The organism is Streptantibioticus silvisoli (assembly GCF_027947535.2).
In the GTDB taxonomy this organism is placed as follows: domain Bacteria; phylum Actinomycetota; class Actinomycetes; order Streptomycetales; family Streptomycetaceae; genus Streptantibioticus_C; species Streptantibioticus_C silvisoli.
In genome coordinates this window covers 1-55784 of sequence record NZ_JAAGKO020000020.1, presented here as the reverse complement: position 1 = coordinate 55784, position 55784 = coordinate 1, and the positions used below count along the sequence as shown (strand labels likewise).

General features: G+C 69.5%; 60 protein-coding genes, 2 tRNA genes and 2 pseudogenes (1 of these 64 running past the window's edge). 40 read left to right on the top strand and 24 right to left on the bottom strand.

Annotation, left to right across the window (positions count from 1 at the left end):
• The 5 genes from POF43_RS15465 to POF43_RS15445 all read right to left on the bottom strand — a co-directional run.
• On the bottom strand, positions 1 to 1444 hold the 5' portion of the coding sequence (locus POF43_RS15465) for a carbamoyltransferase family protein (protein WP_271321925.1). The gene continues 281 nt to the left of window position 1, outside the view; 1444 of the gene's 1725 nt are visible here — the first part of the coding sequence; its start codon is at positions 1442 to 1444; its stop codon lies beyond the left edge, outside the window.
• A complete protein-coding gene (locus POF43_RS15460) occupies positions 1441 to 2412 on the bottom strand; it encodes a thymidylate synthase (protein ID WP_271321924.1) in 972 nt (323 codons plus the stop codon). The genes POF43_RS15465 and POF43_RS15460 overlap by 4 nt, the downstream gene beginning before the upstream one ends.
• On the bottom strand, positions 2409 to 4019 hold the full coding sequence (locus tag POF43_RS15455) for a CDP-glycerol glycerophosphotransferase family protein (protein ID WP_271321923.1): 1611 nt from the start codon (positions 4017 to 4019) through the stop codon (positions 2409 to 2411). Before POF43_RS15455 ends, POF43_RS15460 begins: the two co-directional genes overlap by 4 nt.
• A complete protein-coding gene (locus tag POF43_RS15450; RefSeq protein ID WP_271321936.1) occupies positions 4016 to 4699 on the bottom strand; it encodes an HAD family hydrolase in 684 nt (227 codons plus the stop codon). Before POF43_RS15450 ends, POF43_RS15455 begins: the two co-directional genes overlap by 4 nt.
• 117 nt (positions 4700 to 4816) lie before the next feature.
• Complete coding sequence (locus POF43_RS15445; RefSeq protein WP_271321922.1) at positions 4817 to 5509, bottom strand: haloacid dehalogenase-like hydrolase; 693 nt, start codon at positions 5507 to 5509, stop codon at positions 4817 to 4819.
• A gap of 96 nt (positions 5510 to 5605) precedes the next feature.
• Between POF43_RS15445 and POF43_RS15440 the strand changes: the two genes are divergently transcribed.
• Both POF43_RS15440 and POF43_RS15435 read left to right on the top strand, forming a co-directional pair.
• Positions 5606 to 6379 (top strand): DUF5919 domain-containing protein, encoded by a 774-nt coding sequence (locus tag POF43_RS15440; RefSeq protein WP_271321921.1) that lies wholly within the window; start codon positions 5606 to 5608, stop codon positions 6377 to 6379.
• Positions 6366 to 6833, top strand: coding sequence for an NUDIX hydrolase (locus tag POF43_RS15435; protein WP_271321920.1), 468 nt, complete (start codon positions 6366 to 6368; stop codon positions 6831 to 6833). The genes POF43_RS15440 and POF43_RS15435 overlap by 14 nt, the downstream gene beginning before the upstream one ends.
• On the opposite strand, the gene POF43_RS15430 is transcribed toward POF43_RS15435, so the two are convergent.
• The gene (locus POF43_RS15430; RefSeq protein ID WP_271321919.1) at positions 6821 to 7381 is read right to left on the bottom strand and encodes an HD domain-containing protein; all 561 of its coding nucleotides are present in this window, start codon (positions 7379 to 7381) and stop codon (positions 6821 to 6823) included. The genes POF43_RS15435 and POF43_RS15430 overlap by 13 nt on opposite strands.
• Positions 7382 to 7481: 100 nt before the next feature.
• On the opposite strand from POF43_RS15430, the gene POF43_RS15425 reads away from it, so the two are divergent.
• The gene (locus POF43_RS15425) at positions 7482 to 7811 is read left to right on the top strand and encodes a hypothetical protein (protein WP_271321918.1); all 330 of its coding nucleotides are present in this window, start codon (positions 7482 to 7484) and stop codon (positions 7809 to 7811) included.
• 233 nt (positions 7812 to 8044) lie between these two features.
• Here the strand turns inward: POF43_RS15425 and POF43_RS15420 are convergent, their stop codons facing one another.
• Together POF43_RS15420 and POF43_RS15415 are read right to left on the bottom strand one after the other, a co-directional pair.
• Positions 8045 to 8257, bottom strand: coding sequence for a DUF397 domain-containing protein (locus POF43_RS15420; protein WP_271321935.1), 213 nt, complete (start codon positions 8255 to 8257; stop codon positions 8045 to 8047).
• A 31-nt stretch (positions 8258 to 8288) separates the two neighbouring features.
• Positions 8289 to 9185: a DUF5753 domain-containing protein gene (locus POF43_RS15415; RefSeq protein WP_271321917.1), complete on the bottom strand. Its 897-nt coding sequence runs from the start codon at positions 9183 to 9185 to the stop codon at positions 8289 to 8291.
• Positions 9186 to 9464: 279 nt separating this feature from the next.
• Here POF43_RS15415 and POF43_RS15410 point away from each other — a divergent pair, with 279 nt between their 5' ends.
• The 5 genes and pseudogenes from POF43_RS15410 to POF43_RS34570 form a co-directional block, all read left to right on the top strand.
• Positions 9465 to 9950 carry an ATP-binding protein gene (locus POF43_RS15410; protein ID WP_271321916.1) on the top strand — a complete coding sequence of 162 codons (486 nt, stop codon included), beginning with the start codon at positions 9465 to 9467 and terminating at the stop codon, positions 9948 to 9950.
• A gap of 144 nt (positions 9951 to 10094) precedes the next feature.
• Entirely contained in the window at positions 10095 to 10682 is a 588-nt protein-coding gene (locus tag POF43_RS15405) for a DUF6624 domain-containing protein (RefSeq protein WP_271321915.1), read from the top strand.
• Positions 10679 to 11461, top strand: coding sequence for a hypothetical protein (locus POF43_RS15400; RefSeq protein ID WP_271321914.1), 783 nt, complete (start codon positions 10679 to 10681; stop codon positions 11459 to 11461). Before POF43_RS15405 ends, POF43_RS15400 begins: the two co-directional genes overlap by 4 nt.
• A complete protein-coding gene (locus POF43_RS15395) occupies positions 11458 to 12243 on the top strand; it encodes a Scr1 family TA system antitoxin-like transcriptional regulator (RefSeq protein ID WP_271321913.1) in 786 nt (261 codons plus the stop codon). The genes POF43_RS15400 and POF43_RS15395 overlap by 4 nt, the downstream gene beginning before the upstream one ends.
• Positions 12240 to 12539, top strand: a pseudogene (locus POF43_RS34570) (nucleoside 2-deoxyribosyltransferase); the annotation flags it as partial. The gene POF43_RS15395 and the pseudogene POF43_RS34570, both read left to right, overlap by 4 nt.
• Before the next feature lie 156 nt (positions 12540 to 12695).
• Here the strand turns inward: POF43_RS34570 and POF43_RS34565 are convergent.
• A complete protein-coding gene (locus POF43_RS34565; protein WP_308217742.1) occupies positions 12696 to 13316 on the bottom strand; it encodes a prepilin peptidase in 621 nt (206 codons plus the stop codon).
• 277 nt (positions 13317 to 13593) lie between these two features.
• On the opposite strand from POF43_RS34565, the gene POF43_RS15380 reads away from it, so the two are divergent.
• The 15 genes from POF43_RS15380 (at position 13594) to POF43_RS15310 (ending at position 26638) form a co-directional block, all read left to right on the top strand.
• On the top strand, positions 13594 to 14160 hold the full coding sequence (locus POF43_RS15380; protein ID WP_271321911.1) for a hypothetical protein: 567 nt from the start codon (positions 13594 to 13596) through the stop codon (positions 14158 to 14160).
• Between the two features lie 257 nt (positions 14161 to 14417).
• On the top strand, positions 14418 to 15170 hold the full coding sequence (locus POF43_RS15375; RefSeq protein ID WP_271321910.1) for a hypothetical protein: 753 nt from the start codon (positions 14418 to 14420) through the stop codon (positions 15168 to 15170).
• A 57-nt stretch (positions 15171 to 15227) separates the two neighbouring features.
• The gene (locus POF43_RS15370) at positions 15228 to 15926 is read left to right on the top strand and encodes a CpaB family protein (protein WP_271321909.1); all 699 of its coding nucleotides are present in this window, start codon (positions 15228 to 15230) and stop codon (positions 15924 to 15926) included.
• 11 nt (positions 15927 to 15937) lie between these two features.
• Complete coding sequence (locus tag POF43_RS15365; RefSeq protein ID WP_271321908.1) at positions 15938 to 16726, top strand: CpaE/TadZ family protein; 789 nt, start codon at positions 15938 to 15940, stop codon at positions 16724 to 16726.
• 32 nt (positions 16727 to 16758) lie between these two features.
• The gene (locus tag POF43_RS15360; RefSeq protein WP_271321907.1) at positions 16759 to 18147 is read left to right on the top strand and encodes a TadA family conjugal transfer-associated ATPase; all 1389 of its coding nucleotides are present in this window, start codon (positions 16759 to 16761) and stop codon (positions 18145 to 18147) included.
• A 2-nt stretch (positions 18148 to 18149) separates the two neighbouring features.
• Complete coding sequence (locus POF43_RS15355) at positions 18150 to 19037, top strand: type II secretion system F family protein (protein WP_282704602.1); 888 nt, start codon at positions 18150 to 18152, stop codon at positions 19035 to 19037.
• Positions 19034 to 19927 carry a type II secretion system F family protein gene (locus POF43_RS34880; protein ID WP_271321905.1) on the top strand — a complete coding sequence of 298 codons (894 nt, stop codon included), beginning with the start codon at positions 19034 to 19036 and terminating at the stop codon, positions 19925 to 19927. Before POF43_RS15355 ends, POF43_RS34880 begins: the two co-directional genes overlap by 4 nt.
• 30 nt (positions 19928 to 19957) lie before the next feature.
• Positions 19958 to 20137: a hypothetical protein gene (locus POF43_RS15345; protein WP_271321904.1), complete on the top strand. Its 180-nt coding sequence runs from the start codon at positions 19958 to 19960 to the stop codon at positions 20135 to 20137.
• 9 nt (positions 20138 to 20146) lie between these two features.
• The gene (locus tag POF43_RS15340; RefSeq protein WP_271321903.1) at positions 20147 to 20599 is read left to right on the top strand and encodes a hypothetical protein; all 453 of its coding nucleotides are present in this window, start codon (positions 20147 to 20149) and stop codon (positions 20597 to 20599) included.
• Positions 20596 to 21051, top strand: a complete 456-nt coding sequence (locus POF43_RS15335; RefSeq protein WP_271321902.1) for a TadE/TadG family type IV pilus assembly protein — start codon at positions 20596 to 20598, stop codon at positions 21049 to 21051. The genes POF43_RS15340 and POF43_RS15335 overlap by 4 nt, the downstream gene beginning before the upstream one ends.
• The gene (locus POF43_RS15330; protein WP_271321901.1) at positions 21048 to 21479 is read left to right on the top strand and encodes a TadE/TadG family type IV pilus assembly protein; all 432 of its coding nucleotides are present in this window, start codon (positions 21048 to 21050) and stop codon (positions 21477 to 21479) included. Before POF43_RS15335 ends, POF43_RS15330 begins: the two co-directional genes overlap by 4 nt.
• A 13-nt stretch (positions 21480 to 21492) precedes the next feature.
• A complete protein-coding gene (locus tag POF43_RS15325) occupies positions 21493 to 24324 on the top strand; it encodes a hypothetical protein (RefSeq protein WP_271321900.1) in 2832 nt (943 codons plus the stop codon).
• 44 nt (positions 24325 to 24368) lie between these two features.
• Positions 24369 to 25022: a hypothetical protein gene (locus POF43_RS15320; protein WP_271321899.1), complete on the top strand. Its 654-nt coding sequence runs from the start codon at positions 24369 to 24371 to the stop codon at positions 25020 to 25022.
• Positions 25019 to 26119 (top strand): hypothetical protein, encoded by a 1101-nt coding sequence (locus POF43_RS15315; RefSeq protein ID WP_271321898.1) that lies wholly within the window; start codon positions 25019 to 25021, stop codon positions 26117 to 26119. The genes POF43_RS15320 and POF43_RS15315 overlap by 4 nt, the downstream gene beginning before the upstream one ends.
• A 306-nt stretch (positions 26120 to 26425) precedes the next feature.
• Positions 26426 to 26638 carry a hypothetical protein gene (locus tag POF43_RS15310; RefSeq protein WP_271321897.1) on the top strand — a complete coding sequence of 71 codons (213 nt, stop codon included), beginning with the start codon at positions 26426 to 26428 and terminating at the stop codon, positions 26636 to 26638.
• Positions 26639 to 26652: 14 nt separating this feature from the next.
• Here the strand turns inward: POF43_RS15310 and POF43_RS15305 are convergent, their stop codons facing one another.
• The gene (locus POF43_RS15305) at positions 26653 to 27114 is read right to left on the bottom strand and encodes a winged helix-turn-helix transcriptional regulator (RefSeq protein ID WP_271321896.1); all 462 of its coding nucleotides are present in this window, start codon (positions 27112 to 27114) and stop codon (positions 26653 to 26655) included.
• A 537-nt stretch (positions 27115 to 27651) separates the two neighbouring features.
• On the opposite strand from POF43_RS15305, the gene POF43_RS15300 reads away from it, so the two are divergent.
• From POF43_RS15300 to POF43_RS15240, 13 genes are all read left to right on the top strand, one after another.
• On the top strand, positions 27652 to 28452 hold the full coding sequence (locus POF43_RS15300) for a hypothetical protein (RefSeq protein ID WP_271321895.1): 801 nt from the start codon (positions 27652 to 27654) through the stop codon (positions 28450 to 28452).
• Positions 28453 to 28925: 473 nt separating this feature from the next.
• Entirely contained in the window at positions 28926 to 29303 is a 378-nt protein-coding gene (locus POF43_RS15295; RefSeq protein ID WP_271321894.1) for a hypothetical protein, read from the top strand.
• Between the two features lie 89 nt (positions 29304 to 29392).
• Complete coding sequence (locus POF43_RS15290) at positions 29393 to 30112, top strand: hypothetical protein (RefSeq protein ID WP_271321893.1); 720 nt, start codon at positions 29393 to 29395, stop codon at positions 30110 to 30112.
• A gap of 312 nt (positions 30113 to 30424) precedes the next feature.
• Positions 30425 to 30754: a hypothetical protein gene (locus POF43_RS15285; protein ID WP_271321892.1), complete on the top strand. Its 330-nt coding sequence runs from the start codon at positions 30425 to 30427 to the stop codon at positions 30752 to 30754.
• A gap of 30 nt (positions 30755 to 30784) precedes the next feature.
• Positions 30785 to 31141: a hypothetical protein gene (locus POF43_RS15280; protein ID WP_271321891.1), complete on the top strand. Its 357-nt coding sequence runs from the start codon at positions 30785 to 30787 to the stop codon at positions 31139 to 31141.
• A 121-nt stretch (positions 31142 to 31262) separates the two neighbouring features.
• Positions 31263 to 32444: a DUF932 domain-containing protein gene (locus POF43_RS15275; protein WP_271321890.1), complete on the top strand. Its 1182-nt coding sequence runs from the start codon at positions 31263 to 31265 to the stop codon at positions 32442 to 32444.
• An 11-nt stretch (positions 32445 to 32455) separates the two neighbouring features.
• Positions 32456 to 32902: a DUF4262 domain-containing protein gene (locus tag POF43_RS15270; protein ID WP_271321889.1), complete on the top strand. Its 447-nt coding sequence runs from the start codon at positions 32456 to 32458 to the stop codon at positions 32900 to 32902.
• Between the two features lie 68 nt (positions 32903 to 32970).
• Complete coding sequence (locus POF43_RS15265; RefSeq protein ID WP_271321888.1) at positions 32971 to 33312, top strand: hypothetical protein; 342 nt, start codon at positions 32971 to 32973, stop codon at positions 33310 to 33312.
• Positions 33313 to 33377: 65 nt separating this feature from the next.
• Positions 33378 to 33451 (top strand) — tRNA-OTHER (locus POF43_RS15260).
• 130 nt (positions 33452 to 33581) lie between these two features.
• Positions 33582 to 34028: a hypothetical protein gene (locus tag POF43_RS15255; protein WP_271321887.1), complete on the top strand. Its 447-nt coding sequence runs from the start codon at positions 33582 to 33584 to the stop codon at positions 34026 to 34028.
• The gene (locus POF43_RS15250; protein WP_271321886.1) at positions 34025 to 34918 is read left to right on the top strand and encodes a DUF8829 domain-containing protein; all 894 of its coding nucleotides are present in this window, start codon (positions 34025 to 34027) and stop codon (positions 34916 to 34918) included. The genes POF43_RS15255 and POF43_RS15250 overlap by 4 nt, the downstream gene beginning before the upstream one ends.
• A 93-nt stretch (positions 34919 to 35011) precedes the next feature.
• Positions 35012 to 35257 carry a hypothetical protein gene (locus POF43_RS15245; protein ID WP_271321885.1) on the top strand — a complete coding sequence of 82 codons (246 nt, stop codon included), beginning with the start codon at positions 35012 to 35014 and terminating at the stop codon, positions 35255 to 35257.
• Positions 35250 to 35738: a hypothetical protein gene (locus POF43_RS15240; RefSeq protein WP_271321884.1), complete on the top strand. Its 489-nt coding sequence runs from the start codon at positions 35250 to 35252 to the stop codon at positions 35736 to 35738. Before POF43_RS15245 ends, POF43_RS15240 begins: the two co-directional genes overlap by 8 nt.
• Positions 35739 to 36076: 338 nt before the next feature.
• Here POF43_RS15240 and POF43_RS15235 read toward each other — a convergent pair whose 3' ends face one another.
• The 10 genes from POF43_RS15235 to POF43_RS15190 all read right to left on the bottom strand — a co-directional run bounded on the left by POF43_RS15235 (position 36077) and on the right by POF43_RS15190 (position 49476).
• Positions 36077 to 37780 (bottom strand): ATP-dependent helicase, encoded by a 1704-nt coding sequence (locus POF43_RS15235; RefSeq protein WP_271321883.1) that lies wholly within the window; start codon positions 37778 to 37780, stop codon positions 36077 to 36079.
• Complete coding sequence (locus POF43_RS15230; RefSeq protein WP_271321882.1) at positions 37770 to 39608, bottom strand: ATP-dependent nuclease; 1839 nt, start codon at positions 39606 to 39608, stop codon at positions 37770 to 37772. Before POF43_RS15230 ends, POF43_RS15235 begins: the two co-directional genes overlap by 11 nt.
• Positions 39609 to 39764: 156 nt before the next feature.
• The gene (locus POF43_RS15225; protein ID WP_271321881.1) at positions 39765 to 40700 is read right to left on the bottom strand and encodes a C40 family peptidase; all 936 of its coding nucleotides are present in this window, start codon (positions 40698 to 40700) and stop codon (positions 39765 to 39767) included.
• A gap of 6 nt (positions 40701 to 40706) precedes the next feature.
• Positions 40707 to 41735, bottom strand: a complete 1029-nt coding sequence (locus tag POF43_RS15220; protein ID WP_271316350.1) for a replication-relaxation family protein — start codon at positions 41733 to 41735, stop codon at positions 40707 to 40709.
• Positions 41732 to 42826, bottom strand: a complete 1095-nt coding sequence (locus POF43_RS15215; protein ID WP_271324547.1) for a type IV secretory system conjugative DNA transfer family protein — start codon at positions 42824 to 42826, stop codon at positions 41732 to 41734. The genes POF43_RS15220 and POF43_RS15215 overlap by 4 nt, the downstream gene beginning before the upstream one ends.
• The gene (locus POF43_RS15210) at positions 42793 to 44226 is read right to left on the bottom strand and encodes a DUF8128 domain-containing protein (RefSeq protein WP_271324548.1); all 1434 of its coding nucleotides are present in this window, start codon (positions 44224 to 44226) and stop codon (positions 42793 to 42795) included. Before POF43_RS15210 ends, POF43_RS15215 begins: the two co-directional genes overlap by 34 nt.
• Positions 44226 to 45056 (bottom strand): GP88 family protein, encoded by an 831-nt coding sequence (locus tag POF43_RS15205; RefSeq protein WP_271324549.1) that lies wholly within the window; start codon positions 45054 to 45056, stop codon positions 44226 to 44228. Before POF43_RS15205 ends, POF43_RS15210 begins: the two co-directional genes overlap by 1 nt.
• Before the next feature lie 45 nt (positions 45057 to 45101).
• Complete coding sequence (locus tag POF43_RS15200) at positions 45102 to 46979, bottom strand: VirB4 family type IV secretion system protein (protein WP_271324550.1); 1878 nt, start codon at positions 46977 to 46979, stop codon at positions 45102 to 45104.
• Positions 46976 to 48019, bottom strand: coding sequence for a PrgI family protein (locus tag POF43_RS15195; RefSeq protein ID WP_271324551.1), 1044 nt, complete (start codon positions 48017 to 48019; stop codon positions 46976 to 46978). Before POF43_RS15195 ends, POF43_RS15200 begins: the two co-directional genes overlap by 4 nt.
• Complete coding sequence (locus POF43_RS15190) at positions 48016 to 49476, bottom strand: TrbL/VirB6 family protein (RefSeq protein ID WP_282704601.1); 1461 nt, start codon at positions 49474 to 49476, stop codon at positions 48016 to 48018. The genes POF43_RS15195 and POF43_RS15190 overlap by 4 nt, the downstream gene beginning before the upstream one ends.
• 3 nt (positions 49477 to 49479) lie before the next feature.
• On the opposite strand from POF43_RS15190, the gene POF43_RS15185 reads away from it, so the two are divergent.
• Complete coding sequence (locus POF43_RS15185; protein ID WP_282704600.1) at positions 49480 to 49677, top strand: hypothetical protein; 198 nt, start codon at positions 49480 to 49482, stop codon at positions 49675 to 49677.
• Positions 49678 to 49786: 109 nt separating this feature from the next.
• On the opposite strand, the gene POF43_RS15180 is transcribed toward POF43_RS15185, so the two are convergent.
• Positions 49787 to 50212, bottom strand: a complete 426-nt coding sequence (locus tag POF43_RS15180) for a pilin (protein ID WP_308217741.1) — start codon at positions 50210 to 50212, stop codon at positions 49787 to 49789.
• Positions 50203 to 50892: a hypothetical protein gene (locus POF43_RS15175; protein WP_271325460.1), complete on the bottom strand. Its 690-nt coding sequence runs from the start codon at positions 50890 to 50892 to the stop codon at positions 50203 to 50205. The genes POF43_RS15180 and POF43_RS15175 overlap by 10 nt, the downstream gene beginning before the upstream one ends.
• Before the next feature lie 825 nt (positions 50893 to 51717).
• Here POF43_RS15175 and POF43_RS15170 point away from each other — a divergent pair.
• The 3 genes and pseudogenes from POF43_RS15170 to POF43_RS35145 form a co-directional block, all read left to right on the top strand.
• Positions 51718 to 52656, top strand: coding sequence for a hypothetical protein (locus POF43_RS15170; RefSeq protein WP_282704599.1), 939 nt, complete (start codon positions 51718 to 51720; stop codon positions 52654 to 52656).
• Positions 52653 to 53474: a DNA methyltransferase gene (locus POF43_RS15165; protein ID WP_282704598.1), complete on the top strand. Its 822-nt coding sequence runs from the start codon at positions 52653 to 52655 to the stop codon at positions 53472 to 53474. The genes POF43_RS15170 and POF43_RS15165 overlap by 4 nt, the downstream gene beginning before the upstream one ends.
• A gap of 317 nt (positions 53475 to 53791) precedes the next feature.
• Positions 53792 to 54697: pseudogene (locus POF43_RS35145) on the top strand (recombinase family protein); the annotation flags it as partial.
• Between the two features lie 15 nt (positions 54698 to 54712).
• On the opposite strand, the gene POF43_RS15155 reads toward POF43_RS35145, so the two are convergent.
• A complete protein-coding gene (locus POF43_RS15155) occupies positions 54713 to 55387 on the bottom strand; it encodes a hypothetical protein (protein WP_271325658.1) in 675 nt (224 codons plus the stop codon).
• Positions 55388 to 55433: 46 nt separating this feature from the next.
• Positions 55434 to 55518 (bottom strand) — tRNA-Leu (locus tag POF43_RS15150).
• Between the last annotated feature and the right edge of the window lie 266 nt (positions 55519 to 55784).

The window sequence follows — 55784 nt, the reverse complement described above, 5'->3', positions numbered from 1 at the left end:
ACATGAACGGTGCCCGCTGGCCCAGGGTGAAGAAGTCGTCCGCTCGCTCGGCGCTGACCATCGGCGCGAAAGGCCGGAACGGCTCACGAAACTTCACCGTGGCGTTCAACCGCTCCACCACACCCGCCCGGAGCGGCGAGGCGAGGATCGAGCGGTTACCGAGAGCACGCGGACCGGCCTCGGCACGCCCCTGGAACAGGCCGACGATGGCACCCTCGGCGAGCTGGTCCGCCAGGAAACCGGCACAGTCCCCGGAGAGCTGCTGTTCGCGCAGCGTCGGCCAGCGGCTGAGGTCGAGCGCCGCGGACGGGAAGGCGGGGCCGAGGTAGCACGCTCCGGCGATCCCCGCGAGGGGCCCTACAGCGTCGTGGTCCCCGTGAGCGGCCATCGCGGCGCCCAGGGCCGTCCCGGCATCGCCAGGTGCCGGCGGAACAAACACCTCGTCGAGGAGCCCCGCGTCGATGATCCGACCGACGGTGACGCAGTTGGTGGCCACACCGCCGCCCAAGCACAGCCGTCGCGAGCCCGTCAGATCCCGGGCACGACGGGCCAGGTGCAGCATGACCTCGTCAGTACGCTCCTGGAGCGCTGCCGCGAGGTCCTGGTGAACGGCTTCGGCTGGCTCCCCGGCGGCGCGCGGTCGGCACGTCAGGTCGGTGAAACGGGACGAGACGCGGGGATGGCCCGAGCTGAGCACGCGCAGGGGGAACACCGTGGGGTCGAGAGTGAAGCCTGTGCTGGTAATGCGGATCGCCTGCTCGAACAGGCTGCGGAACCGTGCGGGGTCACCCAGGGCGGCGAGGGCCATGACGGTGCCCTCCTCGTCGCCGCGCCGCCAGCCCAGGTGTTCGGTGACCGCTCCGTAGGCGTAACCGAGCGAGGCGGGGTCCCGCAGCGCTTGAAGCATGTCCACGCTTGGCTTGCCGGTGGAGGGCAGACGGCCTCGGCCGATGGTGGTGGTCTGCCGCTCCCCGAGGCTGTCGATGACCAGGACGGCTGCTTCGTCCCAGCCCGATGCCGCGAAGGCCGTGAGTTGGTGGGCCCGGTGATGGAGCACCGGGTGGACAGCGGCCCGGGGAAACAGGTGACCGAGGGACCGCAGCCGTCGCAGTGTCCGCACCCCGACCTTGGTGAATCCCGCAGCCCGCGGGCACGCACGCGCCCGGGTCTCGGCGGACAGCATCCATCGGGGCGTTTCTGCGGCGGCGCCGAAATAGCCGGAGGCCCGGAAGTTGTACGCAACGACCTCGATGTCGGCGGGCTCGGTGCCGGCCTCGCGCATCAGCCACTCGACAGCGAGGGCGGGGTATGCCTTCGTGTGTTTGACGCCGGAGAGGCGCTCCTCCTCCACGAAGCCGACCAGCCTGCCGTCCACCAGCAGCGCGGCGGCGGAGTCGTGGGTGAAGGCGCACAGGCCCAGCACCACGGACGGAGGTCTCCTCACAGCCGCGTCACCTCGCCACAACGGTGGGCAGAACCGGCCGATCCGTCGTGCGGAGGAGGGGACAGCTTGGCGTACCAGGCGGCCATGGACGTGTGGAGCGGACCAGTGATGCTCTCGGCGATACGCCGGGCCTCGTCCCGCTGCCCCTGCTTCCACAGGCGGTAGCTCTGCAGGGTGGCGCCCATGGCGTCCCATCCGGCGTGACCGGTCGGCTCGCCGGCCTGGACGTGGGCAAGGCGATCGTCGAACCCGTCCCAGTCAGTCGTCAGTTCGGGCATCTCCGGCAGTGAGGTGAAGGACGTGACCGCCTCCGCGGCCTCCATGTCGCGCTCGTAGATGTGGAGTGAGCCGACGTGGTGCCGGTAGTCGCCCAGCTCGGCTCCGAGCCATCCGGCCATGAGTTCGTGGAGCGTGGTGTAGAAGAACAGGTCGTACGGCAGACCGATCCAGACGTCCTGGCCGCGCATCGAGGTGGCCATGTCCAGGCGACCGTTGCGCAGGTTGAACTGGAAGCCGAGCGTGCACGGCACGTCCCGGTGGCCTGCGGCGTCCCGGGCGGGGTCGTAGAGCTGGATCAGGGCCCGCCGGGAGTCCGGGTCCGCCGTGAGGAGCTCGACGACGCGCCGTATCTGGTCCACGGAACCGCCCCAGCGGCGCAGCCGCGGTCCGTACGCACCGCGCAGGACCCCGTCGTCGGCGTACTGGGCCAGCTGCCCGTTGAAGTCGTAGATCCAGGGATCGTCCGAGCCGGACAGGATCCACACCGTCTCCGCGACGGCGAACGCCGCGTTCGGGATGCGGGCGGGAGGAGCGAGGAGCAGACGAGCACGCGGCTTCGTCAGCCGGATACCGACGTCCAGCACCTCGCGCGTCGCCATCCCCCGAGGGCTGACCAGTTGGCCGTTGCGAGCGACACCGACGGCGCCGGCGAAGAGTTCGGCGACGCTATCCGCTGCCAACGTGATCATCGGTTCGGGCCTTTCTGTGGGGTGGCGGTGGCCTCCGAGAGCACCTCGGAGACGATGTCGGCGACGGCTGCTCCGCTGCGGCCAGCCTCATGGCAGATCGCTCGTTTGGCCGTGGCCGGCAGGCGGACCGAACCGGGCGCCTCAGCGATACGCCGCAGTGCGGTGGCGACCTCCGGGCCAGTGGGACACCGCTGTGCGGCTCGCTGATCGGCAAGACCCAGAGTGCGTGTCGCGGGCAGCACGAGTTCCAGTACGGGCACGTCCAGCAGGACGGCCTCGATGCCGCAGGTGGAAGAGGCAGAGACCAAGGCGTCCGCGCCGGCCAAGCAACCGCGGGCCCCGATGCCCGGATCCGCCAGAGCAACAGGGAGACCGTCGGCGGCCTTCAGCAACGGGCCGAACGCCCCAGCCCCTTGCGCGGGGTGCGGGGCGATCACGAGCCCCCACTCACTTCCCGCCTGCCGCACACCCTCCGCGACGACGTCGAACTGGCTCCGCAGCCTCTGCTCACGGAAAGGCTGGCAGGCCCACACCAGGATCTTCGGCGGAACCTCGCCTGTCTGGTCCGACAGGACCTTCCCCAGGTAGCTGCGCTGGCCTGCCCGGTCGACATCGGCCAGAACGTCGAAGCGCGGCTGACCAACCACGTAGACGCGGGCGTCGGCTCGCCGAGTCCACGAGCGCGCGGTGATCACATCGCGCGTTCCCATGACGGCGATGTGCCGGCAGTGCTGCGCTCGCCAGGCGATCTGCCCCTCGACCCAGGCTCCGTGCTGGACGTAGACCGTCTCGGCGCCAGCACGCTCGGCCGCGCCGACCGCCAAGACCCCGGGCGGGCTCGTGTCGTTGCTGCACAGCAGGACCGAGGAACCCAGCTGGGAAAGCACGCGGTCGAACCACTTCTCGATCCTGACCGCCGCCGCCCAGGACGGCTGGGTGGGGTCCGCGCTGCGCCGCAGGACACGCATGGCGACTTCGGCCAGCCTGACGACGGAGATGGTGTGCTGGCCGACCTGGACGGTACGGTTGCCGCCCACTTCACCCAGGATGCGGTTGGGCGGTCCGCCGTCCACGCTGAGCATCTCCCGCGACATCTGCAGAACCGTGATCGCGAAGTGCGACGGTGCGGGAACGGCGTGGCTGGCGTCTATCGCGAGGTCCAGTACCGTGCTCGCGATTCCCCGTCGGGCGAGCTCGGCCAGAACCGGCATGAGCGTCTCCGCGTGGCGGGAGGACCAGGACACCGCGCAGACGGGGACCGGGACCATCGGCGGCACGGACTGGTCGGCCTCTCCGTGGACAGGGAGGTCCGACTCCTCGCACACCCCTACCTCCGAGCGGCCGAGGAGGTAGGCGGCGCCCGCGTCGGAGAGGTGATAGGTCACGTAGCCAACCGAAGGCTCGTAGCTCGCGACGACCAGTTCGTCGTTCGTCACCCGGCGGCCTGGGACTTCCCTCGTCAGCCGTTTGACCACGCGGGCCAGCAACCGACGCACGGGGACGTGATGCGTGTGCAGCCAGCTGACACCGCCCGGTGTCCTCACCACGTCGCCGCATCCCTCGTCGAGGGCGAGCATCAGCTCGTCGACCTGCTCCGCCGTATTCACGCGGTCGCCGCGGGACAGGAAGACACACGCAGAAGTCGGACCAACTCGGCCGGCTCGTGGACGATGGCGGGCTTCGGCTCGGCCGGCTCGCCGTAACCCCAGCCCGCGTGCACGTAGCGAACGTCGGCGCGTCGGGCCGCCTCTTGGTCGACGGCCATGTCACCCACGTAGAGCGCGTCCGCCGGGTCGCTTCCCGTCTCAACGAGCGCCGCCAGCAACGTGTCGGGCGCCGGCTTCCCCCGCTCGCGTGTCGGTGTGCGGACAACCGCGAAGGGACAGCCGAGACGCCCCAACAAGGGCACGGCCCGCTCCAGTGGCTTCGAGGTGACCACGCCGATCCGGTGACCGTCGGCCGTGATGTCACGCAAGGCAGCCTCGATACCCGGGAACGGCCGCGCGAGATGGGCGTCGCGGACCGACACACCCCCGTAGGTGTGTGCTACCTCCTCGACCTGCTCAACGCTGAGAGACGCCATGATGTCGGAGAAGGGACGACCCAAGTGCTGGGCGTACGACTCGAACGCGACGTCGACCCCGTGCTCCGCGCGCACCGCCTGCCAGGCGGACCGCATCACCGGAAGGGTGTCGACAAGGACCCCGTCCAGGTCGAACAGAACGAGCGCCGAGCCGGGCGCGAGCAGGGGCGCCGGGGCGTTCCGGTCCGGCCGTCGGGCATGCATCGTCACCACTGACCTCCTGTGTGCTGGCAGGGGCAGATGAGTGACCTGATGGTGGTTCAGAAGTAAGGGACCGCGTCACCGCATCCCGGGACGGTGTCAGGACGTCCCGGGACGTTTTCAGCCGCGTTCAAACTGCTGAAGTAGATTGAGCAGCGCCTTGGTATCCGACAGGTCGGGCAGAACGGTGGAGGCGCCGGCGGCCGACAGCTCCGCCGCGGAGTGGACTCCCGTGGCCACGGCGATGACATGGGCACCGGTCGTCAGGGCCGCCTCGACGTCGCGGGGCGTGTCCCCGACAAGTACGACGGGGCTACCGCCGGGCAGGCCGCGTTCGCACCGCGCCCGCCGACGCGCGACATCGACGAGATCCGACCGCTGGAGTGCGTCAGCGCCGTACGCACCCACCGGAAGGTCCAGCAGCTCGTCCAAGCCGAATGCGCCCAACTTCACGCGGGCGTTCTCGGCGATGTTGCCGGTCAGCACGGACGACACCCAATCTCCCGGAGCCGCAATTGCCTTGAGGGCGCCGGGAACACCGGGGAGAGCGCGTCCTCGGCGGCGGAGTTCGCCGAACCGTTCCCCGCCGGCCCGGACCAGAGCTTCGTTCACCACCGCCCACTGCGGCTCCGGCAGCAGGTGCCGGCGGAACATCTCCCTCATGATCAGCCGGTCGGTTCGCCCTTCCGTCACCGCCGCCGAGGACGGGGACCCTCCGGTCAGGTATGTGAACGCCGCCGCATAGATCTCCTTGCTCACTCCGGCGTTCTCGATGAGCGTATGGTCGATGTCCCACAGGACGAGCAACGGCATACACCCAGCGTAAGCGGCCCGCTCACCTGTGCCGTCGGGCTACGCGTCGCACAACGTCCTTGCACTGGAACGCCGTTCACGGCTTGTATGTAGCGCGTGAACGAGCGACTGCAATCCGTACTCGCCCAGCGCGGTGTAGCACCCGAGACGCTGGCCGAGGCGTGCGAGGTCGACCCGAAGACGGTGGGCCGATGGTTGGGCGGGAGAGTGCCGCATGCTCGCCACCGGTTCAGGGCCGCACAACTCCTGCGCGTCGAAGAGATTTTCCTCTGGCCGCCCCCACAACCGGGCACAGGTCGGCCCGGAGCCGTGCCGGGAGCCGAACTGGTCGGCACTTACCAGGATCGGGCCAGCGTCCCGCGCGAGACCTGGCTCTCACTGCTCCAAGAAGCCCAGCACCGGATTGACGTCCTGGTCTTCTCGGGCACCTTCTTCGCCCAGTCCAACCCCTACGTCGCCCGCATGCTCGCGACGCGGGCCGACGACGGCGTGGAGGTCCGCCTCTGCTTCGGGAACCCCACCCGGTCCGCCGTGGCCCGACGCGGAGAGGAGGAAGGGATCGGAGACACCCTGGCCGCCAAGATTCGGGCCTCGCTTACGTACTACCGCACACTGCCCGAGATACCCGGATGCGCCGTGCGGCTGCACGACACCACGCTCTACGCCTCCCTGTTCCGCTACGACGACACCATGCTGGTCAACCCCCACATCTGGGGCCAGCCGGCCAGCGCGAACCCCGTCCTGCATCTCCAACGTAGCGATGCCGGCACCTGGTTCGACAGCTACGCTCAAAGCTTCGAAGCCGTCTGGGCCACCGCTCGGCCCTGGACGCCGAACGAGGAGGGGACCGCCGCGCATGGGCAGGACTGAGTATTACAACGACCCGAATGCCCCGAAGGCCAACACCCTCATCCCCGCCAGCAACCTCCTCGTCGCCGACGACACCGGCGCCATCCTCCTCCAGCGCCGGCGCGACACCGGCCAGTGGGCGCTGCCCGGTGGAGCCCAGGACATCGGGGAGACGGCCGCCCAGTGCGCGGTGCGTGAGTGCCTGGAGGAGACCGGCATCGTCGCCGAGATCACCGGCTTCCTCGGCGTCTACACCAACCCGAAGCACATCGTTGCCTACACCGACGGTGAGATCCGCCAGCAGTACGAGAACACCTACATCGGGCGCCCTGTCGGTGGCGAGCCCACCATCAACAACGAGGCCGACGGCGTCCGCTACGTGCAGCCCGCCGACCTCGACCGGTACGACATCCACCCGAGCATGCGTCAGCAGATCGGCGACTACCTCGCCGGCACCTACCCCTATCTGGGCTGAACCGCCAGAGCCCCCTCGACCCGGGCGACGGAGGCCAAGATCTCCGGTCGCGCGCGACGGATGAACCGTCCGACGATGCTGTCCTCGCCGTAGCGGCCGACGATCTCCGCGATCCGCTCCTCGGCGGTCGTCCCCTCGCCGTCGGGCGTCGTCGTCATATCGCAGTAGATGAGGGCGTCGACTAAGCGCTGGTCATCGAGGAGTGGGAACTCCGCTTCCAGGGTTTCGCGGAGTCCGCGCTCCTCGGCTTCGAGCAGGGCGAAGGTGTGGTTCGCCACGAGGCTCGTCAGGCGCTCATCGGCAATGTGAACGTCGCGAAGGAAGCGGGCGCCGTCCAGGGGATGAAAGCCTGTGGTGGCAAGCCGTGGGGCGTAGCCGACGTCGTGCAGGACAGCGGCGGCGTGCAGAAGGTCGGCGTCGTCGGGTACGGCACCGGCGATCTCCGCAGCCCGCCGGGCGACACCTTGGGAGTGCGCCCAACGGCGCGGGAGGGGGACGGCCAACTCCACTTCGGCTACCCGAGTCCACTGATCCTTGGCGGTTGGCATGCGACCCTGCCGATCCCGAGTGCTGGGGGTTGTACGCGCTGGCATCAAGGTACGACGGTACGCCGGTCGGGAAAGGGGGCGACGGCGACCGCTGATACCGGTGCGGCTGTCCGCCCGCCGCGCCGATATCGGCGCCGACGGCGTCCTGAACGCCCGGCCCGGCCTTGCCCGGCCCGCCGCAAGCCGGCTCACGCGGTGGCAGCATCGGCGGGCCACCCTTGCACACTTCGGAGGACGCCTCCGCGAGCTGTGCCGCACCGACGACGAGGATGGCGGGATCATCCTCGCGGAGACATCCAGCGCCCTGACGCTCGTCTCTGGACCCCTGCGCACCCGCTCCTACACCGACGCACACGGAAGACGGCTGTACGCCGCCGCGGCCAGCCGCGAGGAGTTCAGTGAATGGGCCGGGAGCGTGCCGGCGGCCTGACGGCCGCGCTACCAACAGCAGCCGCTAGCCGTCGCTCTTCTTCAGAGGATGTGCCAGCGCAGTTCCGCTTCTTCTCGCCGCCGGCAGGCGCTGCGCGGCCGGCCGAATTGGAGACAGCGTTGTCCCTACCGGACATCCAGCGGGCGCGCCTCGTGAAAGGACGGCCGAAAAGACGCTTGGGCTCAGCCCTCTCGTGCGCGCCGAGGGGACTGGCCCAAGCGGTTACCGAGGGGTCAGAGAAACTCCGAGACCGCCGCATCGGTTCGGACGAAGGAGACCAGCGCCGTCCACTGGCCCGGGCTGAAGGTGAGTGCCGGGCCGGCCTTGTCCTTCGAGTCGCGGACGCGGACCGTTCCGTCGTCGGCGATCAGGTCGGCCACCTCAACGCAGTTGCCGGTGTCGCCGCTGCTGTACGACGACTTGAACCAGGACTCCTCGGGGGCTATGTCCGTCGAAGGGGTGTGAGCGTTGATGGCTTCACGACCTTTCTGCTGCTAGTTCTTCCAGGAAGTCGATGGACTCGGTTAGGCCCAGGGCGACGCCGACCATTGTCTCGAACCGGCGGTTGAAGCGCTCCACCTCGCGGGGCTTGTCCGAGGTGCTGACCGCGCCCCAGGCGTTGTCAGCCTGTACGCGGGCGGGAAGTTCGCCCAGGTCGATGATGGCGAAGTCGGATGATGAGCGGTATCCCCGCCTGAAGGGCAGCACCTGGAACTGGACATGGTCCAGCTTCGCCAGGCGAATGATCTCCCGGTATTGGTCCCTCATGACGGCCTCGTCGCCGACTGGGATGCGGAGTGCGGCCTCGCCAAGGATGATGCGGAGTCGAACGGGGTCTTCGCGCTCCAGCACTCGGCGCTTGCGCTCCATTCGCAGGTCAACGTTGCGCCGGATGAACTCGGCCGTCGTGTCCTCGACTGGACGGCCGGTCTCGAATCCCGCCCTGGCGTACGCCTCGGTTTGCAGGAGCCCGTACACCACGGTGGGGTGGTACGCGCGGATGAGAACGGCCTCCGCTTCCAGCCCGACGTAATGCGGCATCCCGGCCGGCATGAACGCCTTGTACTGCGTGAGCCAGTCCTCGTTCGGTGCCTCCCGGTTGAGTTCCGTGAGCTGGTCGATCAACTCCTCGTCGGTGACGCTGTACCGCTTCAGGAGGGTGCGCAAGTCACCCACGTTGCGCCGGAAGTTCAACTCGCCGTGCTCGATCCGGGCCAGGGTCGGCTCGGACAGGGTCTTCATGCCGCGAACCGCCGCCTTGCGGGTCATCCCGCGGGCGCGGCCGTCCTCCACGGGAGGGCAGTTCTCACGCAACTGTCTCAACTGGATACCCAGTTCCAGACGTCGTCCGGTCGAGCCCCGTTTCGCCGCCATCAGTGCACCTCTCCAGGTTCATGTGCCGATCGATCATCGTCCTGCGCAGGCTCTTCCACCCTCTGTGCTCCCTCCGCAGTCTTCAGTGCATGTCGCTGCATAGTCCAATCTGCTGCTCGTAGAAATTTCTGTAGCGATTCAGTTGCATGCTCACGCGTCCTGCCGCAACCGTAGTTGAACCAGCTCATGCGCTGAAGGCGAGTCAAGGAAACGCCTTCCCGTTGACGCGTCCGGGAGATGAGGCGCGCCGCCGCTTCTTCAGCTGAGGAGGACTGGACGATGACTTCCCTGACGTGGTCAACCAGGCTTACGCACAGTGCGGTTTCCCCGAGGCGGGCGCCGGATCGAGACGAGTGGTCGGTCACCCTGCTCCGCGCCGTCAGCGCCGGCGGAGGCTTCACCGAGGCCGAGAAGGTCGTGCCCGGCCAAGTCCGCCGGGCGGCTGCCGTCGAACTCCGCTTCTGGGGTCTCCAGTCGCTCGTGGAGTCGGTCTCCTTGCTCCTCAGCGAGCTGGTTACCAACGCCTATCAGCACGCCGGAGGCGATCACGTGATCGTCCGCCTGATCCGGACCGACACGTTCATCCGGATCGAGGTAGGCGGTCCCGGAGCACGGCCTCCCGTGCTGCGAGACGCCGTAAGCCTCGAAGAGAGCGGACGCGGCCTCGTCCTGGTGAACGCGCTCGCCGAGGACTGGGGCTTCAGCGAGGAGCGGTCGGCCGTCTGGTGCGCGCTCCGCGTTCGTGTCGGAGGCGCCCCGTCATGAGTGGTGCCCTCTTCGATGGCTGGTGCCTCGGCTCCCCGTTCCTCCAGCCGAGGGCCCCTCCGACCGGGAATCACCGCCCGCAGGCCGGTGCCCCCACTCCTCTCTCGACACCGTTACGCCCACCCATCCATCGGAGAACACGTCGTGACCGCACCCGCTCCCCACACGCCGGCGCCCTGCCCGCCTGCCTCCGCCGCTCTGGGCAACTCGCCGGAGCCCGCCCGAATCGATATCGCGAGTGATCTGCTACGCCGGAAGAACCTGGCCGAGACCATCCGGTCCATTCCGGTCGGCGAACGGACCGACGAACAGCTCGCCGAGTTGCGGCGAACGGACCGTGCCAACGCGGAGGTTCTGCGCAGCGTAGTGAACGACCACGGGTGGCCTGGTGCGCCCCTCGTCGGGGCCGACGCGGCGCGCGCCGCCTGGCTGATCGCACTGCGGTCGGACGACGCCGAGTTCCAGGCCGACGCGCTGGCCGCGCTCGCCAAGGCGGTGACCGCCGGCGAGGCCGAGCCCGCCTGGTGGGCTCACCTGTACGACCGGTCCTGTGCGCTGACCGGCGTCAAGCAGTGGTTCGGCACCCAGTTCCAGAATGGCCCAGACGGCGTGGAGGTGTACCCGGTCGACGATCCGGAGAACCTGGACGCCCGTAGGGCGCAGTACGGGCTCGAACCGCACGAGAAGAAGGTGGCCGCCGTTCAGCAGCGCCACGGGGGACGCGCAGCATGACGACCGCCGAATGCCCCCTCGCCATCACCTCGCCGGCCGAGACCGCCGCGGCTTCGTCCTGTCCCGCCGACCGCGAGTCGAGCCGCTTCATCCCGCACATCACCCCGCTGAAGGGCGAGGGGCCCGTCACCCCGAAGGTCGTCCTGCGTCCCGACGGCCTCGGGGTGATGTTCCCGGATGAGACCGCCAGCGACCGGGACCGGCGCGGCGCTTTGTGGCTGCGGACCGGGGCGCCGTCGCCGGGCCGGGTGATCCCCATGTTCAGGAAGGTCCACCCCCGCCGGGCCGGCGAGGTCATGCTCGACATGCGGTGCCAGGGCTGCAATGGCACGCCGGACCGCACTCGCGACGGCATCCTGTTCTTCACCAAGCCGGAAACGCGCCGGCGAAACCTGAACTGGCCGGACGTGGTGTACACCTGCCACCCGCCCGTCTGCCTGCCGTGCGCCCAACAGGCCATGTTCGCCTGCCCATTCGTCCTCGACGCCCCGGCGCTGCGCGTCCGGCAGGCCCGCCCCTGGGGCATCGACGGCTTCTACTTCCGCCCCGACGCGGACGGCACGCCCCGGCTCGACGAGGAAGTCGACCGGTGCGCGTACGAGGACCTGAAGCTGCTGCCGTGGATGGTCGCCATCCAGCCGATCGCCCGGCTGAGCCGCTGCACTGTGGTGGACATCCGCGCCGAGCTGGCGGCTGCCGGGCTGGAGGTTCCTGCTTCGGGGGACGGAACATCGACCGGGCGCGGCAGCCGCCAGACGCTGGCGCAGGGAGAGCGGTGAACGACAGAACCCTTGCCGGCGAGGGCCTTCCGCCGGATGCGCCGGATGCCGTGCTCCGGCTGGCGGGCGCCATTCTCGGACGATGGCGCAAGCACATCGGCTTGAACCAGATGGAGTTCGGCACGCGCGTCGGCTACGGGAGTGACATGGTCGCCTCGGTGGAACTGGGACGCAGGGTCCCTTCCGTGTCCTACCTGATAGCCGCGGAGGTCGTCTGTGACGCGCACGGCACGATTAGCCTGCTGGAGCCGCATGTCCGCCAGCGTCCCCGTTCTGAGCAGGAAGTGCGCCGGGCCGAAGAGTGCAGCTCGGCCCTGTCCTACTTCGCGCCGGTGGTCCTGCCCGACCTGTTCCTCATCGACACCGACGACTCGACTACCGGCGACCGGACCTGGTTGCGACGCAGCCGGCAGATCCTGGAGTCGGGGACGCGGATCTGTCTGGTGTTGGACCAGGCCGTTCTGCTGCGCGTGGTCGGCGACCGAACGGCACACGGCCACCAGCTTCAGTATCTCGCCGACCTTGCCGAACGGCCCCACATCGTCGTTCAGGTTTTTCCCCTCGACGGCGGCGAGTACCTCCCGTTCACGGCGCCGGTCACCTTGATGCAGGACGGCGATCAGCTCACGGGTTTCGTGGATGCCGGACTCGCGAAGTACTGGCTGGGCCCCGAGGGCGCCCGGGAGGCGGAGCGCCGGTTCGCCGACCTGCGCTCGGCGGCCCTGCCGCCCCGGGCGTCCCGCGATCTCATCCTCAGCACCGCCGACCGGATCGGGAGGTGACCGCCGTGCTCGCCTACGTCACCGCCCCGGTCGGCATCGACGCGTACCAGGCACTCGGCCACGAACTCCGTGCCGCGTTGGAGTCGTTGGGTGCGACGACCGTCCTGGCGGACCACCCCACGCAGACGGTGAACGCCAAGGTGGCCCAGGGAGCCAACCCCGTTGACGCGTCGTGCGACTTCGTGGACGCCCGCGCCGCGACGATCGGGCACTGCGACCTGCTCGTCGCGGTGCTGGACGGCGGGCATCCCGACGTCCTAGTCGACATCGGGATGGCCTACGCCTTGGGCACGGACTGCTACGGCCTCCACCTCCACGGGGAAGCCCCGGACGGACTGCACACCAGGATGCTCGACGGGCAACTCCGCAGTGTTCCGGACCTCCTGGCCCACCTCCGCGTTCACCTTCGATTCCACGACCTCGTAGAGCCCGAGCGGCTGCTGCGGAGGGGATCACACGGTGATGACGAGGAGGGCGCCGGCGATCAGACAGGCGCCGAGCGGGAGGTCCGCGGTGGTCCTGTGGCGAGCCCGCTGACAGAGCACCCCGGCCAGAGCCAGGACCAGACCGGCCCATAGCCCGGTCAGCACCGTCCCCCATCCGAACCAGCCGAGCACCAGCCCGAGCAGCCCGGCGAGCTTTACGTCGCCGCCGCCCAGTTGGCCGGCGGCGGCGACGTAGAGCGTGCCGAAGAGGGCGAGGGCCGCTACGGCGGCGAGGGCCGCCCGCAGCAGTCGGCCAGTGTCGCCCGTGACGAAGGCGTTCACGGCGAAGAGCGCGCCGGTGCTCACATAGCCGCTGAGCAGGACGCGGTTCGGAAGCCGCCGCACCGAGAGGTCCAGCGAGGCCAGCAGGACGGCGTGGACGACGAAGCAGCTCAAGGCCAGTACGGCGAACAGCGGTTCGTGGCGCCCCGCATTGATGCCGAACGCGGTACCGCACAAGGCCGCAGAGGCCAAGGTGAGTACGACGCGAGCCGTACGGCCGCGAACAGCGGCTTCGTCTCCTTCGACGGAACGCAACGCCGCACCGGCGAGCCCAGCACCAGGAAGTCTCCAGACCAGCGCGATCACCCTTTGCAATCTCCCCGACTTGGCGCCTCCTGATTCAGAACGGTGCCAGGAGAACAAGGATCATAAACGAACCGCCAGCGGTAATCACGACAAAGCAATGGACTGGCAAAATTACCCGTTCGCACTCTGAAGTTAGACCGGACAAAGCGCCGATCGCACCTTGAAGTCGATCGCATTCTCGGAGTAAGCGTTTTCTTGCCATCTTTACCTGGCGCGCATCTCAGGGCTCACGCGAGGTGATGTGTACATGGGGAAAACGTCAATAAGACGTGCTGCCATGCCCGTTGCTGTTCTTGTCGCGGGTGCGACGGTCACCGTAACGCTCGGCGGGTGCAGCCACCAGTCGTCCGGCACGGCAGGAGCGCAGGCGGCGAGCACGCCGTCGGCTGCGCCGAGCGTCCCGGTGACGCCGTCCGCATCGACGGGGTCCGGCTCGGCGCGGTCGTTGGCCACCGCCGCCTACCTGGGCATGTGGCGGGACATGACGCGAGCTGCGGCCACATCCGACTGGGAGTTGCCGGCGCTCGCACACCACGCCACCGGCGAGGCTCTCTCGACGATCTCCCGCGGCCTGTACGCAGACCACCTCAACGGGCTCGTCACCAAGGGCAAGCCGAAGGAGTCGCCGATGGTGACGTCGGTCGATCCGGTCGGCGTACCGACGACGGTGATGATCGCGGACTGCGGGGATTCATCTCACTGGCTGAAGTACCGGAAAAGCACGGGGAAGTTGGCGGACAACGATCCAGGTGGACGTCAGGCAATCACGGCGGAAGTGAAAAGGGGATCAGACGGCACCTGGCGGGTGACCCGGTTCGCCGTCGAGGGGGTGGGGACGTGCTGAGACGAACTGGAATGACGGTGGCCGTGGCGGTCGTCGCGCTTTTCACGGCAGCCGGCCCGGCATTCGCGGGAGGCGGCTGGGGTTCCGTCGAGTGCGATCAAAACCCGCACCCCGGTTGCGAATTGGGCGCCGGCTCCGGCGGGTCGCACGGGAAGACGGGAACCGCGCCGGGGAGGGGTGGGACGACGAAGAGCAAGGGCGGGTCCGGCGGCGGCTCGGCGCCGTTCAACCCGAATCCGAACTTGCACTGCTCGTACGTGAAGTCGGACTACAAGTCGCCACCCGGCGCCGTCGCCACGGCCTACGTCGTACCGCTGCCGGGGCCGGCGGCTTCGGCCCCGCCCGTGATGGCCGCGGTCTTCCACCCGGCCGGTGCCGTGAACGGCGGGGTCGTCCCGCTGGCGGACTCGACGGCCGGGCAGGGCGCCGGCGCCTGGTACGTCTACAAGTGCACCGGCGACGGCAAGGCCGACGCGTACTACCATCCGCCGATCTGGATTCCGGCGGCGAAGCCGGGGGCGAAGAAGCCGACGCCGGCGCAGCTGGCTGACGTGGCGCGCAACGAGCTGGGGTTGCCGTCGCCCGCGATCGAGGCGAACCCGGCGGCCGAGCAGCTGGTCGGGCTGCCGACGTGGCTGTGGCTGGACCGGGCGCAGTGGAAGACGGTGTCCGCGACCGCGTCGGTGCCGGGCGTCGCGGTGACCGCGAAGGCGAAGCCCACATCGGTGACGTGGACGATGGGCGACGGCCACACCGTGACCTGCAAGGGGCCGGGCACCGCGTACTCGTCGAGCGCAGGGAACCCGAAGAGCGCGTCGCCGACATGTGGTTACACCTACCGGTCGTCCTCCGCCGGTCAGCCCGGTGCAGCGTTCGCCGTGTCGGCGACGGTGCGGTGGACGGTGACGTGGGCCGGCGCCGGCCGGACCGGCACGTTCCCCGCGATGACGACGACTTCGGCGGCGGCGTTCCGCGTCGCGGAGAGCCAGTCCGTCGGCTCCGGCGGCTGACCCACCCCTCCGAACGGCGCGCCGAGCGCGACCCCGACTCCCTCCCCGGAGGTTCGAGTGAGCAGCAGTACCCGCGTACCGGCGGCCGGTTCCGCCGCGCCGGGCAGTTGGACGCCCGTCGGCAAGAACGGTGCGCCCGCCCGGCTGGCCGGTGCCCCGCGCCAACGCCGGGTGCCGTACCTCCTGGTGGGCATCCTGCTGGTTCTCGGCTGCGCCGCGGCCGGGGTCGTGGTCGCCCTGCGGCTCGGGCACCGTGTCCCGGTGCTGGAGCTGGCCCGGCCGGTCTCCGTGGGCCAAGCCCTCACTGGTCGGGACGTCCGGGAGGTCGACGTCTCGGCAGGTACCGGGCTCGCGGTGATCCCCGCTCGGTCGCTGGTGACGGTGATCGGTCGGCCGGTGGCGTACAGCTTGCCGGCGGGGACGTTGCTGACTCGGCAGGTGCTCGGGGCCGCGCAGGTACCGCCGGCCGGGCAGGCCGTGGCGGCGGTCGGGCTGAAGGCGGGGCAGGTCCCGTCAGGGCTCCAGCCCGGCAACCACGTCACGGTCGTCGTGGAGCCGGACGGCAACGCGGTATCGGGGAAGTCCTCGTCGCCTCCGTTGTTGTCCTGGGATGCCGTCGTCACGGATGTGAAGGCTGACGCGACGGACCAGACGACGGTGGTCTCCATGCAGATGGCCGTCGAGGACGCGCGGCAGCTGGCGGCGGTGCCGGCCGGGCAGGTCGACTTGGTCGAGACGAGCGGGGGCGGCCAGTGACGCTCATCGCGGTGTGCAGCTTCAAGGGCTCGCCCGGCGTGACGACCGCGGCGCTGGGTCTTGCCGCGCGCTGGCCTGGCGGGGGCAGGGCGGTGCTGGTGGAGTGCGACCCGGCTGGGGGTGATCTGCTGGCGCGGTTCCGGCTGGAGACGTCGCCGGGGGTGGTCAGCCTGGCGGCGGCGGTGCGGCGGTCGGCTGATCCGGCGGTGCTGTGGCAGCACGCGCAGGAGCTGCCGGGCGGGCAGCTGGTCGTCGTCGGGCCGCCGTCCGCCGAGCAGGCCACGGCCGCGCTCGGCGAGATCGCCGCGAACGTCGGGGCGCTGCGCCGGGCGGCTGATGAGCCGGAGACGGTCGTGGTCGCGGACTGCGGCCGGATCGATGCCGGGTCGCCCGCGCTGGCGGTGGTCAAGCGGGCCGACGTCACGGTGCTGCTCGCTCGCGCAACGGACGACGCGCTCGCGCACGTGGCGACCCGATTGCCGCTACTGGCGACGTGGTCGACGCGGTCGTGCTTCGTCCTCGTCGGCAACGGCTACCCGACCGCCGAGGTCGCCGCGACGCTCGGCCTGCCGGTCTCGGTTCGGCTGCCGCACGATCCGAAGGGGGCGGCAGTGCTCTCCGGCGGCCACGGAAGGCGCGGTGCCGTCCGCCGGTCGGCGCTCGGCCGGGCGGTGGGTGAGCTGGCGCAGGTGATTGCCGGGCAATCACCTGAACCGGCACGCCGACTGCCCGAACCCGGGACGGCGATGGCGGAACCGGAGAAGGCACGCGCGGTCTCGGTGAACGGGGGTGCCCGGTGACGTCGCTCAACGAAGCCGCACACGAAGAACCCGTGCCCGCTGGATGGCGCACCGCACCACCGCGCCGCCTGCCAGGTCCGGCCGACCTGTCCGCGGCCGGAATCCGCACGGACGCGCCAGCCGAGCAGCTGCGGGCGAGCCTGCGGCAGCAGCTGTCGGCAAAGCTGTCCGAGCGCCTGCGCGCCGACGAAGCCGCGGGGCGGCCCGGCATGAGCCCGGAGGAACGGCGTGCGGCGGCGGAGAGCATCCTCGCCGACGCGGCCGAGGCCCACACCCACCAGCAGCTGACCCGGAGCGCGAGCATCGTCACGCCCCAGGTCGAGAGGCAGGTCATAGCCGCGGTGCTGGATGAGGTGTTCGGCCTGTCCGGCCTGGAGCCGCTGCTGCGGAACACCGAGATCGAGAACATCAACGTCACCGGCGACCGGGTCTTCGTCCGCTACGCCGACGGCACCCGTGAGCAGCTGCCGCCGATAGTCGGCTCCGACGGGGAACTCATCGAGCTGATCCGCGACCTGGCCTCCCGTTCCGGGATGGAGGAGCGCCGGTTCGACCGCGGCAGCCCCGGCGTGAACTTCCAGCTGCCGTCCGGCGAGCGGGTGTTCGCGGTGATGGCGGTGACCGCGCGGCCGTCGATGTCGATCCGCCGGCACCGCTTCAAGCGCGCGACCCTGGCCCAGCTGCGGGCGTCCGGCACGATCGACCGGCCGCTAGAGGCGATGCTCGGCGCACTGGTCCGGGCGCGCAAGAACATCGTGGTCACCGGCGGGACCGGCATCGGGAAGACGACAATGCTGCGGGCGCTGGCCTCGGAGATCCCGCCGTGGGAGCGGCTGGTGACGGTGGAGGACACCTTCGAGCTGGGACTCGACGAGGACGCCGACGCCCACCCGGACGTCGTTGCCATGCAGGCCCGCGAGGCGAACATTGAGGGCCAGGGCGCGGTGACACAGGCCGAACTCGTGCGCTGGGCGCTGCGGATGTCGCCGGACCGGGTCATCGTCGGCGAGGTCCGCGGGGCCGAGGTGATCCCGATGTGCAACGCGATGTCGCAGGGCAACGACGGCAGCATGGCCACCCTGCACGCCAGCAGCAGCGCCGGCGCGTTCACCAAGCTCGCCGCCTACGCCGTCCAGGGCCCGGAACGCCTGCCGATCGAGGCCAGCAACCTCCTGGTCGCCTCCGCGCTGCACTTCGTCGTCCACCTCGACAAGCCGCGCGACGGTCAGGGCCACCGCGTGGTGTCGTCCATCCGCGAGGTGATCGACGCCGACGGGCAGCAGGTCGTCTCCAACGAGGTCTTCCGCCCGGGCCCGGACCGCCGCGCCGCACCGGGGGTGCCGTTGCGGGCGGAGACCGTGGACGAGCTGGAGGCCGCCGGGCTGGACCCGGACGTGCTGCGGCCGACGGGACGGTGGTGACGTTGACCGGCTTCGCCGCCCTGCTGGGCCTGTGCGGCATCGGCACCGGCCTGGGCCTCCTGCTGCTCCTGCACGGCGTCCGCGGAGCACACCGACCGGCGGTGCCGGCGCGGAAGCGTTCGCCGTTCGCCGTGTTCCAACGCAGTCACGCACGACGGTGGTTGCTGCTGTCCGGCGCGGCCGGGCTGCTGCTCGGGATGATCACGGGCTGGGTGGTCGGCGGGCTGCTGGCCGCCATGGCCACCTGGAGCCTGCCGCGCATCCTCGGGTCTGCATCCGGTGAGGAGGAGCGAACTGCGCGGATCGAGGGGATCGCCGGGTGGACCGAGATGCTGCGCGACACCCTCGCGGCGGCAGCCGGCCTGGAGCAGACCATCATTGCCACCGCCCCGACCGCGCCGAAGCCGGTCCGGCAGCACGTCATGGATCTCGCCGCCCGGCTGGAACGCGGGGATCGGCTCCCCGTCGCGCTCAAGCAGCTCGCGGACGACCTCGCCGACCCGACGGCGGACCTGGTGCTGGCCGCGCTGCTGCTGGCCTCCGAGTACCAGGCCCGCCAGCTGAGCGCGTTGCTCGGCGAACTCGCAGCCACGGCCCGCTCGCAGGTGGAGATGCGGCAGCGCGTCGAGGCCAGCCGCGCCCGCACCCGCACCACGATGCGCGTCGTGGTCGTCACCACGTTGGGCTTCGCCCTCGGCCTGATCCTCCTCAACCCGCAGTTTCTCGCGCCGTACGACACCGTCATCGGGCAGTTGGTGCTGCTCGTGATCGGCGGGCTGTTCAGCGTTGCGTTCACCTGGCTGCGGCGCATGGCCCGGTTGGAGGAGCCGGAACGGTTCCTCGCCCCGGCCGCCGAGCCGGCCGAGCGCAGCGCGGAGGTGGCCGCGTGATCACGCTCGCGCTGCTCGCGGCCTGCGCCGGCCTGGGCCTGTGGGCCCTGGTGATCTGGCTGTTCCCACCCCGCAGGCGACTGTCCGAGCTGGTGGCCCGCCTGGAGTCCACCCCGGTGCCGGCGCCGTTGCTCACCGCGGACGGCGGCGGGTGGGCGGTGCGGGTCGGATCACCGTTCAACAGCTGGTTGCGCGCCCTCGGTCTGCCCAACGACCGTACCCGGCAAGACCTGGCCATCACGGAACGGTCGGTGGACGCGTTCCTGGCCGAGAAGGCAGCCCTCGCGGTCTTCGGCCTCCTGCTGCCCGGCGCGGTCGCCGGCATCCTCACACTGGCGGGCCGGCCGCTGCCCTGGGCGTTGCCGCTCGCGGTCTCGGTCGGCGTCGCGGTGACGGGATTCGTGCTGCCGGACCTGATGATCCGCGCGGAGGCGGAACGGCGCCGCGCCGCGTTCCGGCACGCGCTGGGCGCGTACCTCAACCTCATCCACATCCTGCTGGCCGGCGGCGCCGGAGTCGACGGCGCCCTGGCCTACGCCACCGAGATCGGCCAGGGCTGGTCCGTCCAGCAGCTGCGCCGCGCGCTGACCACCGCGCGGCTTACGCGTACGTCGCCGTGGACGACGCTCAAGCAGCTTGGAGAAGAGCTGGACGTCGGCGAACTCGCCGAGCTGGCCGCCGCGTTGTCCCTCGCCGGCTCCGAGGGCGCCCGGGTGCGGTCCTCCCTGGCGGCGAAGGCGGCGGCTATGCGCAGCCGCAGCAGTTCCGAGGCCGAGGGCAAGGCGAACTCCGCTACCGAGCGGATGGCGCTGCCCGGGATGCTCATGGCCTTCGGCTTCATCATCTTCGTCTTCTATCCGGCCCTCACCCAGATCACCGCGTCCCTGTGACCTGCGCAGTCATACGAAAGGAATCCCGACATGCTGACCTCCCTCTGGCTGCGGATCGAGTCCGCTGCACGGCGGCTCGCCGATGACGAACGCGGCGTGACGACCGAGCACGTCATCTGGATCGCCGCCCTGGCCGCGCTCGCGCTCACCATCACCGCGCTGTTCGGCCCGAAGATCCTTGCCGCCGCACAGGCCGTCAGCTTCCAGTAGGACCGGCCCGTGCCCACCGTCCGCGCGACCACGCGCCGCCTCACGCACCGGGCCGCCGCTGCCGCCCGGCGCCTGGCGCGCGACGAACGCGGCTCGGTGACCGCCGAACAGGTCCTCGTCATGCCCGCCCTGCTGTCCGTCGTCCTGCTCCTCGCGCAGGCCGCGGTGTGGGCACACGGCATCCAGGTCGCCCAGGCCACCGCCGCCGACGCCCTCGCCGTCACCCGCGAGCAGAACGGCACGGCCGCCGTCGGCCAGACCGAGGCGAACCGCATGCTCGACCAGCTCGGCCGCGGCCCCCTCAACGGCGCGCACATCATGGTCACCCGAGAGGCCGACCACGCCGTCGTGAGCATCACCGGCACCGCGAGCAGCGTCGTGCCGTTCCTCAAGCTCCCGATCCACGTCAACGCGACCGGCCCCACCGAACAGTTCCGCTCCGCCGCCGGAGGAACACCGTGAGGCCGGCGCTGCGACGGTTCCGCGAGGACGAGCGCGGTTCGGCGACCGTCGAACTCGTCCTCAGCGTCGGGGTGCTGCTGCTGATGCTGTGGTTCATGGTCTACTGCGGCCGGCTCTCCGACAACCGCTTGCGCATCGAGGACGCCGCCCATCAGGCCGCCCGCGCCGCCACCCTCGACCGCGACCTGCCCACCGCCACGACCGACGCCCGCTCCGCCGCCGCGTCCGCCCTCGGCGGCACAGGCGTCACCTGCGAAGACCTCGCCGTCGACCTCATAGGCACCATGCAGCCCGGCTCCACGGTCACGGTGACCGTCCACTGCACCGTCGACCTGCACGACCTCGCCCTGCTGCACGTCCCCGGCCAGAAGGAGATCACCGCGACGTTCTCCTCCGTTGTCGACGTCTACCGAGGAACCGACGACAGCGGTCCGGGGAGCGTGGCCGTATGAACCGACTGCGAGAGTTCGCACGCGACGAGGACGGCCAGGTCACCCCGTTCATCGTCGTACTGGCCACGGCGATCCTGATGTTCACCGGGCTCGTCCTCGACGGCGGCCTGGCCCTGGCCGCCAAGGTCCGCGCCATCGGCGAAGCCCAGGAAGCCGCCCGCGCCGGCGCCGAAGCGCTGGACCTGAACACGTACCGCGCCCACGGCACCGTCCAGCTCGTGCCGGCCGCCGCCCGCACCCTCGCCCGCAGCTACCTCGCTCACACCGCCGACACGGGCGCAGTGACCGCCACGGCGAACGCGGTCACGGTGACGGTCACCGCCCACCAGCACACACAACTCCTTCGCCTGCTCGGCCTCAGCACCCTGACGGTCACCGGCACCGGTACCGCCCACCCCGTGCGCGGCATCGACACCCCAGACCCGTGAGAGAGGGAACCCCATGCCTCACCACCCGGCCCCGCGCCGCCGCATCGACGAGACCGCCGGCGCACTCGTGCGTAGCCTGCTCGCCCTGGCCGTGCTTGCCCTTCTGCTGGTCGGCCTGCCCTGGGGACTCGTACAGTTCGTCGGCTGGCCGTTGCCGCACGCCGTGCCGGGCTGGTCCGACATCGAGACGGCGCTGCTCGACCCGATGTCCACGCTGTTCCTCCTGCACCTGCTGGCCTGCCTGCTCTGGCCGGCGTGGGCGCTGTTCGCCTGGCACGTCGCCCGCAGTGTCACCGACCTGGTCCACGGCGGCCCGTGGGTCCGGCGGCCCAACGTGGGGCCGGTGCACGCCCTGGCCGCCGCGCTCGTGACCGCCGCGGTCGTCTCGCTGCTGTCGCGCCCCGGTGCGGCTTCCCCTGCGACGGCCGGTCAGCCGGCTGTTGGCGCTGTGGCGATGCCCCCGGCCGTCACCGCGACCATGGCCCTCCCGGAAACCCCCGCCCACCACCACGCCGCGCCGGGAACGGTGGAAGTCCGGGCGCCCGAGGGCGGGGTGTACGACAGCATGTGGCGCATTGCCCAGCGCTCCCTGGGCCACGGCGACCGCTGGCCCCAGATATACCGACTCAACCACGGCGTCACCCAGGCCGACGGCAGGTCGTTGACGAACCCGAACCTGATCCGCCCCGGCTGGATCTTCCGCCTGCCGGGCCAGCAACAGGACGTCACCCCGCCCCACCGGCCCGAGCACCGCCCGACGCACGTCACCCTGCCGACACAGCGCTCCTCCCCGCCACCGACATTCCCGGCCAGTACCCCGTCACCTGCACCAAGCGCGCCAGCGGCGACGCACACCGCCCGGCCTGAACCCCGCAGCACCGCGGCCCCCGAGGAACCGTCGGCTCCAGCCCACCGGCCGGGCATCGCTCTGCCGTCCGGCGGCTACGTCGGCATCGGCCTCGCGGCCCTGGTCACCGCTGCCCTCGTCACCGTCCGGCTGCGCCGCCGCAGGGCGTACCGGCCCGGCAGCCGCGACCGCGACGGCCTCACCATCGCCCCCGTGGTCCGCGCCCTCCGGATCGCCCACGACGCCACGCTGAACACCGCGTCGGCCGAACCGGAACCCCCCGCGGGCAACGCGTACCCGCCCCCGGTGGCCGCTCCGATGCCCGTGCCGCCCGTCCCAGCCCCGGTGGCGCCGTCCGGCCCTGTCGTCGGCGAACGCGACGGCCGCGCACTCGCTTGGAACCTCGCCACCGCCCACGGCCTCGGACTCGTCGGCCCCGGATCCCTCGACGCCGCCCGCGCCCTGCTCACCGCCCAGCTCGCCGAACGCATGGACCCGTCCCGCACTCAGGTCGACGTCGTCCTGCCGGAGCCCGACGCCCGGCTGCTCCTGGGCGACGACTTCACCAGCCGACCCGCGTGGCTGTGGGTGCCCGGCACGTTGAACGATGCCCTGGACGTGCTGGAGCAGGAACTCCTCGACCGCGCAGCCCGACAAGCCGCGGCGAGCCCGCAAACCAGTCGGCAGGTGATCCTCCTGGCCACACCGATCGAATGGGCTGACCGCCGGTTGCAGGCCCTGCTGGAGAACGGCGCCGCCTTCGGCCTCACAGCCATCCTGCTCGGACAGTGGCGCGCCGGCACGACCGCGCACGTCCGCCCCGACGGAACGGTCTCCGTCGTCCGCCCGAACAGCGAACTGGCCGGCGCCCGGCTGTTCACCCTCCCCGAGGCTGACACGCGGGAGCTGCTGGAACTGCTGGCTGCGGCCAGCAGCACGCCCGCCGGCCGCAAGGCAGAGGAGCCCCCGGTGTTCGCCGAACCGGCCGACCCGGCACCCCGGGAGCCGGACGGCCGGCAACCGAGCACGCAGCAGCGCCCCGCGCCCAAAGCCCTGCTGCGCCGCCCGAAGACCACGATGACCGTGCGAACCACTGCGGACCCGCGCCGGCCCGCTTCCCCCACCGCGCCGCCGGAAGACCTTCACCGGTTGCTCGGCGCGCTGAAGGCCCCCGAAGCTCCGCCCACCGCGAGTACCACGGTGGCCACGGCCCCGGCACGCGCGATGACGCTCCACGTGCTGGGCCGGGTCCAGCTCCTTCACCACCTCGACGGAGCGGAGACGGAGGTGGACGTCACCTCCGCCCTGGCCCCGAAGCACCGCGAGATCCTGGCCTACCTCGCCCTGAACCGCACCGGCGCCCGCCGTGAAGCCCTGACCGCCTCCATCTGGCCCGACGCCCCGCGCGACCGCCCGTTCAACAGCTTCCACGCCACCCTCAGCCAGATGCGCAAGGCTATCCGAGTCGCCACCGAGAACGCCGTCACTGACCTCACCCGCCAGGACGACGGCACCTACGCCCTCGACCCCGAGCAACTGGCCGTCGACCTGTGGGATATCGAAGACGCCCTGCGCACCGGCCGGCCAGAGCAGAACGACGCGGTGCTCCAACGCGTCCTCGACGCCTACCGCGGCGACCTCGCCCCCGAACTCCCCGTCGAATGGCTCGACGTCCCCCGCGAAGCCCTCCGCCGCGAAGTCCTCGACGCCGTCACCAACCGCGCCCGTGCTCTCCGACAGGGGTCGCCGGGCCGAGCGCTCGTCCTCTTCGAACATGCCCGCACGCTGGACCGGTACAACGAGGCCGTGTACTGCGAGATCGCTGAAGTGCAGGACGAGTTGGGGCAGATAGACGCGATCGCCAGGACGTACGGCCTCCTGGTCAGCGCTCTGGCGGAACTGGACGACGAACCAGCTCCGGAGACGGTTGCGCTCATCGAGGGCCTGGGGAAACGAAGTCGGAACTGGCGGGTGACGGAACCCAAGGAGTCGGCCTGACGTTCCAATTTGCACTCCAGACGACCGGTGATCACACTTCCTCCATGGCTTTCACTCGCCGGTCACGGGTGTTCGTGGCGTTAGGTCTCCTCGCCTCCACGGCGGCTGCTTGCGGACCTGCGACCGAGGGGCCGGCGTCAGGCCCGGGGACATCTGCGAGGCACACGGCCCATCCCGTCATAGACCTGACCTTCAGCGGGGACATCAAGGGCCACGTCTCCAAGGCGAGCGATGTACTGCCGTTCAAGACCGGCGCCCACTACGATTACGCGTCGCCGGACTACTCCACCCAGTGCGTCTTCCCCACCGATGACGGCGCGTGGACGGCCAACATCGGTTTCCGGCTGAACAAGGTCGCCTGGGAGATCGCCATCGCTGCTCCGGACTTCGGCCTCCCCAAGGCCGGCAGGGATCCCGCCGTGTGGGAGACGAATGCCAGCGGCAGCAACGGTGTGCCTCATGCCGTGAGCATCGACATCGGATCGAGCAAGGGGCCGAATGGTGAATCCCCGGCCGATGGCGACGAGTTCACCTACTACACGCCTCAAGACCACGATGGCGGCGACGGAACGGTGACCATCAACCCGAGCCTGACGTCCGGCACGTTGGATATCTGGCTCACCCCCGCAGAACCGGAGAACGTCGAGTTCCACATCACCGGCCGGTGGTCATGCGGCAGAGACTCAAGCCCCCCATGAAGCAAGCTCTACGGGCAGCGATCGCCTATCCGCTTGTCCTGCTCGGGCTCACGAGCTGCGGAACCAGCACACCACACATATGGGTTGCTCCTGCGGCTTCCCCCAGCACCGGGTCCCCGGTCAACATCCCCGGCACGGCCGGATATCTGATCTCCAGTGCCAGCGAAGTCGACTATCTCCAATGGCAGCGGGAATCGGACGGGACGTTCCAGGGCACGGAACTGGACGCCACCGTGTCGGGGACCGTTCCGGACGCTCAGGTGACCGTCAAGCGGAACGAGTTCGACGGACACATCAACGGAACTACCGTCAGCATCGACGTCGGCTTCCACACGGACCAGGGTGTCCTGTCCGGCACCGCCCTCACCCTGAACGTCGTCCAGCAGGACGGGAGCATCCAGCCCGTCGTCTACCACCGGGCGTCCGACAGCGACTACAACGGCGCTCTCCGCACCCTCAACGCCTCAGTGGCCAGTTCGAATTCCGAACAGCAGCAGGCCAACGGCCAGGCCAGCGCCGAGCAGCAGGTCGCCGGCGACTACCAGCGGCTCGGTACCGATAGCTCGGGCCTGACGACCGATCTGTCCAGCCTCTCGACGGACCTTGCTGGCACGGGCAGCGACCTGGCCGGCGAACGCTCCGACGAGCGCAACGTCCTCGCCGAGGCACCCGGCAGCCCGGACGACGGTACGGTCTGCGGCGACGCCTCCGGGGTGAGCGGGGACGCGTCCGGCATCTCGGGCGACGCCTCTGGTGTCTCCGGCGACCTGACCGGCCTGACGGCTGACCTCGCCACATTCCACAACGACACCTCGACGCTGACTGGGGACCTGGCCACGCTGCTCCGGATCGAGCCCGGCTACGCCGGCGGTAGAGGCGGGCCGTCGCCCAGCGCCATACGGACCGCGGCCTCCGCCGCGATCTCGACCGCACGGCAGGACGTCCGCCTCGCCAACCAGGACATTGACCAGGAGAACGCAGACGTATCGACCGCCTATCGGTACGCGGCGGCAGCGTCGAACGCCGGTCACTGCGACACGGCGCAAGATCCACCGGAGGGACCGATCACTCACATCACCTCGCCCTTCAAGAACTAGCCCTGGGCCATCTTGATGGCGAGGGACGTTGACCGGTTCGAGGCGACCCGGCCGCTGTCTGACGGCCAGCGCCTACCCGATGCTGGGTTCTGCGGACGAGGCGGAGAGCGCCGCGTAGGAGGCGCTGCTGCGCTGGCAATCGGCCGACGTCGCCGGGATCGAGGCCCCGAGGATAGGTCGCTCCCATGCCGATAGCGATCTCCAGTGGCACTGGCGGGTTCAGTTTGCGTGGTCCGATGCCGGCGCCACCCGGCAGCGCCGCGCGCCCAGAAGGCGTTTCTTCCCCGTCCGTATCAAGCTGAGGGTATGGAGAACGCACAGCACCGCGTCGTCATAGAGCCCCCGGCAGCGGGCGGTGAGCGCCGAGTCCGGGTCGGCGGGGAGTTTCTGGGCCTGGCAACCAGCACCGAGGACGTCCTCGAATTCTGCCGCCGGGCCGGCCTGGACTTCGATGACCTCCGGTTCGACGACGAACTGTTCGACTGGCGGGGTGGCGGGCCGGACGTCTGGGAACGGTGAGGGTTGGAGTCCGCTCAGAGTCCCGTACGGCCACCGCCTCGCCGCCGCCGTGTACGGTCCAGCAGCCCCGAGTGCTCCTCCGCCCACTCGACGAAGGGCATAGCAGCGGCCAGCAACTGTTCCGCCGGCGGCGTCAGCCAGTACGTGGTTCGGTACGGGAAACTATCCTCCCGCAAGCGATCCACGAGTTCGGCTTCTTCCAGGCGGCGAAGGGTGCGATTCAGAGTGCTGTCCTGAAGATAGGTGTGGTTCCGCCCAGGCCAGCCGTTTTCCAGAGACCGTTCCCGTATCGCGGCTAGGATTCCGGTATATTGCAAAGGCCCCGACCGCAGCGAGACGAAGACATCCCACACCCACTCGCCGTTGAGCAGATGGCGAAGGTCATGAATGCTCTGCAAATAGCGGCACTCGTTGGCGCCTGCCTCCGGATGCGGATCGCGGTTCGCACTTCTCCCAATTTCATCGCTCTGGGACACGCCGCGCCACCTCCTCCGCTCCGACCATGGTCACCTCACGTTCGTGAGTCGGCAACTTCGCGATGTCGGGGCCGCTGCGGCTGCGGCTGCTCCTGCCGAACGGGCTGCCAGACCCCCTGCCTGCTAGGCCGGTAGCCCCGCAGCATCGCAAAAGGGCAGGTAGCCGGTCGCTTGGGCCCTTCCGCTGTGCCCCGCAACTGGATACTGCGTGAGCAGGTGTGTCAGACGGTCGGGCCGTGGGGAGAGGTGCCTCCCCGCAATAATTGCGCCCGATTGCTTGCCTCTCCACGGTCCACTCTCCCCATTCCTCCTCGCCGGCCGCGTGCAACTAAAATTCATCCTCGGCGAAATTCGATCAGCATGTCTAAATTCCGCCGCACCGCCGTCCATTCCCATGACGTCGGGGCATCGACCGGCATTGATAAAGATTGGGAAAAGATATTGCATCGGGGGTTGAATTGAATGACGAGACGTAGAGGATGAACGCATCGGGGCGCAGCACAGCAAGGTGCGCGTCAAGATCAGAAGGAAAAGCGCGTGAACGAGAACGCCAGTCGCCGGACGGAAGTTACGGCGGACGACATGAAACTCATCACCTCGCAGGACTTCACCGAGATTCAGCGGATAGCGCGCGGGTACTGCCGCGCGGTCGACTCCACCCGGTCGCGGAAGCGGATGAACGGGAGCGCCACCGCCGTGCGGGGCGGCGTTGCCCTGTACGGCACGGACGACGTCAGCGACGACGTCACGCAAGACGCGGTGCTCATGTTCGCTAAGCGTCTTCGGGAAGTCTCCGGTTCGTCGGACGTCTCCGCCCTCACCGTGGCGACCCGGGAGCCGTCGGCATGGCAGTACGTTCGCCGGGATGGTGACGTGATCATCGTGAGCCGTAAGACCCTCCAGTATTGGGCGGTTCGGGATGCCGCCGCCCGCAACAGGTACCGACTGGACGTCCAGCCCGACGAGTTGGACGCCACGCAGGGCGCCCAGCAGATGCGGGGCGTTCCGCACGCGGACAAGTTGCCCACGCTCGCGGTGGCGCCGTACCTGTCCTGCAACAGCGAAGTGATCTTCAAGTCCGCGTGGGCGGACGGGGCGGAGTACCCCACGCTCCGGGTGATGCTGGACGTTGCGGGTCGCGCTGATGACCTGGGGCGGGCAGGGGTCATCGGCGAGACGGCGCAGAGCATCCACGGGGGTCCGCGCAACTCGTCGTCCAAGGTTCAGCGGACCAAGGATGCCGCGAAGCGGGAGTGGCGGGCGTTGAGTGCGTCCCTCGACGCCGTGCGGGATGACCTGGTGTACCGGGGTGCAGCGACCCCCGCCGACGGCTCCTGACTCACTCTGTGCCCCGGAGGTCCCCGAAGGGACCGTCGGGGCACAGTCGTTTCCCGATTCAAGATCGGTAATTGGGATGCCACGTGGGCCGTATTTAGGCGTGTCACCTTTCGCGCCTGCCGGGCAGTGCGCCTGCCAGCCTCCGGAAAGATCGCTGAAAAAACTTCTTTCATGATCGGGAATCGGGGCGGTTGGCCGTCCGTATTTAGATGACGGACCCCGGGTCGCGCTTGGAGCGCACCCGGGAGTTGGTCGTACGCATCGCACATTCTGCCTTGAAGGATCTTGGAAAAATTCTACTCAAGATCGGGATTTGGGCATTCCTGCGATCCGTATTTGAGTGACACGGATTTCTCCGTGTACCGCTCGCCCCGCTGAAACGACATCAGCCTGCCGCGTCGCATGGGAGCCGCACTCCAATTGGGGTGCGGCTCCCGTCCGTTACAGGCACGCGATCCATAAGGGGAGAGATCGTGCAGAGGCTCATGCACATCGAATCCGGGCGAACCATAGATCCGGGTACCACCATCCACGTGTCGGCCGGAACGTCGGCCGGAAAGGCGTGGCGTTACGAGAAGATCACACCGTGCGAGGACGGGCACAAGATCCACTGCACCCGGTCACATCCCAAACTCGGTCGCATCCACCGGGAGTTCACGCCTTCCCTGTTCGGCTGCACAGTCGTTATCGACGTCGCGTTCTACGCGGACCGCGCCCGGATGCTGTCCGCGTTCCGGCGGTTGGCCGTTTCCGGGGTTGGTGCGCTGGTTGCCGCGATCATCGCTTGGGTGGTCGCGGAGTACGGAAACAGCAATCTCCAAAGCGTCCTTGCGCTGGTCGGCGCTCGCTGATCCGCTCCAACGCTTCGCAGCCGCAGGGGCGAATGGTCGAACGCCCCTGCGGCTGCACCGGGCAGCAATCAACCCATCTGAGGAGTGACGTGATCGCCACACGTGAACTGTCGACGGAAGAACTTTGGCACGCGGTTGCCTCCGCGCTGAACGAACTTCATGCGCGGGACGAGTGCCCACGTCTTGAGGAGTGGCGCGACTACCGGGACCAATCCGCAGAGTGCGCCCCGGGAATCCGGAGATCGCCGGATGTCGGAGAGTGGGTGCGCCGCGTCCAGTGGTCCAGCTCTGCCGGGAAGTGGGTCGTGGTCAATTCCGACCCGCTGGACGCGGTCGGGCACGCCGAGAGCATCGCGGATCACGCGCGCGAGGCGTACACGCTCGCACAGAGGCGCTGTGACGTCTCGCAGATCCCCGCACATCTGGCCGGGTACGCGAAGCGTGCGGCCCTGCGACTCGCCGCGATTCTCGGCATCGGCTTCTGGGACGTGCGTATTGACCAGCGTTGGGGCGGGGGCCTCGGTCCTGTCGGGCCGCTCACGCTCACCGTGAACGATCCGGGCGGCGATCCGTCCTCGTACACGTTCTCCTGTCTGGACCCGAGGTACGGCGACGAGCCGTTCTACCTCCTCGGGCCGTGCCCCGAGTGTCGCGCCATGGTTCCGATGGTTGAGGTTCAACAACTCGCCGACCTTGGCGCACATTTGGTCAATGGAACCTCCCTGTTTCCGTCAGACGACGGCGAATATCACGCCGAGTTCGCAGAAGACTCCCGGCACTCGTCCGGATGCCCCCACGGCCCGATGTAGCGGCGGACCGACAGCTCCCGCGCCCCCCTCGTTTCTCCCCCGTTGGAGGGGGCGCGGGCTCCCAAGGAGAGGAAGTGCGCGATATGTCGACGATTCAAGAGGTGACTGATCTGGGCGTGCCAGGGTGCTGTCACCTCCCGTCAGCCGCGAAGGCGTTGGAGGATGCGCGGCCCTCGACGACGAGAACCTATCGACTCAGTTCGAGGATCATGCGCTCGCTGCTCTCCAGGAGTGGCGCGGGACCGTGGGAGCGCGCGCCGTCGCTGCCCCGAATACATGAACTCATCGCAACCTCGCAGGAAGGAGAAGACCATGAGCAGGAGCAGGAGCAGGACACAGCGATTGCTGAAGGCACAACAAGTGGGGGCGGAGATCCGGGAAGCCCGGACGAACCTGCCGGTGCGGTACGCGCCGCGGTCGCATAACGACTCACGCCCGTGGGTGGTGCGGAGCGACGGACTCGACGCGGAGTTCCGGATCGCCGGCACGGACTGCATCACCCGGTTTCCGGATGAGTCCCGGTGCCCGTCCGACCCCACGGCGCGGACTGCTGGGGCCGGGGAGGAGAGCGCCGATGCCCCACGCCGGTGGACACCCGAGCAGAAGGCATCGGTGTTCGGGAACTCCCTCCGGCTGAGCTGACCCGCTCACCACACACCCGGGGAAGGGGAGATGAACGACAACAGCGAATATTTCCAGTTCCTGTCCTACCGATGGAACGTGACCAAGGCTCAGGAATTCGCCCGCGACCTCCCGGCCGGGAAACTGGGCGTCGGCGACTGGTCCAAGCACCTCGGGATCATCGCACTTGATGACGGCCACATTGACTCCGTCGACCTCCGGCGTCCTCTCATTCTCGTTCGGATTGCCGATGTCGGAGGACTTGTTCTCCTCATTGACGGCTGGCACCGGCTCGCCCGCGCCGTGCGCGACGGGATCGATGAACTTCCGTTTCACCTCCCTGATGAAGACCAGGAGCACACGGTGCGTGTCTTCGGCGGCTCCAAGCCGACCACCGGCGACAGCTGAAATCCTGCCCTTTCCCCGGTGATCGGGAATCGGGCGTCTTCGACTTCCGTATTTAGGTACCGCCCCCTCAACGCCTCGCGGCGGTCACAGGCATGCCGAAAAACCCACGAGAGGAATCCACATGATCGACGTGAACGACGCGTTCGCCCGGGAGCGGGCCGGACAGGTCGAGGCCGCCCGGAACTGGGCGGCCGAACTCCAGCAGCGGATCACCGACGGCACGGTGGAGCGGCTGCCGGACGGCCGGTACCGGGTCCTGAGCGGCTGGGACACCGGGGAGATCCTGACCGCCGCGGGCCAACCGCAGCACGGTCTCGACATGTCTTTGGGCAGCGCGGCCCTGTACTCGGCCGTGCCTGCCTGGCACGGCCTCGGCCAAGTGATACCCGGCGGGGTCCAGGACATCGACACCGTCCTGGACCTCGGCGGCATCGACTACCAGGTCGAGACCGTGCCCGCCCTGTACCCCTGGGGCGACGGGACCCGCGTGCACCCGGGCCAGCGGCACACCGTCCGCTCCGACACCGGCGCCCCGCTGGGCGTGGTCGGCGAGAACTACCAGGTGATCCAGAACCGCGAGGCGTTCGAGTTCCTTCAGGAGTTGGTGAACGACTTCAACGTGACCTGGGAGTCGACCGGCGCGTTGCGGGACGGCAAGAAGACCTTCGTCTCCCTGCGCCTGCCGGAGAACGTCACGGTGGACGCGGCGGGGATCAACGACGAGATCCTGCCGTTCATCGTTGCCGTGAACTCGCACGACGGGTCCTCGTCGTTCCGGGCCGTGGTCACTCCGTGGCGGCCGGTCTGCGGGAACACGGAACGGTTCGCCCTGCGCGACGCGGTCACCAGCTGGTCGGTGCGGCATACCCGCAACGCCACGGACAAGGTGCGCGAGGCGCAGCGGACGCTCGGGCTGTCCGTGCGGTACTTCGACCAGTGGGCCGGCGAAGAAACCGTGCTCGCCCGGACGGACCTGGCGGTCGACGAGTTCACCAAGCTCGTGGACGGCCTGTGGCCGGTCGACCCGACGGCCACCGCACGGGTGCTGAAGACCGCGGCCACCCGCAAGGAGCAACTGCGCGGGGTCTTCGCGAAAGAGAGCGAACGCGTCGGGCGCACGGCCTACGCCGCTGAGCGTGCCGTCACCGACTACCTCGACCACCTCGCGCCCATCCGGCCCAGCGCAGCGTCCGGCCTGAAGGGCGACCCGCTCGGCGCCCGCGGCCTGCGGCTGATCGAGGGCACGGACGACGACGTGAAGTCGACCGCCCACCGTCGCCTCATGCTCCAGACCCGGCGCTGAGAGGGCACCGCGTGAACGACAAGTACGACACCTACCTCCTCATGCTCCGCGAGCGGATCGAACGCGACGGGTACGCCGCGCAGTACGTGTTCGGCGACCCCGCCACCGGGGCAGCGCCGTACGGCTACACCGTGGGCCTGCACGAGAGCGACGGCTACGAACTCGCCGTCTGCGGCCTCGACGCCAGCGCCACGGCGGTGGTCCTGCGGCGTCTGTCCGAGCACCTGCGCCGCGAGGCGGTGCAGCCGGTCGCGGACCTTCGGGTCCCGGGGATCATCGCCGGCTACGACATCCAGCTCCGACCGGTCCAGGGCCCCGACGCGCTGGGCATCGTCGGCGCGCTCTACGGGTTCGACCCGCCCGCGTGGCAGGCCGTCTGGCCGGACGCCAAGGGCCACTTCCCCGGCGACCAGGAACACGGATACGGCGTTTCCGCCGCCGGACAGCGGCTGCTGTGAGCCGCACCGGCGGGGGCGGCCGGTCGTCCCCGGCCGCCCCCGCCCCTCAGCTGAAAAGGAACCGTTCCATGAAACGCAACATGCCCGAGGTACAGCCCGCTGCCTCTGACACGACCCGGCCACGGGGGAAGGGCGCGGTGAGTCTGGCGGCCTTCAAAAGGCGCGTTGCCGCCGGTCAGCGGGTCACCGTGGTCAACAACCTCTATCCCCGGCTGTCCGGAGAGCGCACGGTCGACCAGGTCCAGACTCGCCGACTCGCCACGCGGGCTGAGGACAACGGCGTCTGGTGGGCTGACTGGCCGAAGGCACCGCTGGCCAGGGTCGAGGGCGACACGCTGCACTTCCTCAGCGACGCCGACCCCCGCCGAGTGATCTTCTCCTACACCTTCCATTTCGACGCCGAGAACTGAGACCGGACACGGCCACCGCGGTGGTTCGTGCCCCGGCTGATCGAACAGCGTCGTCCCATCTACCCGGTTGCGTAGCTCAGTTGGCAGAGCAGGCGCACTTATAAGCGTCGTGTCGCGGGTTCGAGTCCCGCCGCAACCACAGCCGGAGCCCTCTCCCGCGCGGACCGCCCCATCAACGGGCGCGGTCACACCCGGCCGGGACCGCTGCCGCTCCGCATCCCACTCCCCGCCGCTCAGCCGGCGCACCCACCCTGAAAGGAGCCGCGTTCATGGAAACCCGCCGCTGGTTCGCCCTGCTGCACCATGACGAGTCGTACGACCCCAAGTACCGAATACAGCTGCTGAACGAGGAAGCGGCAACGCGGTGCCTGATCCACGCGGAGCGGAACGACCTGTCGTCCCCGCTCCGGCTGATGTCCAAGGGCACGGCCTACGCCACGCTCATACCCCTCGTGCTCGACTGGGGTCACAGTGATGCCGAGGAGATCACCCAGGCATGCGCGGCCCTGAGCGACCTCTGCTGGTTCAAGCCCTTCGACTATGCGAGCTACATGGAGGCCGCGACCCCGGCGCTCGTTCAGCAGCTGGTCGGGACCTACGCGGCGGAGGGTCATCGCGTCGCCGTTGCTCCGGGCCTCGTTGCCGTCGAGTACCCCGAGCAGGAACCCTTTGTCTTCTTCTCCGAGAACTTCGGAACCCGCCAGGAGGAGACGTGAACGCTCCTGCCACGGACCAGACGGCGCGCTCCAGGCCCGCGAACCTGCGCCGCGTCCGCAAGGACGTCGGCCATGTGGTCGCCCTGCTGGCCACACCGGGCGACTTCGAGACGATGCGCCAGCAGTACCGCTCGTTCCGGGGCACCGACTACGACGCCTACCTGATCCAGATGCAAGCCCTCCTGGACTCGCTGATGGAGACCTCCGGCGCGTACGTCACCCTGTTCGACCCGGTCGGCTTCGCGGCCTTCTGCGCCCACGAGGAACTGGAGCCCGACTCACCGACCAGCCGTTCCCGGTACGCGGCAGGGGCCGCTGTCCACCATGTCGGACTTCCGTACGACGGCGACGAGGTCACCGATGTGATCGAAGACCTCGTGGAGACGGTCGAGAAGCGACTGCACCTCAAGAGGGCCGTCGAGATCATCGGTTCATCCTCCCTCGATGGGGTGCCTCCGTACGAATTCCTCGACCGCGCCAGGAGCGCTGTCGGAGGGCTGCTCCACGGCCTCGGGACCGGTACCCACCACCTCGTGTGCAATGTCATTGACGAGACCGGGCCGCTGCTGGCCAAACTCCACGCGGTACGCAGCGACGGCGGCAGTGACCACCGCCTGTCCGAGGAGGACGTCCTCGCTTTCACCATTCACGTCGCGGCCGGGCTACGGACCGGAGGCATCGCCGGCGTCGTGGCCCGCACAACGGCCGCGGAGGGCGAGACCAGCGAGGTGGTCCGCGGATGGACCATCCGCGAGGGCCGGCTGCGCCCGCTCACCGCGGCCCAGGTGTTCGCCGCCTACTGCACGGACCCGGAAACCGGTGAGCCGATCCCGCCCGAGCACGGCGTCGAGTACGTCGCCGGTTTCCCCGTCACGCTGCCAGATCAGTAAGTGCGTCAGGCCCCGGCCGCCTCGGGTCGCTGACTGCGCGCTACCGACCTCAAGGCTAGGGTTGCGATCGCCCACCCCATCCAGGAGGACCGAGTGCGTATCGACCTGAGCGCGGCCCGGCAGACGGTCGCGGAACTCGCGGAGGAGCTGGCCAAGCTGGACGGCCGCGAGGTGGACGAGACCCCGACGCGAGCCGGCGTCCGAAACCGGAGCGAGCTGACGCGCACGCTGCTCCGCGCGTCGCACCTCGGAGACCGCGCCGCCGTTCAGACCATGGACGTCTACCACGACTTCAAGATGCGGGACGTCGAGCAGGACGGGGACTCCCGTCGTGAATGACGCGTGCCGCGAACTCCTTCTTGACGTCGTCGGCAGGGTGCAACGTGCCGTCCGTGAACGGGACTGCCCGGCCGTCGTCGCGCTGGAGGGGCACCGCACCGTCGTCATGGAGGAGTACGACTACCTCCGGGACGACGAGACCGCCACCGCCTTCGAGCACCGCGCCGCCGAGCAGGCCCGCGGGATCGCCGTCCAGCGGTTCGCCTTCGCGGTGTCACAGGTCTGGCTCATCGTGGAAGAGGGCGTCGCCGCCCGCGCCGTCTCGAACCTCCCGCTGCGGCAGGGCGAGCACGAGGTCATCACGTGGATGACCTACGATGCGGGCGACGGCGTCGACTACGGCCTGGTGCCGGTCGGCCGCCGGCCGAACGGTGAGCCGGTGTTCGGCGACCCGGAGGTTTTCGAGGTGCCGGTGCAGGCGCGGGCGACGATGCCTGGCAGAACGCTGCTTGCGCTCCTAACGGGCGCCGAGGACGCCTGAGCCAATCGTCTGTTCCCGCTTGCTGGCGTAGCACTCAGCTTGAGCGGGACGTGGCTCTGGTTCACGGTGGCCGTGAGGTGGTCGACAACGATGGGGGCTGTCCGTCAGCGACCGGATAGCGCGTCGCATTCGAGTCGTGGTTGGCGCCGGACGTCTCGTGCTCATTGAGCGGTCCCGCTGTGGTGTGGTTTGCCTCCCCCTTTCTGGCCGCAAAGACACGACGGTTCGACGAGTCACGGCATGTCCGGGACTTCCTCTTGCTGAGCCAAGGGCTCTGCCGTGGTCGTCAATGCTCGCTTCGGCGACCGCATCGTCCTGCGCAATGTCGAAGGAAGGGATCAGCCTGTGAGCCGTTGGCTGCCTTGGGGGCGGACGAAAAGAACCACAGAGCGTGCTCGCGTGATGGCCACGCGTAGGAGGCGTCGCTGGGCGCGGAGACGTTCCGGATCCCAACTGCGGTCGAGCAGAGCACCTGTATACGGTCCTTCAACGACGACGACACCGTCAAATTCCTTGCCTTTGGAGCGGTGCATGCTCATCAGGGAGACGGGTTCTGCTGCTTGCTGGGCTGCATTGAGGGATTCGGCGGCAAGGACGGCGCGGACCGTGGCTGACGCGTCTCTGTAGGTGGACTGGCCGTCCCAGACATCAGACAGGCCCCAGGCCAGCGCATCAGTAGCGTTGAGTAGACGCAACAGGCGCGCGTGCTTGAGAACTTCTCCGAGTTCGCTGGAGCCATGGAGGCGGTCACGAGCGGTCTGCCAGTCGGCGACCGGTTGCCCGATGTAGGAAATCCCAGCGTCGTAGACAGCGATCACGGCCTTGACAGTCGTGGAACGGATCGTCTTGCCGGATGTGAATGCGACGAGCCCGTTCTCCATGGCTTTGATTTTGCCGCGTGCGCTGGCTGCGCCACCGGTCAGCTTGACCCGGTAGAAGTCCGCAAGGGAGTGCACGGTCCGGGCGACGGCCTCCACGCGAGCCAGCCCAGGCCATTCCATGATCGACGCCACGACGTAGCCGGCTGCTGCGGTCAGTTCGGGATCCCATTGCAGAGCGTGGTCGACGGCAGGAAGTGTGATGCCGCCGGTGACGGTGTCAGAGGCCAGGGTCTCGGAGACCGAGCCCAGAAGAGAGTTGACACTCGCGAGGACGGCGATGGCCGGTGTGCGCCCCAATTGGGTGGTGAGGTAATCCTGCATGGCGATGACGCCCTTGTGGACACGAGCCTGCCAGGGAACACCGTAACCCGGGGTATAGGTCCAGGTGCGGACGTTGCCCGACTCGGAATGGGGGGTGTTGTTCAGTACGGCGTTGGCGTAGTCGAGTAGTCCGCCGCCGGGGCTACGGTGGTTGTCCTTGGACAAGTCGAATGGCGTGGGCGCGAGGTACGCCACGGCATCATCGAGGCGGTGCTCGTCGACACCGTCCAGGTGGTCGAATATTCGTTGGTCAGGGTCGGCGAGGCAGATGACGGTGGATGCGCCGCTGAGAGCTTTGATCACGCGCCACTGGTCGGTGTTGGTGTCCTGGAACTCGTCGACGACGATCAGTGGGTAAATGCTGCTGTAAAGGGCCCGCAGGGCGGCGCTGCGTTCCAAAAGGCTCGCCGTTGTGCCAGCGAGAAGGTCGAAGACGTAGCGGCTCTCCTCGGTCGCGAGGCGCCGACGCTCGGTCTGCCAGTCGCCGTCGAAGTCGGCCTGGATCTGCCGTTCGCGGTCGGGCGGGATGAAAGAAGACGGCCGACCGGTGAGCAGTTGTCCGTGGCTGCGTACGACGTCGAGGAAGAAGGCGTGAAAGGTGCGTACTTCCAGGCGCTGGTGGCTGGCCCGGTCCATTACTCCGGACATCCGGTCCGTGATCTGGCGTACGGCGGCGCGCGAGAAGCTCATGAAAAGTACACGCTGTTCAGCTTCCAGGGCGCCCAGCCTCGCCTGGGCCTTGAGAAGAGCGATGGTGGTCTTGCCACAGCCCGGGCCTCCGACGATCAGGAGATGGCCGGGAGCATCGAGGATCTTTTGCCGGACCGGGTCAATTTTCATCGGTCTCGTCCGAGTGAGCCGTGCTGCTGGTCTCGCTCCCGCTCGCGAAGGTCCCCAGGTCGCGGTCGATCTGGAGAAGAAGATCGGCCAGTACGTCAGGGAGTTGGCTGCGGCCCTGGCATTCGGCGATGAGCAGCGCGGCATAGCCGTCACCCTTGCGGGCCCACAACACGTCATATGTGAGGGTGTTCACCGCCGGGTCCGTGGCAGACGGGTCGGGGCGGGCGCATCCGGAGGGGTAGTCCGTGCGCTGGGCCGCAGCGGCCAGGAAGCGACGCTGGGCCTCGACCGGTACCTCAGTGACCAGCAGCTTCTCAACGCTTTTATAGTTCAGCACTGTGTAGTGCGTGAAGTCGGCGGTCTTGGCGGCGGTCTTCACGTCGAGTGGCTTGTCGGGCTGGTCGTGGATTCCATAGACCGGCTTGCCCAGCCCCTTGAATACGGGGGCGAAGAGGGGCACAGAGACGTCGTTCTGAGCGTCGAAGATCGTGACGCCTGCAAGGTCCAGGGGGACGTAGCCGGGGACGGAAGGATCTGCTTCCAGCACGTCCGAGACGGCCGGGAACAGGGCCGCTTCCGCAGCGCCCTCCACCACAAGTACTGCACGGCCCAGGACAGCCTCGGCGAACTGCCGGCGGTTGTCGCGGTACTTCTTCAGCTTGAAGTCGTCAGGCAGGATGACACGGTTGCTGCTGAGTACGCCCTCTGGGTCGCGGCTGATCACGACGATGCGGGAGGGCTCGAACTTCTCGATCACGTACGGTGAATGGGAGGTGACGATCACCTGGCCCATGCGTTTGACCACGAAGTCGATGAGACGGCGTTGCGCGTGCGGCGGGAGTGCGATCTCCGGCTCCTCCATCGCGAAGATCACCGATTTATCGCCCTTGAGTTCGGCGATGTACGTGAGCAGGGCGAACACCAGCAGGTTCAGCGATCCGGTGCTTAGCCGGTTGAACGGGACAGCGTGCGGTCCGGGTTGGGTAGCAATGAACAGGCGCAGTACCTCACGCAAGTGTTCACGGGTCAGTTCAGACACCCTTAGATCGACCGGGTCGGCGGTGTCGCCTAGGCTGACGAAGCGGTCGACACGGTCGCGTATCTCGGTACGGATCTTCCCGAATCCGGATTCGGCTGCGGTGACGACGACTTGCTCCAGGTCACGAAGTGCCTTCTCCCACAGCGGGCCCGCCAACTCCGCCTCGAGCCGCACGATCGTGTCCAGTAGCGAGCCGCGCTGGAATGTGAGCGCCCTGCTGCCGGTTCGGTTGGGCCGCAGATAGAGGAATCCACAGTTCCGCTTGTCCTCCCGGGTGAAGGACTTCAGCCCTGCACCGAGCCCGCTCTCCTCCCCGCCAAGACCATCCGGGACGCTCTCGGGGTGTGCGAAGAAGGTGCCCCCGATGAAGTCGTCTTCCTGGGGGTCGTAGCGGCCGAGGAAGACCACCGGCAGGCACCATTCGCCGGTCTCGGCATCTTCGACCGCGTCGGGGACCAAGTCGAGGAATTCGCTCGTCCGCGTCGACCAGCGGCGCAGATGGCCGCCGAATCGCCGCTCGGCGGCGTCGGACAGGTGGGTGAGGACGACCTCGATCCTCACTTCGGGCAGCTTGCCATCCCGTTCCTGGTAGCACCCGCCGTAGAAGTCGTACTCGTCGACCACGGGCCGTCGGAACATGCGTTCAGGGCCGAGTACAAGCTCTAGCCCCTCACACACAGTCGACTTGCCGACGCTGTTCGAGCCGACCAGCAAGGAGTGACCATCCAGAAGAACGGTCCCGCTCTTCACGCCACGGAAGTTCTCCAAGATCACACGTTGTACCTGCATGTCGCCCCCCTCTTCGAGGGAGCAGGGCACAGCTGACTTGCCGCCACTGGCGCTTCCTCGCGCAAAAGTCGTCGCCGCAGATAGAAGCATCCTTCGACGAAACTGACGGCAATTCTACGACAAGCAGATCGTCGTACCGTCCAGGCGCAAGGTAGATCAGGCGGGTCGTGTGGCACCGACATATCCGTCCCCCGCGTACCGGTGCGGCTCGATCCGCACCGCTTTCCCGGGCCTCGGCGCGTCGATCATCTGGCCGCCGCCGATGTAGAGCCCGACGTGGTGGATGTCCTTCGGCGTGCCGTAGAAGACCAGGTCACCCGGTTCAAGTGCTTGTCCCACGGGGACGCGAGGCCCGGCGTCGTACTGGTCTTGGGCGACGCGGGGCAGGGTGATGCCGGCGGCGGCGTAGGCGGCTTTCGTGAGGCCGGAACAGTCGAAGCCGGCGTCACCGGCGGCGGGGCCGTCGCCGCCCCATTCGTACGGGAGGCCGAGTTGGCCCTCGGCGTAGTTGATCGCTTCGAGTGCCGCCGGGCCCGGGGCGGTCTCCGCGCCGAGGCCGGCGGCGCTGACGTACGCCTGGGCCTGGGTGAGGACTTCGGCGACGTACCAGTCGGCGTGGTTGTAGGTCTTGATGGCGCCGGGGATGTCCTTGCCGTTCCGGGCGCCGGATTCGCAGAGGTAGGCCGCGGCGGCGTAGATGGCGTCGTGCGGGTTGTACGGGGACGGCGGGTTCGCGCCGCCGGGCGGTGGCGGGGTGCGGTGGACGACCGCGTTGAACGTCGGCAGCAGGAACTGCATGGGGCCGGCGGCGCCTGCTGAGTTCGTGCCGCTGTGGACGCCGGGGAGGGTGGAGCGGCCGTGGTCCGTCTCGACCTTGCCGATCGCGGCGAGGACGGACCACGGGAGTCCGGGGCAGGTGGCGGCGGCTTCGCGGTAGAGGATCAGGTAGTCGGGCGGGATATCGGACAGGGCGCTGGAGTTGGGCTGCTGGGTGCCGCCGCCGAAGCCGGACAGGAGGCTTCCGGCTCCGGCGGCGGCCAGGAGGACGAGGAGGGCCACGAGTCCGGCGACCGCGGCGGCGATCTTTCCCATTCGCGTTCACCGACCGGGACGACGCACGGACGGGCGGGGTGGCCAGGGGTTCGGGGCGGCCGGAGTGTTGCCCGAGGCGTCCTGTCCGGGGGTGGCGGCCGGGGTGAGGCGCGGCAGTTGGGGCCAGGCGCGGTGGAGGTCGGTGAGGGGGCGGCGGTTCGCGGTGCGGTTCGGGAAGAGCGGCAGCCACCGTGACGTTCCCGGGGCTGGCACGGTCTCCTGGAGATCCCCGCTCGTGGTGGCGATGGGAACGGAGCCCGGGTCGTCGAGCAGGTCGAGCGCGTCGGCCAGGGCGCGGCGGACCCGGACCTCCCGGTCCGGTGTCGGCACCCACACCAGCACCGGTGTGATGATCCCGGTGGTGGCGGCGAGTTTGGCGTAGCCGCCGAGTTTCGCGCCGACGCGTTCGGGGCGTTCGGTGCCGAAGTCGAATTCGAGGAACCACTCGAACTCGGCTCCGGTGTCGTGCTGTTGCCAGCGGCCGTAGGCGTCGGGACGGACGATGTCGCCGTAGTGGCGGGTGCAGCGGGCCTCGGACCACCAGGCGGTCAGGTGCCCGGCGGCGTCCGGGCGGCGGGAGTCGTGGATGAGGGCTGCGAAGAACGCGTTGGTGCCGACGGTGTGGGCGAGGCGGAGGGAGTGGGCCAGTCCGATGGCGCGGTCGTGCTTGTAGTTCAGCGCGGTCGGCTCGATGCCGTCCTCGCGGGCGAGGATCGTGGCGCCTGCTACGTCGAGGACGTAGTGCATGGGGGCGGTGCCGTAGGTGACGAACGGTTGGAAGCGGTCGATGACCCGCCAGGTGTAGAGCTGAAGGAGCCGCAGGTTCGCGGCGCGGAGGGACGGCCAGGCCAGCGCGGCTATCTGGCTGCTGGTCAGGACCTTGTGTTCGTGGAGCATGTGGGCCAGCCACCGGTCGCGTTCGGTGAGCCGGGCCGCGAGGCGGGCGGTGTACTCGCCGCTGGCGGCCAACCGGGGGCGGGGGCGTTCCGGGCGGTGGCCGCGAAGGGCGCGTTGCGGGGTCGGGTTGGTGATCATGCGACGTCCTCCGCGAGGTCGGGGGTAGCGGGGCGGCGGCGGGGATCGGCGGAACCGGTGCCCTTGCCGAGCTGGACCGCCCCGACGGTGCGGGGCGCGGCGTTTTGGCGGGCCGCGGTGCGGATCAGCCGGGCGCGGCCGGGGATGGCCGGCTGCAAGGGCTGGGTCAGCGCGGTGAACGGCGGGGCTTCGGCACCGTTGACGACGGGGCGGACGACGACGTGGAAGGCGTCGAGGTTCGACAGGTCGTGCGCTGTCAGCCGAGGTTCGGTGTGCCGGGCGAGGTGGCGGGCGTCTTCGGGTGAGGCGTTGAAGAAGACCTTGGTGCGGGCGTTGGCGCTGATGCCCTCTTCGAGTTCGCGCGGCAGCTGGCGCAGGTACTGGTGCGCGAGGGTCATGGACAGGCGGTAGCCGCGGGCCTCGGCGAGCATGTCCTCCATGGCGTACGGGAGGTTGAGGAAGTTGTGGGCCTCGTCGATGTAGAGGCTGGCGTCGCGCCGCTCGCTCTGCGGGAGGCTGGCGCGGCGGGTGGCGGCCTGCCAGGTGCGGGCGACGATGATCGATCCGATGAGATGCGCGGTTTCCGCGCCGAGGGCGTCCTTGGCGATGCGGACCATGCAGATCCCGCCGTTGAGGACGTCGTCCATGTCGACGGTGGAGGGGCCGCCCGCGATGGCGGAGCGGACGAACGGGCGCAGCAGCAGGCCGCGGATCTTGTTCATCAGCGGGGCGGTGGCCTGGGCGCGGGAGGGTTCGGACAGGTGCTCGTACCAGGTCCAGAAACCGCGCAGGACGTCGTCGTGGACGTGTTCGAGGGCGCGTTGCCGGAAGGCGGGGTTGAGCAGGAGCTTGGGCAGGTCGGTCAGCACCGGTGTGCCGGGCATGGCGCGGAGGGTGAGCAGGCCGGCGCGGAGGATGTCGTCGGTACGTGGGCCCCAGGACGAGGCGTAGATGCGGGAGAAGATCGAGACGAGGTTGTCGACGGTCCGGGCCGGGTCGTCGCCTTCGAGGGGGTTGAGGATCGGCGGGCGGGTGCGGTCGTCGGCGTCGAACAGGGTCACCTTCCCGGCCAGCTCCTCGGGCAGCCGCATGAGGATGTCGGTGACTTGGGATCGACCACCACGACGCCACGCCCGGCTTCGGCGTCGTCCAGGATCATCCGGGCCATCAGCTCGGACTTGCCCGATCCGGTGGCGCCGAGGATGTGCAAGTGGTGCCGGGCGTCGGGGATACGCAGGCCCACCGGACGCGGGTTGCCGGTGTCGGTGACGCCGATCGGCCGGACACCGGGGCCGCAGGTGGCGACGCCGGGCGGCGGCGGAACGGCGCGGGCACCAGCGCGTTGCAGGGCGGGGATCGCCTCATCCCACGGCAGATGAGCCAGCACGGCCAGTTCCGGGATGGACAGCAAGTCGCCCTTGTCGAGCCGCCGTTCCCCCAGATGGATCAGCGGGCGGCGCAGGCGGGTGCGGCGGTAGTAGTTGTGCTCGGTGAACCCGGCGAACGCCGAAGCGATCGCGTGCGCCCGGCCGCGCAGGTGGTCCTCGGTAGCCTGCCGGGCGGCGGCATCCAGGGTCGTGGTGGTGAAGACGGCGTAGCGGACGCGGGTCTCGAACGGCGTGCCGCGCTGCTTGGCGATGATCACGCGGTCCTCGGCGGCGTTCTCCAACGTGGTCTGGCGGTCCAGCACCGTGGCGGTGATGCGGCGGCGCGGGGAACGGTGGTGGCCGGGGGCGAGCAGGTCGAGCAGCCGGGCGGCGGGGCTACCGGCATGGCCCACGCGCAGGTGCCGGGCTGCCCGGCGAGCCGACGTCACGCGCCGCCCGGTCACGGGCCGGGCCAGCACCTGGACCACCGCCTTCTCCCCGCCGCCGAGCCCGGCCGGCGCGCCGAGGAGCGCGCGGATCGGGTCGGCGGGGAAGTCGGTGCGGATCGGAAGGGCCTCGCTGCGGGCGAGGCGTAGTTCGCCGCCTGCGGCAACAGGGTCGGGTGTGGCGGTCAGGGGTGGGGCGGCGGTGGTCTTGGTGTGGGCGCCGGGCCAGGCGGCTTCGATGGCGCGTTCGACCATGCCGGGCGGGATGACGCCGGGGACCCAGATGCGGATGCGGATGGTCTCGCGGTCGAAGACGTACTCCCACGCCAGATGCGGCTGGCCGGTCAGGCGGCGGCGCCAGGCGGGGCGGAGCACGCCGACCAGGTTCGACCACAGCGCGGCGGCGCCGTTCGGGTCGGCGGCTGGCGGCGGCAGGATCTCGACCAGCCGCGCCCCGGAGGCCAGGGTGCGGCGGCAGCGTGAGCGCCACCACGCCCGCGCGGCGAACAGCCCGGTGACGACGGCGGCGAGCGACGGTCCGGCGACCGGACCCCATGCGAGCACAGCGTGGCCGAGACCGTCGAGCAGGCTGTGCACGGCGCCGCCCGGGTCGCGCAGGTAGCGGCTGACGGGTGAGCGGGGATCGGTGAGGGAGGCGAGGTGAAGGGGTGTGATCATCAGGCCGCCGCTCGCTGCTCGCCGGCTGAACCGCCGTCCGCGCGGGACCGCGTCGGCAGCTGCACCACCGTGGCCGTCTCGCCGAACACCGGATGGCCCGTGCGGCGGGCGCGCCGCTGTTCGTCGGCTTCGGCCTGCCACTGGCGGAACGTGCGGTCGCCGAGCTGGGCGAGCGCGGCGGGGATGCGGTTTGCCGGGACGGCGACCCGGCGGGGACCGAGGACGGACAGGAGGTCACTGGCCGCCTGGGAGTGCCAGCCGGCCGCAGTGGCCGCGGCTTCGTCGGGGAAGACGTCGGCGACGCGGTCGCGGTCCGGGTCGAGTCCCGCGTCCTGCGTGCCGCCGAAGCTGTAGACCCAGCGGAAATTCTCCGGCGCGCGGCCCTCCACCAGCTCGCGGAAACGCCTGACTTCTTTCGTGTACGCGTAGAACGACGTACCGGGGTGATCCCGCACGATCCGCAGCCAGGCAGCCAGGTACGCGTCGGAGAAGAAGTCACCGGCATCGTGTACGCGGACCCATCGGCCCCGGAATTTCGGCAGGTCGAGTTCCGTGTTCATGGCACGTTCCCAGCCCGGCAGGTCGTCCAGCACGAACCGGAGATTCGCCTGATGCCGGGCGAGAACGTTCGGCCACCGGTACGTGCTGTGCCGGGCGTAACAGGCGTCCCGGCACACCCCGGCGGACGGGCAGGTGTTGTACGTGCGGCCGTCGGCGAATCGGCCGGCCCATGCGGGCAGGGTCCAATTCCAGACACCGATGGCGCGAAGTCGACGGTTCTGAGTGAGCAGCCGGGCGGGCCGGTTCGGGGGCAGATCGGAAAAAGGCATGGTTCACCCTTCGGGAGGAGATGAGGGAGTTGCCGAGCGGGCTCGTCAGGCCGCGTCGAGGAAGAATTCGCCGTTGTCGTCGGTGAGGAGTTCCCGTGCTTCGGCCGGCAGCGGGTACTGCTCAGCTGCCGAGGAGTCGGACCCGGCGTTTGGGATTTCGCCGAGCGCCGCGAGTTCGGCGGGATTCGTCGTGACCAGCTGGTGTTCGGTGGGCGAGGCGATCGCCTGAAAGGCCACCCGGTGCGTCCCGCTGGACAACAGCCCCTGCCCGCGCTCGGCGGACAGCAGGAATTGCCGTTCGCCGTCGGAGAGGTTGAACGCGCGGGTGATGTCGGCGATGGCCTGCGGGGCCTGGCGCAAGAGGATCTGCGTCGCGGCGTTCGCGACGACGGCTTTTCCCAAGTCGGTGGCGAGGACGTCGGGGGTGTCCTGGGTGGCGACGGTCAGGCCGGCCCAGCGTTTCCGGCTGGCCTTGGCCATGCGGAACAGGAACTCCGCGCCGGCCGGCTGTTTCATCAGCAGCCACGCCTCATCCACGGTGACGAGGCGGGGCCTGCGGTCGGCGGTGTCGGAGATGCGCTGCCAGACCGCGTCGAGGGTCAGCAGGGTGCCGACGGGCTTGAGTTCGTCGGGCAGGTCGCGCAGGGAGAAGACGACGAGGTGGCCGGACGGCCGGGTGGTAGTCGGGCCGTCGAACAGGCCGGAGAACGCACCGCGGACGAACGGGTGCAGCCGCGAGGCGAGGTTCTTCGCCGTCCTGTTGGCCGAGGCCCGCAAGACGGTGGCGAGGTCCTCGAGGACGGGGGCCGGACGCGTCCAGGTGCGCGGGTCCTCGGTGATTCCGGCCCCGGCGTACGTGGCGGTGATCGCCTCGTCCAGCACGGCCCGGTCTCCCGGGGCCAGCTCACCGAGCAGCACGCCGAGCACGGTGTGGAGATGAAGAGAACGCCGAACGAGGGCGTCAGGCGGTGCGGTCCGCCGACCGTCCGGGCGGGTACGGACCGGCAGGTCGAACGGGTTGAGCCGCACGCCCTGTTCGCCGAGCCGGACATACGTCCCGCCGACCGCACCAGCCAGGCGGGCGTATTCGTCCTCGGGGTCGATGACGTAGTTCTCGATGCCCCGATACAGCGACCGCAAAAGTTCCAGCTTGACGAGGTAGGACTTGCCGGCGCCGGAACGGCCGAGGATGACCGCGTTGTGGTTGTCCAGGGCGAACCGGTCCCAGTGCACCAGCCCTTGCGAGCCGATGTTGTAGCCGTAGAGCACCCCGTCCGGCGCGGCCACCGAGGTCGGGTCGGCCGGGGGAAGGTCGGGGCTGGTGAAGGGGAACGCGGCCGAGAGCGCGGCGGTGTCGAAGGTGCGGCGCATGCGGACCTGGTCCAGGCCCATGGGCAGGCACGTCACCCAGCCCTGGAGCGCCCGGTAGGTGGTGGGCTTGGCGTCCAGTAGCAGGCTGGCGGCCAGAGAGCGGACGGCGGCGACTTCGTCGGTGAGGTCGTCGGCGCTGGTGGCGTGGACGGTGAGGTAGAGGCCGACGCGGAACAGCTTGCCCTCCCCGCGGGCGACCCGGGCGGACAGGTCGTAGGCGTCCTCGGTCGCGGCCTCTACATGCGGGTCGATCAGCCGGCCCTTCTCGCTGGTGTGCCGGCGCCCGGACTCCAGCTTGGCCAGCTGCCGCTTCAGGCGATTGGCCGCCGTGACGGGGTCGATCGGCTCGACGTGCAGGGCGACGTCCACCCGTCCCGGGTAGGTGAGCAGCGGTTGCAACCACCCGGCGCTGACCTCACGGGGGTAGCCGGTCACCGCGAACGAGGCGACTCGTTCGGCACCGACTTCGAGGTGCCTGGCGCCGACGGTGAGGGCATCGGGGGCGAAGGCGCCTGCCGGGTTGTGCGGGGTGCGGGTCGGCCTGCGCTTCACGGCTGCCCCCAGTCATCGGAGCCGCCCTGCGCGGTGATCACATCGTCGGTACCGGCCATGGCAGAGGAGAGCGGCACCAGGCTGTCGGGGTTGCAGGCGGAGGCCAGCACGGCCGTGGCCTGCCCGGGGTCGAGCGGTGTCACGGTGACGTCGGCGGGGCCGAGCAGGTCGACCGCCTCGGCGAGCCGCTGTGCGAGACGGGCTTCGGCGGCTCGGCGCAGGGATTCGCTCCGGCCGGTGGGCCGGCGCCGGCGCCGGTGCAGCGGGGATGCCCCGCCGAGACCGTCCACGGGTCCGGCCGGCTGAACGGGTTCGCGTAGGATCAGCAGCACCTGGCGCCGCAGGAGATCCGTGCCTCCGGACAGCTGGGCGAGGTAGTCGGCGTGTTCGCGTGCGGCGGTTTCCAGCGCCGGGTGCGGCATGCCGGGTGCCTGGGTGCGCAGGTCGGCGATCTGCCGGGACAGGTCGAGGCGTTCGGCGCGGATGAGGATCTGGACCGGTGCGGTGAGGGAGTGCAGGTAGCGGCCGAAGCAGGCAACGAGCGCGTCTTGTTCGTCCTGGGTGCGCAGGGCGAAGTTCACCGTGCTGCACACCGCGACCACCGCCAACCCGTCGTCGCCGAGGTCGATCACCCCGGTCTCACCCACGGATTCGGCCGGCAGGCTGAGCGGCGCGGGTGCGGCCGGGGCGGCTCCGGGTTCGACCACGGCCCGCTCAGCCAGCCAGACCGGTGCCGGGTGAACGCCTTCCGGCGCGGTGACCCGTTGGCGCGGCGTCGTCCGTTGCCGCAGCGCGGCGAGAACGAGACGGTCGAGCGGGAGTCCGTCGCGCTGTCCGACAGCCAGGAGCACGGCGACGACGGCGACGGGCAGTGAGGCGGCGGCGAAGACCGGCAGCGGAACCAGGCCGCGGGTGGCGGACCAACCGCCGTACAGGATGGTTCCGGCGACGACGAGGATGAGGAGCTGTCGGGCGGTGAGGTTGCCCAGCACCTTGTCCTCGCGGTCGACGTCAGCGGGGATGCGAACGGGATAGCTCATCGGGGTTCACCTCCTGGGCTGTTGCGGCGGGGGGATCGCTGGGGCGGCAGGACGCGCGGCGGCTTGGCGGGCTGAGCCGGGCGGGGGGAGCTGAAGGTGGGGGTGGCCGGTGGCCAGGGTCGCCGTACCGGGGACGGGGACGGCGCCGTGGCCGGCGGCGAGAACGTGGCGGCGGGCGGCGTGCCGGACGGGCGCGGGGCCGGCGCGGGCGGCCGGTTCGGCGAGCTGAACGTCGCGGCCGGAGGTGCGGAACGCGGAGCCGTGCGAGGTGGCCTGCGCGGTGTGCCGCCCGGCGGGCGGAAGGCCGGTGGACCCGGTGGTTGTGCAGGCCGCGGTGAGGGGACCGGCGTGCGGTCAGCAGGGCCGCTCGGTGGTTTGCCCGGTTCCTGGAACACCGGGGCCGGGGGTGGCCCGGAGGGGCGTTCCGCCGGGCGGGAGGCGCTGTCCGGAGTGGGCGCCGGGGACAGGAACAGCGGTTGGCCGGGCGGGGTCAGTGTCCGGCGTGGTCGGCCCGCCGCCGGCACGGAACCGAGGGTGCTGCTGGACGTCGACCGTCCCCGGCGCTGCGCGGCTGCCGGACTGGCTGAGGCGGACCGCGTGGTCTTCTGCGGGCGGCTCTTGGGGGCGGCGGGCTTCAGCATGCCCATCGACTTGGCCACGACGTAGTCCCTGGCCAGGCTGCTGGCGAAGTTGCCCTTGTTGCTCAGGCCGATGCTGCCGAGAATCCAGAACGGCGTCTTGAACAGGATGTAGACCAGCCCCAGGGAGACGACCAGGTTGACCAGGCCGGTCTGCGTCGTGTCGAACATCGTGAACCCGCCCGGTCCGAGGAAGACCCGCATCGCGGTGATGAGCGTCAGGGACTGCACCACCTGGATCGCGAGCAGGCCGCCGAACGCCTTCCACCACCACCGCGCGATCCCCTCGGTCTGCGGCAGCGCGTGACACATCAACGCCACCGGTGCCCCGGCGATCAGGATCACCGTCAGCGAGACCCGGACCGCGTAGACGACCAGGAGCGCGACCAACAGGCCAGCCAGCACCCCGCCGAGCAGCACCAGGTACAGGCCGCCGGACTGGAAGTTGATTGGGGACAGGATGAGGTTGCGCAGGGTCTGGCTCGCGGTGTTCTCGTCGACGCCGGGGCCCATTACCGCGCGGGACAGCGCGTTGGCGACGACCACGGCCTGGCCGCAGACGAACAGCGACATGGCTGCGGCGATGAACCCCAGTGGGATGCGCGTGGCCAGCTGCTTGATGGAGTAGCGGGTCTGGGCGGTCTCGTGGGCCATGACGATGACGCCGGCGATCGTGACCAGTAGCGCGTAGCTGGCGACCACGATGTCCCAGGAGTTGTTCCACAGCTCGCCGATCCTGGGCAGCTGGGCGGGTGTGGGCGTGGTCAGCAGGGTGCGGCCGAGCAGGTCGAGCAGCGGGTTGAGCGCGTCGGAGACCACGCCTTGAAGAACGAGTTGATCGCGTCGACGATCGAGTCGGCGATCCACCCGGAGATCCCGCCCCCGGAATCGCTGGACGTGTCGCCGGTCGGCTCGGCTGCCGGGGTCGTGGGTGCGGTGGATGCCGGAGCCGGCGAACGGGGGCTCGGGGAGGAGGCGGGGGACGCAGTCGCCGTGGGTGCGGCGGGCGGGGCCGGTTGAGGCGGCGCCGCCTGAGCGGGCAACGCCAGCACGACTACCGCCACGGTCGTGGTGAGGACCAAGGCGAGCGCCTTACACCGCCGGTTCGAACGGAACGTGGTCGGTGGCATCAGGCACCCACGATGCCCTTGAGAACCTGGACGACCAGTGGGGCCAGGGCGGCGAGCGCGTAGCCGTAGCCGGCGCTGCGGAACGCGGTCTTGGCCTTCTCCACCTCGCCCGGGTCGCCGCTGGCCATCAGGTACCGGACACCGCCGATCGTGAGGAACACGGTGGCCAGGCCGGCGAGGATGCCCATGATCCAGTTGCGGATGTTCGTCAGGATCGCGCCCACCGAGCTGGCGATCGCCAGCACTTCATGCCCGGTGGCGGCGTGGGCGGATGAGCCGCTGGCCAGGGTGACCAGGGCGGCGAGGAGGGTGAGGGCCAGCGGGCGGCGCCACCGGCGGATCAGCCGCGCGACCGTGCGGCAGTGGATGACCATGAGGGGGACGAGTGTCCCGGCGAGTCGGTGGGATTGAGGTATCAGGCGCATCGGCGCACCTCCGAGTCCGGTTCCGGCGTCGAAGCGGGCGCACTGCCCCCGCACCCCAAAAGACCGGAATCCGCCCCCGTTTTGGACACGCTCCGCGCGACTTCTTCGCCCCCACCGCGCCCGATCACCGTCACATCGAGTGATGAAACGGGCCGTCGCCCGGCGTCCGCGAGCAAGGTGTCCATGGCTTCGGTGGCGACCGGATCGTCACCGTCGGTGTCGCGCGCCTCATCGCGCAGGTAGGCGACCAGGCGCAGTTCCGCCCGACGGCGGGCCTTGTACGCGGCGGCCCCGGTCGTATGGTTACGGTCGGCCCACTCAGTGACCGAGACCTCGTCCAGCCGGGTATCACCGATCAGGTCCGCCTCGGTTCGGGTCAGGACTCCCGCACCGACCGCCTTGTCCAGCACCAGGTCCGGATGCCCCCACGGAGGCCGCGGCGGCGCCGAATGGAACTCCGGACTCGTGGGGGCCGGCGCGTCCAGCGCCTCGGTCAGCGCTGCCAGTCCCTGCCGGTAGGCCGACCACCGCAGCCGCACCAGCACCCGCGGCCGGTCCAGATCGACCGTCGTCAGCGCGTTCAGGAATCCCGCCAGCACTTCCGCGTGAACGTCGTACACCTCGCCGGGAAACCGCGCCGAAAGCCACTGCGCCACACCGGCCAGCGCGGGCAGCGCCATTCCCGCACATGCCAGCGTCCAAGCTGCCCCCTCTTCTCGGGAACGGCTGATGAGATACCGCCAGACCGCGTCACGGGTTGTCGGGGAGCAATGACGGCTGAGCAGTCGGTCCCGCAATTCATCCAGGGGTATATTCCGGTTCGGAAGGCCGGGAAAATCGCGGCCGTCCACGGCTGCGGGAGATGGGCCGGCGGTCAGAGCAGCGAAGGGATCTCGCGCCACGTCGAGCGGGTACTGCCGATCCCGCCCGGCGCTTCCGCGAGGAGTGATGGGTTGAGTGGCCATGCTGGGCGCCTCTCCGGAACGAAGGAGTTGTGACGCCGACCAGCAAGCCAGTCCACCGACAAGAAAAGGACAGGAAAGAGACAAGGTCCCGTTCCGAAGCACCGAGACCGGCGAAAAGAAACGACTAAATACAGAGACCGCGACCGACTCCGACCGGGTCCGCGCCGCCACCAGGCTGGGCCATCCGAACGGAGGGGGATAGGGTCTTTAATAGCCTCCGATCAGGAGGTTTAGTCGTGATCTAGGTGTCGATCGTGAGCACCGGCACGCTGTGGAACCCCCGGACCGGGCCCCAGCGGTTGACCATGGTGCCCCGCCCTCTGGGACAAGGAAGAATTGCTCGTTGATGTGTGCCGCGTGCCCGTCGCCTGAACGCTTAAATCCCTGCCCTTGGTGACAGACCAGCACCTCCACCCAGCCGGGGACTCGCCCAGTCCCATCCTGGCCGGAAGATTCCTCGACTGGACCTGTCCAAAAAGGGCCCGGAAACGCGCCTCTTGGAGTGCCAGCACATCGGCAGCTCCCAGGAGGACACCTCAAATGCCCCACCAACCAGCAACCAGTCCAGCCGACGCTTTCCCCGATTCATCGCATCACCAGGTAAACGCCACCCTGGGCGCCAAAGAACACCAGGGGCCATGGGGGCGGAATCAGGTCTGGGCCGTCGCACTGGACCACCCCGAATCGCGGACGACGCCGACCTGGATGCTCAATGCGGCCGAAATGCTCGTCGAGCACTATTCCCCGGCCAGCGGCAGGGTTCTGGTTCTCGCCGCTGCGGCTGTTTCGGAATGGTCAGGAACCCGGGGCGTGCTGAACGCCGATGACGCGGCGCGGCGGCGAGGCCGCCAGATGATCCCGCTCATGGAGATCGCCGCCGTCGGCGCGCGCCTGGGCCGCCACCTCGAAGTCCGCCTCCACGACGGACCCAAGTCCGGACCCGCCGGCTTCCCCACCGAACCGGACCGCGACTCACACCCCGTCCCGACGCCCGGCACGGCCCTGCCCCCCGAAGCCGACCTCGGTCCAGACTCCGGACTATTGGCAGCCGGCCTCGGTGACGTCGCGGACCGCGTCACCACCACACCGTCGGACCCGGTGGCGTGGGACGCGGATCGCTTCGACACGGTGATCCTCATCGCCCACAAACCCGCTCCGGCCGCCGTGCCGAGCGTCACGTGGAGTCATCTCCTGCGTCCCGGCGGAACTCTGGCCGTCATCACGCACGGTTACGCATCCGGGAACCGGGTGGGGAACCTCGGCACGGCACTTCGACGATCGGCCGCCGCAGGCGGACTCGTTCAGATCGACCGCGTCCCGCTGCTCGAAGTCCCTATCCGGCGCGACGCCCTGGCGGCTGAGCGGCCCGCTGGCTTCGCGGACCACGACGGACCTCCCTGGCCACGCCGACACGCGGACCTGTTCCTCTTCGCCATGCCCGGCGCCCGGGAAGCCCGCGAAACGGGAGCACGCCGATGACCGCCCTCGGATCGGTCTGGGCCACTGGACAGACCAGCCCGCGCGGACAACTCCGTCAGGGCCCCTACATCTCCGCCACTGTGCACGACGCCGACCGCGTGCCCCCGGCCGTCGCCCGCCTCGCCATCGACCACCTCACCGCGGCTGGCGACACCGTCCTCGACCCGGGCTGCGGCGCCGGCACCGTCATCGTCGAAGCCCTCCGCGCCGGCCGCAATGCCATCGGGATCACCGACGACCGACGCTGGTGGTCCGTCGCCCGCGCCAACATCACCGCCACCCGCCGCCGCACCGACGCTCACACCGACGCCCTCCTCCTCGACGGCACCCCGCGCCGCGCCGCCGGACAGCTGACCGGCATGACCGGCACCGTCGATCTCCTCCTCGCCGGTCTCCGCCCCACCCCAGCCCTCGCCCCCGCCGACGCTCTGCGCCGTACGCTCGCGCACTGTCTGCCCCTGCTGCGCCCCGGCGCGCACGCGGCCGTCGTCCTGCGGACGACCCACGACGGGCCGAACTTCACCGATCCGATCGACGATGCCGCGAGGGCCGGGCAGGACGCCGGGCTTCTCCTCGTCGATCACTGCATCGCACTGGCTGGGCAACTGCGCGGCGATCGCCTGATCCCACCCCCGGCGCGCCAGTTCCGGTCACCCTCGACCGGATCTTTGGGTGCCGAGTTCCACGACGTGCTGATCTTCCGCGTTCCGGACCGCCCTCTCGCGTCGGCGGCAACACGGAGATTGCCCCGTGTTCGCTCCACAAAGCCGCCTTCCAGGACGGCAACCACGTTGCGGGAGATCGCATGCGCGGCGTGACACACCCGCCGTGTGGCGAACGCCACGCCGCTCCCAGCCAGCTGAGCAGAAAAGCATTCTCAAACGCCGCCGCCCCGCATAACGTTTCTGAACGTTCCGCGTTCCGCCATGGCTGACGGTCGAGAGTACTCACGGGATGAGCAACAGGAAGAAGTCCCGGTCACCGTCGTTTTGCCGACGGAACCACCCTTCCTGACCCCGGGCGCCGCACGAGCGCTCCTGCGGCTGATCCGCACCGTTCACCAACAACACCACGATCAGCAGTCCTTGCCGACTCCATCCCCGAGCGGAAAGGAAACACCAGGAAAGGAGGCGGCATGAGCGTGAAATACGCCTTCGCCGGCCGATGCTCCACAGAGGATCAGCAGGACCCCGTCGCCTCACGGAACTGGCAATTCACCCGGGCGAACGCCCTCATCGAATCCCACGGCGAGATCGTCACCGAGTTCTTCGACATCGGCCAGTCCCGCTCCATCCCCTGGAAGCGCCGACCGCAGGCGGCCCGGCTGCTGGAGTCCCTGAAGAACCCGAACCGCGGCTTCGACGCAGTCGTCATCGGCGAACCGCAGCGCGCCTTCTACGGCAACCAGTTCGGGCTCACCTTTCCCGTCTTCGTCCACTACGGCGTTCCGTTGTGGGTGCCGGAGGTCGGCGGCGCGGTCGACCCGGAGTCCGAGGCGCACGACCTCGTCATGTCGGTCTTCGGCGGGGTCAGCAAGGGCGAGCGGAACCGCATCAAGATCCGGGTCCGCACCGCGATGGCCGCGCAGGCGAAGATCGAGGGCCGCTTCCTCGGAGGTCGCCCGCCGTACGGCTACATGCTGGTCGACGCCGGCCCGCACCCGAACCCGGCGAAGGCGGCGGACGGCAAGCGGCTGCATCGGCTGGAGCCAGACCCGGTCACTGCCCCGGTTGTGGAGCGGATCTTCGAGGAGTACGACTCGGGTATCGGCTACTTCGCCATCGCCCAGCGCCTCACCGACGACGGCATCCCCTGCCCCTCGGCCTACGACCGCAAGCGCAACCCCCACCGCACCGGGACCGCCTGGTCCAAGAGCGCGGTGCGCACCATCCTGACTAACCCCCGCTACACCGGTCATGAGGTGTGGAACAAACAGCGCAAGGACGAGGTCCTGATCGACGTCGAGGACGTCGCCCTCGGACACGAGACAAAGTTGAAGTGGAACCCCAAGGACGCCTGGGTCCTGTCCGACAAGCCCACCCACAAGGAACTGACCTCACCTGCGCGGTTCAAGCGTGTTCAGGAACGCCTGGGCAAACGCGGCCCGTCCTCGACCGGCCGCCAGGTCGTCCGTACGCACCACAGCTACGCGTTCAAGAGCCTTCTGCTCCACAAGAGTTGTGGTCGGCGTATGCAGGGGAATTGGGCCAACGACGAGGCGTACTACCGCTGCCGGTACCCGAATGAGTACGCCCTCGCGAACAAGGTCGACCACCCGCTCAACGTCTACCTGCGCGAGGCGAACCTCAAGGACTCGGTCGACCACTGGCTCGCCCAGACCTTCTCCGCACCGTTGATCGAGCACGCGCTGACCACGATGGAGGACTCTCAGCCGGGGGAGGACATGGAGGCCCAGGCTCTGCGGCGCGTGATCGCCGAATGCGATCGCAAGCTCGCCCAGCACCGTGCCGTCGCCGAGGCCGGCGGCGACCCGACCCTCGTCGCCTCCTGGAGCCGTGAGGTCCAAGCCGAACGCATCACCGCGCAGGTCCGGCTCACCCAGATTGGCGAGAACGGCGAGACCCCGCGACGACTCACCCGCGATGAGATCAGCGGGCTCGTCAACGCGATGGGCGGACTGCTGTCCGTCTTGTCGAAGGCGGACCCGGCGGACTCGGCGGAGGTCTACCGGCAGCTCGGGCTGACCCTGACCTACGACCACGAAACGCAAAAGGTGCTGGTCGAGAGTCGACCAGCACCTATGGGCGTACTGTGCGTGTCCGAGGGGGGACTTGAACCCCCACGCCCGATAAAGGGCACTAGCACCTCAAGCTAGCGCGTCTGCCATTCCGCCACCCGGACGGGGTGTGCCACCTGGGCCGTAAGCCTGGCGACGGGGTAAACCATAGCAAAGATCTGAGGCGGTCCGATCACGCCCGGGATCACGGTCGACGGCCTGGTGAGGCGCGGTCCGCCTTCCCCGCGGATCGCCTTGCCGACCCGCGACGAACGGCCACCCAGCTGCCTGCCCCCACCCCCGGCCCCGTCCCTTCCACTACGCCATCTGGCCGCCGCCGGCTCACCCCCAAACGCCGACCGCCCGCCCCCAGCCACCCCCACCCATGAAG

Excerpts from the sequence above, each read along its gene's own strand:
- POF43_RS15280 (WP_271321891.1), top strand. The coding sequence starts at position 30,785 with ATGAACGACAACAGCGAATATTTCCAGTTCCTGTCCTACCGATGGAAC.
- POF43_RS15205 (WP_271324549.1), bottom strand. The coding sequence starts at position 45,056 with ATGCCTTTTTCCGATCTGCCCCCGAACCGGCCCGCCCGGCTGCTCACT.
- POF43_RS15380 (WP_271321911.1), top strand. The coding sequence starts at position 13,594 with ATGCCCGTTGCTGTTCTTGTCGCGGGTGCGACGGTCACCGTAACGCTC.
- POF43_RS15220 (WP_271316350.1), bottom strand. The coding sequence starts at position 41,735 with ATGATCACCAACCCGACCCCGCAACGCGCCCTTCGCGGCCACCGCCCG.
- POF43_RS15265 (WP_271321888.1), top strand. The coding sequence starts at position 32,971 with ATGAAACGCAACATGCCCGAGGTACAGCCCGCTGCCTCTGACACGACC.
- POF43_RS15445 (WP_271321922.1), bottom strand. The coding sequence starts at position 5,509 with ATGCCGTTGCTCGTCCTGTGGGACATCGACCATACGCTCATCGAGAAC.
- POF43_RS15195 (WP_271324551.1), bottom strand. The coding sequence starts at position 48,019 with ATGAGCTATCCCGTTCGCATCCCCGCTGACGTCGACCGCGAGGACAAG.
- POF43_RS15330 (WP_271321901.1), top strand. The coding sequence starts at position 21,048 with ATGAACCGACTGCGAGAGTTCGCACGCGACGAGGACGGCCAGGTCACC.
- POF43_RS15275 (WP_271321890.1), top strand. The coding sequence starts at position 31,263 with ATGATCGACGTGAACGACGCGTTCGCCCGGGAGCGGGCCGGACAGGTC.
- POF43_RS15435 (WP_271321920.1), top strand. The coding sequence starts at position 6,366 with ATGGGCAGGACTGAGTATTACAACGACCCGAATGCCCCGAAGGCCAAC.
- POF43_RS15210 (WP_271324548.1), bottom strand. The coding sequence starts at position 44,226 with ATGATCACACCCCTTCACCTCGCCTCCCTCACCGATCCCCGCTCACCC.
- POF43_RS15345 (WP_271321904.1), top strand. The coding sequence starts at position 19,958 with ATGCTGACCTCCCTCTGGCTGCGGATCGAGTCCGCTGCACGGCGGCTC.
- POF43_RS15320 (WP_271321899.1), top strand. The coding sequence starts at position 24,369 with ATGGCTTTCACTCGCCGGTCACGGGTGTTCGTGGCGTTAGGTCTCCTC.
- POF43_RS15215 (WP_271324547.1), bottom strand. The coding sequence starts at position 42,826 with ATGCGGCTGCCCGAGGAGCTGGCCGGGAAGGTGACCCTGTTCGACGCC.
- POF43_RS15400 (WP_271321914.1), top strand. The coding sequence starts at position 10,679 with ATGACGACCGCCGAATGCCCCCTCGCCATCACCTCGCCGGCCGAGACC.
- POF43_RS15315 (WP_271321898.1), top strand. The coding sequence starts at position 25,019 with ATGAAGCAAGCTCTACGGGCAGCGATCGCCTATCCGCTTGTCCTGCTC.
- POF43_RS15255 (WP_271321887.1), top strand. The coding sequence starts at position 33,582 with ATGGAAACCCGCCGCTGGTTCGCCCTGCTGCACCATGACGAGTCGTAC.
- POF43_RS15460 (WP_271321924.1), bottom strand. The coding sequence starts at position 2,412 with ATGATCACGTTGGCAGCGGATAGCGTCGCCGAACTCTTCGCCGGCGCC.
- POF43_RS15310 (WP_271321897.1), top strand. The coding sequence starts at position 26,426 with ATGGAGAACGCACAGCACCGCGTCGTCATAGAGCCCCCGGCAGCGGGC.
- POF43_RS15170 (WP_282704599.1), top strand. The coding sequence starts at position 51,718 with ATGCCCCACCAACCAGCAACCAGTCCAGCCGACGCTTTCCCCGATTCA.
- POF43_RS15235 (WP_271321883.1), bottom strand. The coding sequence starts at position 37,780 with ATGAAAATTGACCCGGTCCGGCAAAAGATCCTCGATGCTCCCGGCCAT.
- POF43_RS15180 (WP_308217741.1), bottom strand. The coding sequence starts at position 50,212 with ATGCGCCTGATACCTCAATCCCACCGACTCGCCGGGACACTCGTCCCC.
- POF43_RS15325 (WP_271321900.1), top strand. The coding sequence starts at position 21,493 with ATGCCTCACCACCCGGCCCCGCGCCGCCGCATCGACGAGACCGCCGGC.
- POF43_RS15230 (WP_271321882.1), bottom strand. The coding sequence starts at position 39,608 with ATGCAGGTACAACGTGTGATCTTGGAGAACTTCCGTGGCGTGAAGAGC.
- POF43_RS15165 (WP_282704598.1), top strand. The coding sequence starts at position 52,653 with ATGACCGCCCTCGGATCGGTCTGGGCCACTGGACAGACCAGCCCGCGC.
- POF43_RS15225 (WP_271321881.1), bottom strand. The coding sequence starts at position 40,700 with ATGGGAAAGATCGCCGCCGCGGTCGCCGGACTCGTGGCCCTCCTCGTC.
- POF43_RS15410 (WP_271321916.1), top strand. The coding sequence starts at position 9,465 with ATGACTTCCCTGACGTGGTCAACCAGGCTTACGCACAGTGCGGTTTCC.
- POF43_RS15430 (WP_271321919.1), bottom strand. The coding sequence starts at position 7,381 with ATGCCAACCGCCAAGGATCAGTGGACTCGGGTAGCCGAAGTGGAGTTG.
- POF43_RS15415 (WP_271321917.1), bottom strand. The coding sequence starts at position 9,185 with ATGGCGGCGAAACGGGGCTCGACCGGACGACGTCTGGAACTGGGTATC.
- POF43_RS15450 (WP_271321936.1), bottom strand. The coding sequence starts at position 4,699 with ATGCATGCCCGACGGCCGGACCGGAACGCCCCGGCGCCCCTGCTCGCG.
- POF43_RS15285 (WP_271321892.1), top strand. The coding sequence starts at position 30,425 with ATGAGCAGGAGCAGGAGCAGGACACAGCGATTGCTGAAGGCACAACAA.
- POF43_RS15175 (WP_271325460.1), bottom strand. The coding sequence starts at position 50,892 with ATGGCGCTGCCCGCGCTGGCCGGTGTGGCGCAGTGGCTTTCGGCGCGG.